The organism is Streptomyces sulphureus DSM 40104, assembly GCF_000381025.1.
GTDB lineage: Bacteria > Actinomycetota > Actinomycetes > Streptomycetales > Streptomycetaceae > Streptomyces > Streptomyces sulphureus.
This window is the reverse complement of the sequence record NZ_KB905813.1, coordinates 468,825-524,941: the sequence shown is the minus strand read 5'-3', so window position 1 is coordinate 524,941 and position 56,117 is coordinate 468,825. Positions and strand designations below refer to the sequence as shown.

General features: G+C 70.2%; 49 protein-coding genes, 3 pseudogenes and 1 riboswitch (2 of these 53 cut by a window edge). Of the genes and pseudogenes, 20 read left to right on the top strand and 32 right to left on the bottom strand.

What is annotated here, in order from left to right; all coding sequences use genetic code 11:
- Together F603_RS0102365 and F603_RS0102360 are read left to right on the top strand one after the other, a co-directional pair.
- Positions 1–802: the 3' portion of an energy-coupling factor ABC transporter ATP-binding protein gene (locus tag F603_RS0102365; protein WP_019544410.1), read on the top strand. Its footprint begins 86 nt before the window's first position; only the last 802 of its 888 coding nucleotides appear in the window; its start codon lies off the left edge, out of view; its stop codon occupies positions 800–802.
- A gap of 2 nt (positions 803–804) precedes the next feature.
- Entirely contained in the window at positions 805–1,797 is a 993-nt protein-coding gene (locus F603_RS0102360) for an NAD-dependent epimerase/dehydratase family protein (RefSeq protein WP_019544409.1), read from the top strand.
- 368 nt (positions 1,798–2,165) lie between these two features.
- Here the strand turns inward: F603_RS0102360 and F603_RS31425 are convergent, their stop codons facing one another.
- The 6 genes from F603_RS31425 to F603_RS0102330 all read right to left on the bottom strand — a co-directional run bounded on the left by F603_RS31425 (position 2,166) and on the right by F603_RS0102330 (position 12,192).
- Entirely contained in the window at positions 2,166–3,971 is a 1,806-nt protein-coding gene (locus F603_RS31425; protein WP_019544408.1) for a sulfatase, read from the bottom strand.
- Entirely contained in the window at positions 3,968–5,872 is a 1,905-nt protein-coding gene (locus F603_RS31420) for a glycoside hydrolase family 2 protein (RefSeq protein WP_019544407.1), read from the bottom strand. Before F603_RS31420 ends, F603_RS31425 begins: the two co-directional genes overlap by 4 nt.
- Positions 5,873–5,899: 27 nt before the next feature.
- A complete protein-coding gene (locus F603_RS0102345; RefSeq protein WP_051096100.1) occupies positions 5,900–8,908 on the bottom strand; it encodes an alpha-mannosidase in 3,009 nt (1,002 codons plus the stop codon).
- A gap of 154 nt (positions 8,909–9,062) precedes the next feature.
- Positions 9,063–9,947 (bottom strand): carbohydrate ABC transporter permease, encoded by an 885-nt coding sequence (locus F603_RS0102340; protein WP_019544405.1) that lies wholly within the window; start codon positions 9,945–9,947, stop codon positions 9,063–9,065.
- Positions 9,947–10,858, bottom strand: a complete 912-nt coding sequence (locus F603_RS0102335; protein ID WP_019544404.1) for a carbohydrate ABC transporter permease — start codon at positions 10,856–10,858, stop codon at positions 9,947–9,949. Before F603_RS0102335 ends, F603_RS0102340 begins: the two co-directional genes overlap by 1 nt.
- Positions 10,855–12,192 (bottom strand): ABC transporter substrate-binding protein, encoded by a 1,338-nt coding sequence (locus tag F603_RS0102330; protein WP_019544403.1) that lies wholly within the window; start codon positions 12,190–12,192, stop codon positions 10,855–10,857. Before F603_RS0102330 ends, F603_RS0102335 begins: the two co-directional genes overlap by 4 nt.
- Before the next feature lie 241 nt (positions 12,193–12,433).
- On the opposite strand from F603_RS0102330, the gene F603_RS0102325 reads away from it, so the two are divergent.
- Positions 12,434–13,651 carry an ROK family transcriptional regulator gene (locus tag F603_RS0102325; RefSeq protein WP_019544402.1) on the top strand — a complete coding sequence of 406 codons (1,218 nt, stop codon included), beginning with the start codon at positions 12,434–12,436 and terminating at the stop codon, positions 13,649–13,651.
- A 133-nt stretch (positions 13,652–13,784) separates the two neighbouring features.
- Here F603_RS0102325 and F603_RS0102320 read toward each other — a convergent pair whose 3' ends face one another.
- From F603_RS0102320 to F603_RS0102305, 4 genes are all read right to left on the bottom strand, one after another.
- The gene (locus tag F603_RS0102320; RefSeq protein WP_019544401.1) at positions 13,785–14,312 is read right to left on the bottom strand and encodes a carboxymuconolactone decarboxylase family protein; all 528 of its coding nucleotides are present in this window, start codon (positions 14,310–14,312) and stop codon (positions 13,785–13,787) included.
- A 103-nt stretch (positions 14,313–14,415) separates the two neighbouring features.
- A complete protein-coding gene (locus F603_RS0102315; RefSeq protein WP_019544400.1) occupies positions 14,416–14,949 on the bottom strand; it encodes a DinB family protein in 534 nt (177 codons plus the stop codon).
- A gap of 13 nt (positions 14,950–14,962) precedes the next feature.
- Positions 14,963–15,244, bottom strand: coding sequence for a hypothetical protein (locus F603_RS0102310; protein ID WP_019544399.1), 282 nt, complete (start codon positions 15,242–15,244; stop codon positions 14,963–14,965).
- Between the two features lie 128 nt (positions 15,245–15,372).
- Positions 15,373–16,263 carry a LysR family transcriptional regulator gene (locus F603_RS0102305; RefSeq protein ID WP_245600659.1) on the bottom strand — a complete coding sequence of 297 codons (891 nt, stop codon included), beginning with the start codon at positions 16,261–16,263 and terminating at the stop codon, positions 15,373–15,375.
- An 86-nt stretch (positions 16,264–16,349) separates the two neighbouring features.
- On the opposite strand from F603_RS0102305, the gene F603_RS36350 reads away from it, so the two are divergent.
- Both F603_RS36350 and F603_RS0102295 read left to right on the top strand, forming a co-directional pair.
- Positions 16,350–16,871, top strand: coding sequence for an alcohol dehydrogenase catalytic domain-containing protein (locus F603_RS36350; RefSeq protein WP_342665894.1), 522 nt, complete (start codon positions 16,350–16,352; stop codon positions 16,869–16,871).
- Positions 16,868–18,133: an MFS transporter gene (locus tag F603_RS0102295; RefSeq protein WP_019544396.1), complete on the top strand. Its 1,266-nt coding sequence runs from the start codon at positions 16,868–16,870 to the stop codon at positions 18,131–18,133. Before F603_RS36350 ends, F603_RS0102295 begins: the two co-directional genes overlap by 4 nt.
- Before the next feature lie 478 nt (positions 18,134–18,611).
- Here F603_RS0102295 and F603_RS0102290 read toward each other — a convergent pair whose 3' ends face one another.
- The 6 genes from F603_RS0102290 to F603_RS0102260 form a co-directional block, all read right to left on the bottom strand.
- A complete protein-coding gene (locus F603_RS0102290; RefSeq protein WP_019544395.1) occupies positions 18,612–19,448 on the bottom strand; it encodes a cytochrome c biogenesis CcdA family protein in 837 nt (278 codons plus the stop codon).
- Positions 19,445–20,227, bottom strand: a complete 783-nt coding sequence (locus F603_RS0102285) for a DsbA family protein (protein WP_019544394.1) — start codon at positions 20,225–20,227, stop codon at positions 19,445–19,447. Before F603_RS0102285 ends, F603_RS0102290 begins: the two co-directional genes overlap by 4 nt.
- Positions 20,228–20,304: 77 nt before the next feature.
- A complete protein-coding gene (locus tag F603_RS0102280; protein WP_019544393.1) occupies positions 20,305–20,712 on the bottom strand; it encodes a hypothetical protein in 408 nt (135 codons plus the stop codon).
- Between the two features lie 1,037 nt (positions 20,713–21,749).
- Positions 21,750–23,225 (bottom strand): peptide MFS transporter, encoded by a 1,476-nt coding sequence (locus tag F603_RS0102270; RefSeq protein WP_026328067.1) that lies wholly within the window; start codon positions 23,223–23,225, stop codon positions 21,750–21,752.
- A 58-nt stretch (positions 23,226–23,283) separates the two neighbouring features.
- Positions 23,284–24,750, bottom strand: coding sequence for an NAD(P)/FAD-dependent oxidoreductase (locus F603_RS0102265; RefSeq protein WP_019544390.1), 1,467 nt, complete (start codon positions 24,748–24,750; stop codon positions 23,284–23,286).
- Positions 24,751–24,849: 99 nt separating this feature from the next.
- Complete coding sequence (locus tag F603_RS0102260; RefSeq protein ID WP_106431212.1) at positions 24,850–25,416, bottom strand: helix-turn-helix domain-containing protein; 567 nt, start codon at positions 25,414–25,416, stop codon at positions 24,850–24,852.
- 348 nt (positions 25,417–25,764) lie between these two features.
- Between F603_RS0102260 and F603_RS0102255 the strand changes: the two genes are divergently transcribed.
- From F603_RS0102255 to manD, 5 genes are all read left to right on the top strand, one after another.
- Positions 25,765–26,580 (top strand): FadR/GntR family transcriptional regulator, encoded by an 816-nt coding sequence (locus F603_RS0102255; protein ID WP_019544388.1) that lies wholly within the window; start codon positions 25,765–25,767, stop codon positions 26,578–26,580.
- A 288-nt stretch (positions 26,581–26,868) separates the two neighbouring features.
- Positions 26,869–28,188, top strand: coding sequence for an ABC transporter substrate-binding protein (locus F603_RS0102250; RefSeq protein ID WP_026328066.1), 1,320 nt, complete (start codon positions 26,869–26,871; stop codon positions 28,186–28,188).
- Positions 28,188–29,147: a carbohydrate ABC transporter permease gene (locus F603_RS0102245; protein ID WP_019544386.1), complete on the top strand. Its 960-nt coding sequence runs from the start codon at positions 28,188–28,190 to the stop codon at positions 29,145–29,147. The genes F603_RS0102250 and F603_RS0102245 overlap by 1 nt, the downstream gene beginning before the upstream one ends.
- Entirely contained in the window at positions 29,144–29,998 is an 855-nt protein-coding gene (locus tag F603_RS0102240; protein WP_019544385.1) for a carbohydrate ABC transporter permease, read from the top strand. The genes F603_RS0102245 and F603_RS0102240 overlap by 4 nt, the downstream gene beginning before the upstream one ends.
- A gap of 35 nt (positions 29,999–30,033) precedes the next feature.
- Positions 30,034–31,248, top strand: a complete 1,215-nt coding sequence (manD, locus tag F603_RS0102235) for a D-mannonate dehydratase ManD (protein ID WP_019544384.1) — start codon at positions 30,034–30,036, stop codon at positions 31,246–31,248.
- 170 nt (positions 31,249–31,418) lie between these two features.
- Here manD and F603_RS0102230 read toward each other — a convergent pair whose 3' ends face one another.
- The 5 genes from F603_RS0102230 to F603_RS0102210 form a co-directional block, all read right to left on the bottom strand.
- A complete protein-coding gene (locus F603_RS0102230; RefSeq protein WP_019544383.1) occupies positions 31,419–32,408 on the bottom strand; it encodes an aldo/keto reductase in 990 nt (329 codons plus the stop codon).
- A 99-nt stretch (positions 32,409–32,507) separates the two neighbouring features.
- Positions 32,508–33,248 carry an SDR family NAD(P)-dependent oxidoreductase gene (locus tag F603_RS0102225; RefSeq protein ID WP_019544382.1) on the bottom strand — a complete coding sequence of 247 codons (741 nt, stop codon included), beginning with the start codon at positions 33,246–33,248 and terminating at the stop codon, positions 32,508–32,510.
- Positions 33,249–33,293: 45 nt separating this feature from the next.
- The gene (locus F603_RS0102220) at positions 33,294–34,064 is read right to left on the bottom strand and encodes an SDR family NAD(P)-dependent oxidoreductase (protein ID WP_026328065.1); all 771 of its coding nucleotides are present in this window, start codon (positions 34,062–34,064) and stop codon (positions 33,294–33,296) included.
- A 320-nt stretch (positions 34,065–34,384) separates the two neighbouring features.
- Positions 34,385–34,540 carry a hypothetical protein gene (locus tag F603_RS34940; RefSeq protein ID WP_019544380.1) on the bottom strand — a complete coding sequence of 52 codons (156 nt, stop codon included), beginning with the start codon at positions 34,538–34,540 and terminating at the stop codon, positions 34,385–34,387.
- 36 nt (positions 34,541–34,576) lie between these two features.
- The gene (locus F603_RS0102210; RefSeq protein ID WP_026328064.1) at positions 34,577–35,593 is read right to left on the bottom strand and encodes a zinc-dependent alcohol dehydrogenase family protein; all 1,017 of its coding nucleotides are present in this window, start codon (positions 35,591–35,593) and stop codon (positions 34,577–34,579) included.
- 261 nt (positions 35,594–35,854) lie between these two features.
- On the opposite strand from F603_RS0102210, the gene F603_RS0102205 reads away from it, so the two are divergent.
- The 3 genes and pseudogenes from F603_RS0102205 to F603_RS0102200 all read left to right on the top strand — a co-directional run bounded on the left by F603_RS0102205 (position 35,855) and on the right by F603_RS0102200 (position 38,967).
- On the top strand, positions 35,855–36,745 hold the full coding sequence (locus F603_RS0102205; RefSeq protein WP_019544378.1) for a helix-turn-helix transcriptional regulator: 891 nt from the start codon (positions 35,855–35,857) through the stop codon (positions 36,743–36,745).
- A gap of 477 nt (positions 36,746–37,222) precedes the next feature.
- Positions 37,223–37,653 (top strand): annotated as a pseudogene (locus tag F603_RS35650) (transposase); the annotation flags it as partial.
- A gap of 288 nt (positions 37,654–37,941) precedes the next feature.
- Positions 37,942–38,967, top strand: a complete 1,026-nt coding sequence (locus F603_RS0102200) for an MDR family NADP-dependent oxidoreductase (protein ID WP_019544377.1) — start codon at positions 37,942–37,944, stop codon at positions 38,965–38,967.
- A gap of 164 nt (positions 38,968–39,131) precedes the next feature.
- On the opposite strand, the pseudogene F603_RS36450 reads toward F603_RS0102200, so the two are convergent.
- Positions 39,132–39,380 (bottom strand): annotated as a pseudogene (locus tag F603_RS36450) (integrase core domain-containing protein); the annotation flags it as partial.
- A gap of 556 nt (positions 39,381–39,936) precedes the next feature.
- Between F603_RS36450 and F603_RS34935 the strand changes: the two are divergent.
- Both F603_RS34935 and F603_RS36445 read left to right on the top strand, forming a co-directional pair.
- Complete coding sequence (locus F603_RS34935; protein WP_158678593.1) at positions 39,937–40,143, top strand: hypothetical protein; 207 nt, start codon at positions 39,937–39,939, stop codon at positions 40,141–40,143.
- Positions 40,101–40,601 (top strand): lanthionine synthetase LanC family protein, encoded by a 501-nt coding sequence (locus tag F603_RS36445; RefSeq protein ID WP_425426938.1) that lies wholly within the window; start codon positions 40,101–40,103, stop codon positions 40,599–40,601. Before F603_RS34935 ends, F603_RS36445 begins: the two co-directional genes overlap by 43 nt.
- Before the next feature lie 444 nt (positions 40,602–41,045).
- On the opposite strand, the gene F603_RS0102185 is transcribed toward F603_RS36445, so the two are convergent.
- On the bottom strand, positions 41,046–42,422 hold the full coding sequence (locus F603_RS0102185; RefSeq protein WP_019544374.1) for a peptidase C39 family protein: 1,377 nt from the start codon (positions 42,420–42,422) through the stop codon (positions 41,046–41,048).
- Positions 42,423–42,603: 181 nt separating this feature from the next.
- Between F603_RS0102185 and F603_RS0102180 the strand changes: the two genes are divergently transcribed.
- From F603_RS0102180 to F603_RS0102170, 3 genes are all read left to right on the top strand, one after another.
- Positions 42,604–43,239 carry a uridine kinase family protein gene (locus F603_RS0102180; RefSeq protein ID WP_019544373.1) on the top strand — a complete coding sequence of 212 codons (636 nt, stop codon included), beginning with the start codon at positions 42,604–42,606 and terminating at the stop codon, positions 43,237–43,239.
- A gap of 449 nt (positions 43,240–43,688) precedes the next feature.
- The gene (locus F603_RS0102175; protein WP_211231013.1) at positions 43,689–45,674 is read left to right on the top strand and encodes an AAA family ATPase; all 1,986 of its coding nucleotides are present in this window, start codon (positions 43,689–43,691) and stop codon (positions 45,672–45,674) included.
- A 199-nt stretch (positions 45,675–45,873) separates the two neighbouring features.
- Complete coding sequence (locus F603_RS0102170) at positions 45,874–46,701, top strand: SCO4651 family lipoprotein (RefSeq protein WP_019544371.1); 828 nt, start codon at positions 45,874–45,876, stop codon at positions 46,699–46,701.
- A 166-nt stretch (positions 46,702–46,867) separates the two neighbouring features.
- Here the strand turns inward: F603_RS0102170 and F603_RS31410 are convergent.
- The 9 genes and pseudogenes from F603_RS31410 to ribD form a co-directional block, all read right to left on the bottom strand.
- A pseudogene (locus F603_RS31410) lies at positions 46,868–47,137 on the bottom strand (SDR family NAD(P)-dependent oxidoreductase); the annotation flags it as partial.
- A gap of 395 nt (positions 47,138–47,532) precedes the next feature.
- Positions 47,533–47,970, bottom strand: coding sequence for a PH domain-containing protein (locus tag F603_RS0102155; RefSeq protein ID WP_019544369.1), 438 nt, complete (start codon positions 47,968–47,970; stop codon positions 47,533–47,535).
- A 63-nt stretch (positions 47,971–48,033) separates the two neighbouring features.
- Positions 48,034–48,882 carry an ATP phosphoribosyltransferase gene (gene hisG, locus F603_RS0102150; protein ID WP_019544368.1) on the bottom strand — a complete coding sequence of 283 codons (849 nt, stop codon included), beginning with the start codon at positions 48,880–48,882 and terminating at the stop codon, positions 48,034–48,036.
- Between the two features lie 131 nt (positions 48,883–49,013).
- Positions 49,014–49,286, bottom strand: coding sequence for a phosphoribosyl-ATP diphosphatase (locus tag F603_RS0102145; protein ID WP_019544367.1), 273 nt, complete (start codon positions 49,284–49,286; stop codon positions 49,014–49,016).
- A gap of 12 nt (positions 49,287–49,298) precedes the next feature.
- Complete coding sequence (ribH, locus tag F603_RS0102140; protein WP_019544366.1) at positions 49,299–49,805, bottom strand: 6,7-dimethyl-8-ribityllumazine synthase; 507 nt, start codon at positions 49,803–49,805, stop codon at positions 49,299–49,301.
- Positions 49,806–49,851: 46 nt separating this feature from the next.
- A complete protein-coding gene (locus F603_RS0102135; RefSeq protein ID WP_019544365.1) occupies positions 49,852–51,219 on the bottom strand; it encodes a bifunctional 3,4-dihydroxy-2-butanone-4-phosphate synthase/GTP cyclohydrolase II in 1,368 nt (455 codons plus the stop codon).
- Positions 51,216–51,893, bottom strand: coding sequence for a nicotinamide mononucleotide transporter family protein (locus F603_RS0102130; protein WP_019544364.1), 678 nt, complete (start codon positions 51,891–51,893; stop codon positions 51,216–51,218). Before F603_RS0102130 ends, F603_RS0102135 begins: the two co-directional genes overlap by 4 nt.
- Positions 51,890–52,516, bottom strand: a complete 627-nt coding sequence (locus tag F603_RS0102125) for a riboflavin synthase (RefSeq protein ID WP_019544363.1) — start codon at positions 52,514–52,516, stop codon at positions 51,890–51,892. Before F603_RS0102125 ends, F603_RS0102130 begins: the two co-directional genes overlap by 4 nt.
- The gene (gene ribD, locus F603_RS0102120) at positions 52,517–53,656 is read right to left on the bottom strand and encodes a bifunctional diaminohydroxyphosphoribosylaminopyrimidine deaminase/5-amino-6-(5-phosphoribosylamino)uracil reductase RibD (protein ID WP_051096099.1); all 1,140 of its coding nucleotides are present in this window, start codon (positions 53,654–53,656) and stop codon (positions 52,517–52,519) included. It abuts the gene before it with no gap.
- Between the two features lie 185 nt (positions 53,657–53,841).
- Positions 53,842–53,972, bottom strand: a riboswitch (FMN riboswitch).
- A gap of 518 nt (positions 53,973–54,490) precedes the next feature.
- On the opposite strand from ribD, the gene F603_RS0102115 reads away from it, so the two are divergent.
- Together F603_RS0102115 and F603_RS0102110 are read left to right on the top strand one after the other, a co-directional pair.
- Positions 54,491–55,708, top strand: a complete 1,218-nt coding sequence (locus tag F603_RS0102115) for an MFS transporter (protein WP_019544361.1) — start codon at positions 54,491–54,493, stop codon at positions 55,706–55,708.
- Between the two features lie 178 nt (positions 55,709–55,886).
- Positions 55,887–56,117: the start of a uracil-xanthine permease family protein gene (locus F603_RS0102110; protein WP_019544360.1), read on the top strand. Its footprint extends 1,179 nt past the window's final position; the window shows 231 of its 1,410 coding nt (coding positions 1–231); its start codon is at positions 55,887–55,889; the stop codon falls past the right edge of the window.

The window sequence follows — 56,117 nt, the reverse complement described above, 5'->3', positions numbered from 1 at the left end:
GACGATCGGCCGGGGCGAGTTCGTCGCGATCATCGGCAGGAACGGCTCGGGCAAGACGACTCTCGCCAAGCACTTCAACGGCCTGCTCCGGCCGACGAACCCCCGCGGTACGGTCCGTCTGCACACCAAGGACGGCGCCACGGTGGACACCCGCGGCACACGGCTGCACCATCTCGCCGCGACCGTGGGGTACGTCTTCCAGAACCCGGACCGCCAGATCTTCCACGACACCTGCCGCGAAGAGCTCGAGTACGGGCCGCGCAACCTCGGCACCGACCCCGCGGAGCTCGCCCGAGAGGTGCGCAGCAGCCTGGAGTTGGTGGGCCTGGAGGGGCACGAGGAGACCAACCCCATCCACCTCTCCCGGGGCGAACGCCAACGCCTCGCCATCGCCTCGACCCTGATCATGGGGTGCGACGTCGCCGTCGTCGACGAACCCACCACGGGGCAGGACCGGGCGGAGTCGCGCAAGATCCTCGACGCCCTCGCCCACCACCACGCCCGTGGCCGGACGATCGTCATCATCTCCCACGACATGGCGCTGGTCGCCGAGTACGCCACCCGCGTCATCGCCATGCGCCAGGGCCGCCTCCTGACCGACGGCTCGCCGGCCGAGGTCTTCTCGCAGCGCGAGGTCATCCAGGAGAGCAACATCCGGCCTCCGCAGGCGGCGGTGCTCGCCGCCGAACTCGGTCTCCCCGGCGTCCTGACGGTCGACGACGCGGTCCGTGCGATGAGCGAGAGCCGCACCCCGGCAGCGTCACCCGACGTATCCCCGATCCACGACGACAAGGTCCACTGAACATGCACTACCTGGTCACAGGCGCCGGGGGCTTCGTCATGAGCGTCCTCGTCAAACAGCTACTCGCCACGGAGCCCGACGCCGTCGTCACCGCCGTCGACCTGCATCCGCCCGACGAGGTCCTCACCGGCTTCCTCGCCGGACACGAGGAACGGGTGCACTACGCCCGGGCCGACGTCGCCGACAGCGCAACGCTCTCGGAGACGCTCACGAAGGCGGCGCCGGACGTGGTGGTGCACGGGGCCACCGTCACCCACGACGCAACGACCGAGTATCGGGACCCCGCCCGTTTCGTCCGCGTCAACGTCGGAGGGACGACGGCCGTACTCGACGCCGCACGGCGAACGGAGAGTGTGCGCCGCGTCCTCCTCGTCAGCAGCGGCGCCGTGTACGGGAGTTCGTCGCGGCGCTTGCTGACGGAGGACTCGGCGCCGGAGCCCGACGAGATGTACGGCGTCAGCAAAGTCGCCGCCGAGCTCGTCGCCCGACGGTTCGGTGAGCTCTACGACCTCGACGTACCGGTGGCGCGCCTGACCAAGATGTTCGGCCCCATGGAACGGCCGAGCCCGGGGCGCGCCGTCATGTCGCTGCCGTACCACCTCGCCGCGGCAGCGGTGCGCCGCCGGCCCGTCGGGCTCACCGAGCGCACGCTCCGGGCGGGCGGTGACTGGCTCGGGGCGACCGAAGCCGCCCGCGCCCTGCACCTGCTCGCCCGCGGTCAGGGCACGGCACGGGGAACCTACAACCTCTCCAGCGGCACCCGGACCAGCGTCCCCGACCTCCTGGCGCTCTTCGGCGTCGAGCCCCGGCAAGCCCCGCCGGAGACGGCGGACGCCGACATGGACCCGGACGCCGAGAGCGGCAAGGACGGCATCTACGCCGCCGACCGAGCCCAGCGCGACCTGGCCTGGCAGCCGACGCCGCTGAGCGAGCAGGTCGCCGAGTACGTCGCATGGGCGCGCGCACACCCGGAGTTGTTCGCAAGCGGCGGGTGACACCGCACCGACCCCGCTGTCCTCACGCGGCCACCTCCGCTCGGGGGTGGCAGCGGCCGTTCTCCGATCCGCGCCACACGTCGGCCGACTCTTCGGGGGAGCCGTTTCCCGTGGCTGTTCGTCGCCCAACTGGGCGCAGCTCGCTCTCCCTTCACCGTCTCGCCCTGCCACAGCTCCGAGACTGCCCCCGGCACAAAGCTCCGCAGAGCCCGCGGCTCGGGCGCACAGGCACGACGCGACAGCGCCCCCGACCCTGCAACGGGACGAGGGGCGCCGAGCGTTGTCGTGCTCAGACGGGGAGCAGTTCCGGCGACAGAGCCAGTCGACCTGCTGCGTGCGGCACCCCCCTCCGGAAGACGGCGTGCTGTTCAGCTTCGGGGAAAGAGACGTGCGAGTTCGTTCGCCAGCCCCGTCAACTGCTCGCGGTCGGGTTCCCCGGTAGCGGCGGCCAGTTGGAGCAGTGACACGGCGCCCGGCGCCGTCAGCTGTTCGGAGTCGGTGATTCCGGGCACGAAACGGCGCACCGCCTCGACGGCCACCGGGTCGGACAGCAGCACGGCGAGCGGCGTGCGCAGGCTGAGCCGTCCCTCGGGGAACTCGTCGGCTCGCGGTGCGCGGCCCAGCGCCGCCGCCTGGCGCGGTTGTTCACGGTGCGCGGCGACCTGGAGGTGCGCGGTGGTCACCTGCTCCGGCCTCCGGGGCAGGCCGAGACGCTCGTACTGGTCCGCTGGGGCATCGGTGTCCCGGAGACGCTCCACCAGCAACCGGATCATGCGAAGCTCCGCTTCGTCGTCGTGGACCGGCCGCTCCTGTCGGGGATCGTCGGCCAGGTCGTACAGCAGCGCTCCGAACCGTGAGGGATCGAAGCCGGGCGCTGTTCGGGCGGGGACCCGCAGCGTGCGGACGCCCTTCGTGAAGTCGAATGGCTCGGCGAGTTCGGCGTCGACCAGCTCGGCGGGGGTGAAGCGGCCGCGCCCGTGCGTGGGCATCAGCGTGTGTTCGTAGAGGGGCTGGTTGGTCGTGTCGTGGCAGGAACGCATGTAGACCCAGCGGCCGTCGGTGATGTTGACGTGGCCGCCGAACATGCCGAAGAGCGCGGATTCGCGCAGCGGTACCTCACTCAGGGAGTCGTCGGTCGCTTCGGCCAAAGGGCGGCCCTGCATGTCGGGGGTGCGGTCGACGCCGAAGAATTCCAGAAGCGTCGGGGCGAGGTCGATCGTCTGGACGAGGCCGGAATGGCGCCTGCCGGCCTGCGTGGGCCGACGCGGGTCCCAGACGAACAAGGGGGTGTTCGCCAGCTCGTTGTACCAGGGCTGGACGAGCTTGCCCCACCAGCCTTTCTCCCCGAGCAGAAAGCCGTGGTCGGTGCAGACGATCAGCAGGGTGTCGTCCCACAGGTCGTACTCGTCCATCGCGTCCAGCACCCGGCCCAGCGAGTTGTCGCACATGGACAGCAGCGCTGCGTACTCGAAGCGCGCATGGGCGGTCTCTTCCTCGGTCTCGGTGACCTTGGCGTAGTTCGGCCAGTCGAAGTGCGCCCCGTGGTACTCGTGCGGGTAGAGGTCCTTGTAGCCCTTGTGCGTGAAGAAGGGCTCGTGCGGGTCGAAGGTCTCGATCTGCACGAACCAGTCGTCCTGCGCCCGGTTTTCGCGCAGGAATTCCAGGCCCGCATCGAAGGTGAGCGTCTGCGGGTGCTTCTCCTCGGTGTCCATGTGCGCACGGTTCACCCAGTCCTGGCGCCAGAGATCGTTGCGGTTGCTGTGCAAATCCTCCGGCAGTACGGGGTCGGCCACCTGTCCCTTCCAGGCATCTCCCTCCTGGCCGCGGAAGAACTCCCAGGTGTTGTAGCGCCCGTGGTAGGTGGCACCGCCGTCCTCCCAGTAGTGCTGATGGTCACTGACCAGGTGGGTGTACACGCCGTGCTGCTTCAGCATTTCGGGCATGGAGTCGTCGAACGGCTCCAGCGGACCCCAGCTCCGGTGGAGGAAGTTGTGCCTGCCCGTGTGCAGTTCACGACGTGCCGGCATGCAGGGCATCGATCCCACGTAGCAGTTGTCGTACGTGGTGGAGCGGGCGGCGAGGCGCGTGAAGTTCGGGGCGTGCACCCAGTCCGCGCCGTAAGGAGGCAGCATGTGCCGGTTCAGGCTGTCGAACATGACCATGATGGCCTTCATGCGCCCGGTCCTTCCGTCGAACGTCGTCCTTGCGCCCCGTCGGTGGCGTCTTTTCCGTCGTGCTGCCTCGCGCCGACTTCAATGGCCGCCGGCCGGAGTTGGGCCGAGCGGATGCGTCGGATATCGAATTTCTCGGACCGGTCGAATCCGAAGATGCCGTTCTGTTCCTGGAAGACGTCGGTCAGTTGCGTGTAGCAGTAGCCGAACATGTCCGGATGGCCGAGCAACGCACCGACGAGTCCGTCGAACCGGTCGTGGAACTCCTCGACGCTGCGTACCCGGTCGCCGTACCCCCAGGACCCGGTGACCGTCTGCGGTCGGCCGGCCTCGGCGGGGTTCCACCAGATGCCCCCGAACTCGCTGACGAAGAAGGGCTGTCCGCGATAGCCGATGGACCAGGACTCACCCGTGGTGTCCGACCGGTTCACGTAGGGATCGCCGTCGGAGAGGGCACGGTGCGTGGCGGCGAAGGCGTCCGGGTCCTGCTCGTAGTCGTGGCTGTCGAACACGTCGGACTCGGCGATCCGATGTGCGTAGCCGGAGGTGTCGAGCACGGGCCGGGACGTGTCGTGTGCCTTGGTGGCCAGGAACATGCCGCGCATCACGTCGTCCAGCGCGGTGATCCTGTCGCCGTAGTCCTGCCAGGTTTCGTTCATCGGGCACCAGCCGATGATCGCCGGGTGGGAGTGGTCCCGTTCGAGCACCTCCAACCATTCCTGGATGTACGACGCGTCCGGCCGCTGGTTGGTGGACTGGCCCTCGCCCGTGTTGCAGCCCCAGTCGCCGAACTCGCCCCACACCAGGTAGCCCAACCGGTCGGCGTGGTAGAGGTAGCGCTCCTCGAAGACCTTCTGGTGCAGTCGTGCACCGTTGAAACCGGCCGCCTGGCCGAGCTGGATGTCCCGCACCAGATCGGCGTCGGTGGGCGCCGTCATCAGCCCGTCGGGGTAGTAGCCCTGGTCCAGCACCAGTCGTTGGAAGACGACGTCGCCGTTGATCCGGATCTGCTTGCCGGTGATGGCGACGCTGCGCAGACCGGCGTACGACTCCACCTTGTCGACGGCGCGTGCGTCCGAGTCCCGCAACTCGACGCTGAGTCCGTAGAGATGGGGATCGTCCGGCGACCACAGCCGGACCCGCTCCGGTGGCAGCACCAGGCTCAGCCGGGGCGCGAGGTCGAGGTCCGCGCGCACGGTGCCGCTGACCACGTCGCCCGCGCCGTCGCCGACGCGGATGTGCACGACGCCGCCTGGCAGGTTCGCCGAGAGCGGCACCTCCACGTCGAAGGTTCCCGCCGCGACGTTCGGCGTGATGCGGGGGCGGCGGATGGCGGTCTGCGGCACCGGCTCCAGCCAAACGGTCTGCCAAATACCCGTGGTCCGCTGGTACTTGGCCGCGCGCGGGGTGTAGGGCACCGACTGCTTTCCCCTGGCCTGCGGTGCCTCGGGGTCGTCGCGGGCCCGGACCACGAGAGGCACCGGTTCCCCTGCGGGGGCGGCGTCGGTGATGTCGAGGCTGAAGCCGGAGAATCCGCCGCGGTGCCGGCCGACCTCGGTCCCGTTCACCCACACCGTCGCGTCGTGGTCAACCGCGCCGAAGTGCAACAGCACCCGGTCCCCCGCCCACTCCGGCGGGACGGTGATCGTGCGGCGGTACCAGACGGCGCGCATGAAGTCCTGCTCCCCGACGCCCGAGAGCGCGGCCTCGGGGGCGAACGGCACCACGATCTCGCCGGCCAACTTGCCCTGGTCCAACTCCCGTTCGGCGAGTCCGCGCTCCCGACCGGTGTCGGACCGGTCGATCTCGAACTCCCATCTGCCGTTCAGGTTCACCCAGCGGTCACGCTGGAACTGGGGCCGCGGATACTCCGGCCTGGGCGGATCGAACCGATCAGCCGGCATGGAAACCACCTTTGTGTTCAACTCGTCTCAACTCATCGATGTGTGACGCGCACCCGCCGGCTCTTCGGCCACCGGGTCGCGGAATCGGAGGGTGAGCAGCTCGAACGGGCGCAGCTCCAGGGCGACTTCGCCTCCGGGCTCCGCTCCCCTGACGGCCTCGCTCTCCACAGCACGCTCCAGGAGATCGGTGGCGAGGGCCTCGCGCCAGGAGAACCGGGTGCGCACGTTCGCGCGCGAGCGATTGCCGTGCGCCTCGTACAGGCGCACGACGAGATCCCCCGAGCGGTCCTCCGCGAGCTTGACGCTCTCCACCACGACGGCCGGGTCGGAGACCTCCAGCAACGGTTCCACCGCGCCGCCCGGCACCGTGCGCAGAGGGAGTTGCAGCGTGTACCCGTCCGCGACGGCGTCCGGAATCCCTCCGGGACGCAGGCTGACGGAGAAGGTGTGCCGCCCCTGGTCCGCTGCCGGATCCGGGTAGCGCGGCGCACGCAGCAGCGACAAGCGCACCGTCGTCATCGGACGGCCCCCGGGCCCCTGCCCGTTGCGGATGTCGTGTCCGTAGACCACGTCGTTGGCGAGGGCGACGCCGTACCCGGGCTCGCCGACATGCACCCACCGGTGCGCGACCGTCTCGAACCGGGCGGCGTCCCAGGAGGTGTTCTGGTGGATCGGCCGGTGCAGATGACCGAACTGGATCTCGGACGTGGACCGGTCCGCCCTGATGTCCAGCGGAAAGGCGAGTTTGAGCAGCTTCTGCGACTCGTGCCAGTCGATGTCGAAGGCGTAGGTGAGCTTGCCTTCGGAGAGGCGGACGGACATGGTGATCACCGTCTCGCCGCGCTCGTGCCGCACCACCACTGCATCGTCCACGATGCCGACCGACACCGGTTCCACGAGGTCACGGCCGCTGCGCTTGTCCTCGTCGTTGATGTCCCACGCGTCCCACTCCCGCGGGGTGTCGCGGAAGAGTTGAAGGACACCGCCCGCGACGCCCTGCGGCAGCAACTGCCGGTCGGCAACCGGATCGACGAGCGAGACGACCGTGCCGCGCCCGTCGATCTCGGCGTGCAGCAGCCCGTCGTCGAGCACGAACCTGTCGTTCACCTGACGCGGAGCGGCCGCCGGGGGCGGGGAGGCGGGACCGATGCCGGCCGCCGGCACGCCGTGCAGCGGGTAGGGGCCCGCGTTGGCCGCGACCGGAGCACCGTCGCCCTCGCCACCGCCGAGTGCGTCGAGCGCGGTCGCCACAAGGGAGTCGAGCTCCCCCGCCACCCGGTCGTAATCCCGCTCGGCGTCCTGATGGACCCAGGCGATCGACGTGCCCGGCAGGATGTCGTGGAACTGGAGCAGCAGCACCGTCTCCCAGATCCGCCGCAACTCGTCGTACGGGTAGGGGGCTCCGCTGCGGAGGGCGGCGGTCGCCGCCCACAGTTCGGCCTCCCGGAGCAGGGCCTCGCTGTGCCGATTGCCCCGCTTGCTCCGCGCGTGCGAGATCAGTGTGCCGCGGTGCAGTTCGAGGTACATCTCGCCGACCCACACGGGCGGTGCGGGCAGTTCGGCCTCGGCAGCACGGAAGAAGCTGTCCGGATCGTCCATCCGCACCCGCGGCGACCCGTCGAGGTCGCGCTTGCGCTCGGCCGCTGCCAGCATCTCCCTGGTGGGACCGCCGCCGCCGTCGCCCCATCCGTACAGTCCGAGTACGTGCCGTGCCGCGCCCTTCTGCCGGTACGTTCGCTCCGTACGCGCGAGATCGGCGGCGCCGAGGTCGGAGTTGTAGGTCTCGGCGGGCGGGAAGTGGGTAAACAGTCGGGAGCCGTCGATGCCTTCCCAGTGGAAGCTGGAGTGGGGCATCGCGTTCGTCTCGTTCCAGGACGGTTTCTGGGTGAGGAAGTAGCGAGCGCCCGCCGCCCTGGCGATCTGCGGCAGCGCGGCCGTGTACCCGAAGGAGTCGGGCAGCCACACCTCTTCGCTCTCCACCCCGAACTCCTCGGCGAAGAAGCGCTTTCCGAGTACGAACTGGCGGACCAGCGCCTCGCCCGAGGGCATGTTGGTGTCGGACTCGACCCACATCCCGCCGACCGGACGGATGACGCCCTCGGCCACTGCTCTGCGGACCCGCTCGAACAGGCGCGGCTGGGTCTCCTTGAGCCAGGCGTACTGCTGCGCCGACGAGGCGGCGAACACGAACTCCGGGTGACGTCCGCTGAGATCCAGGACGTTGGCGAACGTCCGCGCCACCTTTCGCACGGTCTCCCGTACCGGCCACAGCCACGCGCAGTCGATATGGGCATGGCCGACGGCGGAGACGATCAGCGAGCTGTCGGCCGCGCGGCTCGCGAGTACGGGCGCGAGGACCTCCTGGCCGCGCGCCGCGGTACCCGCGATGTCTTCGGGGTCCATGACGTCGACCATCCGCTCCAGCGCGTACACGATCTCCGCGCGCCGCGAGCCCTGTTCGGGAAGGACGTCGACCAGCCCGTCGAGGGCGGTCACGTCCTGGAGGAGGTCCCACACCTGCCGGTCGCGAGAGGCGACGCACAGCTCTTTGAGGCGGTACAGCGGCTCTTCGCCCGCGGTCGCCTTGTCACCCATCGCCGTGGGTTCGTACTCGTAGGGCACCTGGACGATCGGGTTCGCCGCCGCCTCGATCAGCAGGCGGAAGGGCCCCGGCTCCGGAAGCGGAACCCAGGAGTTGTAGGGCTCGATCGCTTTGACGATCTCTCCGTCCGGGCGGTACACCGTCCCCTCGGCCTGGAACCCCGGCTGGTCCCCCGTGAATCCCAAGTCGACGACGAGTTCGGCCTGCCCGCCGGCCCACTCCGCCGGCACCTCGCCGGAGACGTCGAACCAGGTGGTACCCCAGGGTCTGCCCCACGCCCGGCCCAGCGCGAACGGCTCGTACTGCTCCTGCACCGCCTCCGCGAACGGCACGGGCTCGCCCTCGACCGCCCACGCGGCGATGCGGACCGGACGGGTGTCGCGGTAGACGGCGGGCCGTATGCGGAACTTGGTGAACCGTCGGACCCGTTGCATCGCCAGTGCGGTGGCGTCGAGTTGCACTCGGCCATGCGGATTGTCGTCAGCCAAGAGAGCGTCTCCTCTTACGTACTGCTGGTTGTTCCGGGGCTTGGGTACTGCGGCAGGGCACGGCGGCCCGTCGCCATGGGGGTCAAGTGGACGCGTGCGGTCAGGACTTGAGGGCACCGCCGAGGCTCGATCGCATCAGGTGACGCCGGAGGAAGAGGTACAGCACAGCGGGCGGCGCCATGTAGACGACGGCGCTCGCAGCGAGTACGCCCCAGTCGACCTGGTTGAAAGCGGTGAACGACCGGAACAGACCGATCGAGAGCGGATAGAGGTCGGGCGACTGCAACAGCACGAGCGGGGTGAGGAAGTCGCCCCACACGGCCATGAACGTCAGCATCGCGGCGGCGCCGAGCCCGGGGCCGACCAGCGGCAGGATGATCCGGCCGATCGCGCCGAACCGGCTGCTGCCGTCGAGCCACGCCGCCTCCTCCAGCTCGAACGGAATGGCGTCGATGGTCCCCTTCAGCAGCCACAGGGTGATCGGCAGCGCCGCCGACGCCTCGACCAGGATCAGGCCGATATAGCTGTCGTCCAACTGGATCTTGACCATCAGCAGGTACAGGGCGACGATCGTCGCTGGCGGCGGAATGACCCGGATCAGCAGGATCGCGAACATGAAGGTCCTGCGTCCGCGGAACCGGTAGCGGGACAGCGCGTAGGCTCCCAGGACGCCGCAGGCGAGGTTCAGCGCGGTGGCGGCGAACGAGACGACGATGCTGTTCAGGAACAGCCGCGGAGTGGCGCCGTCGGTGAAGAACCGGACGAAGTTGTCCAGCGTGAACGTCGGAAGGCTGGCCGTGGGCCCGCCGTCGGCGTCCACGGCCGTGAGCGCGACCCAGGCGAACGGGACGACGCAGAACAGCGCCAGCAGCACCATCAGGGCGTATTGCAGCGCCTGTTGCAGGATCACCCACGTCGGCTTGCGGCGGCGCGGACCTGCGGGTCCGGTGGCCGTCACGTGCTCGGTGTTCGTCGTGGCCGTCATCAGACCTCCACCTTTGCCAGCCGGGCGTAGGTCATGCCGAGGATCGTCAGCAGGATGAGCAGGATCACCGAGGCGGCGCTTCCCAGGCCGATCTGCGAGTACTTGAAGGCGCTCTGGAAGATGTACACGGAGGTGATCTCCGTGTCCTGTCCAGGACCGCCCTGGGTCAGGAAGTAGATGAGCCCGAAGACGCCGACCGTGGTGATGGTGGTGAGCAGCAGGTAGAGGAAGACCGGGCCGCGGATCAGGGGCAAGGTGATGTGCCGGAAGACCTGGAGCGCGCTTGCGCCGTCCATGCGCGACGCCTCCAGCAGCTCGTCGGGCACGTCCTCCAACGCGGCCTGGAACATGATCATCGCGAACGCGATACCCCGCCAGACGTTGATGAGGATCACCGAGGTCATCGGGTACTCCTGCAGCGGCGCCGCCGCGCCCGAACCGAACAGCCCGAGCAGTCGGTTGAACGTGCTGCCGTCCTCGGAGGAGAGCACGCTCGCCCAGGTCAACGACGCGACGACCTCGGGCACCACCATCGGCAGGAGCATCAACGCTCCGAACAGCCCCTTGCCGCGCAGCCATTTCTGACGCAGCAGCAGTGCGGCGAGCATGCCGAGCACCGTCTGCCCGATGATCGCCGACCAGAGGACGAACTCTCCCGTACGGCCCAGCGATTCGAGGAAGTCCGCCGAGCCGAGCAGGTTCCGGAAGTTCTCCAGCCCGACGAACTGCGGGTCCTGCGCCGCGAATCCGGTCAGTTGCGTGTCGGTGAGGGCGAGGTAGATGCCGTAAGCGGCGGGGGCGATCACGAAGACCGCGATCAGGAGGACCGAGGGGCCGAGCAGCACGGGCAGCGCAGCGCGCTCTTGCAGGGGACGTGTCGGCCGGGCGGCCGAAGTCTTGGCCGTGGTCATTTCGCCACCCGAGTGCTGCCGAGCAGCTCTGCGGCCTCTTCGGCGAAGGCGTCGGCGGCCTGGCTGCCGTCCGCATCGCCGGACACGATCTTCGCCGTCGCGCTCTGGACCGCCTGCGAGACGCGGTCCTCTCCGTCACCCAGCGGTGGCTGGATGCTGGATTTCAGCTCGTCCTCCGCCTGGAGCAGGGACGGCTCGTTCTTGTACGGCGCGGTGCCGGAGAGGCCCTCGCGCGGCGAGACGGCGCCCACCGCGGCCAGTTGCTTGGCCAGCGCCTTTCCGGAACTCAGCCACTTCGCCAGCTCGACGGCGGCGTCGGGATGGGCGGCGTCGGCGTTGACGCTGTAGCCGAAGCCGCCGCCGCTGACCGGGGCGGGCTTGGTGCCCGGCACCAGGGCCGGGTAGTCCCAAGTGCCGATTCTCTCGCGGGAGTTCTTGATCGGGGCCGACCCTTCTGGGCCCCAGTCGTACTTCCACCCCCAGCTCCCCTGGGCCGCCACCGGAAGCGTGCCCTGGGGGAACTTCTGGTACTTCGTCGGCTCCCACGGGTTCGGGTTCTGCAGGTCGCGTACCGGGAGCAGATCTGCCTCGACGAGGTCCGCGTAGAGGTCGAAGGCGGCCGACAGGCCCTTGCTCCTGAGCTTCCACTTCCCGGACTCGTCGTCGTACAGGGTGCTGCCGGTACCCGCCATGACGGGCAGGAGGCCCTCCGACCACGAGCCGTCGCCCCAGGCGGTCCCGGCGGGCAGGACGATCGGAGCCTCGCCGGTCTTGGCGCGGACCTGCTTCAGCCGGGCGATCAGCTCGTCCCACGTGCGCGGCTGCGAGGTGTCGATGCCCAGCCGCTCCAGCACGTCCTTCCGGTAGAAGAGGCTCTGCACGCTCGCCTCGTGCGGGAGGGAGTAGTAACTGCCGTTCCGCTCCCGTGCGCCGTCCTTCACCGACGGGTAGTACTCGTCCCAGCCGTCCCACGTGTGCAGGTACTTGTCGAGCTTGAGCAGGTAGCCGGCGCCGGCCATGCCGGTCACGTTCTTGTTGCCCATGTCCACGACGTCCGGCGCCTTGCCGGAGTAGAACTGCTGCGTGATCTTGGTCCGGAACTGGTCGTCGGTGAGGATGTCGGTGACCAGCTCCACCTTGACGTCCTGCCCCTTTTCGGCCATCGCCTTCTCGAACTCCGGTATGAGGTCCTTGACGACATCGGCGCGGGCCTCCTGGAACTGCAGCAGCTTGACGGTCACCGGGCCCTCCGCGCGGGAGTCCGAACACGCCGTGAGCACCCCTGCGAACAGCAGTCCGGCCGCGCCGGCGGCAAGTACACGGTTGCGTCGCATAGGCATCTCTCCTGGCCGTGTTTCCGATCCATCTTTTATCAAATGGATTGGATAAAGTTCGGTGATGCTATGGAGCGAGATCGTTCCCCGTCAAGGGATGACGCCAAGTCCCGTAGCGTGGCCCGCACCCGGCCGGGACAGCCTCCTGTGGGCGCAGATCACCGAGCCGCCCGGCGAACCGCCGCGAGAGGCCCGCGCGATCGCCGGTCCGAGGGTCCTAGAGGAAGGCAGGAAGAGTCGCATGCGGCGAGGCAGCAACCAGCTCCGGCTGGCGGACTACAACCAGGCGGTGGTGCTGGAGGTGGTGCGCAGGTCGCGCGGAGTGAGCCGAGCCGACCTGCAGCGCGCGACCGGTCTGAGCTCCCAGACGATCTCCAACATCACGCGTCGGCTGATCGACGACCACCTGGTCCGTGAAAGCGCGCCGGGCGGCAACGCGCGCGGCCGGCCGAGCATACCGCTGGTCACCGACCCGGACGGAGCCTACTCAGTCGGTGTGCACATCGACCCGGCAAGGTTGACCGTCGTCCTCCTCGATCTCGACGGCGAGGTGCGGCTGACATGTCAGAAACGGACACCGCAGGCCACCAACCCCTCCGAGGTGACCGCCTGCATCGCCGACGCCGTCGACGGTCTGATCACCGAGGCCGGCATCGCCCGGACCCGGGTGCTCGGGCTGGGCATCGCCGCTCCGGGCCCGCTCGACATCGGCGCCGGGGTGCTGCTCGACCCGCCTCAGCTACCCAACTGGCGCAACGTCCAACTGCGCGCCGACCTCCACGAAGCGACCGGGCTGCCCGTCCTCCTCGACAAGGACGTCACGGCAGCCGCCACAGCGGAGCTCCGCTCGTCTCACGAGGCGTCGAACACGTTCATCTTCCTCTACCTGGGGTCCGGTGTCGGCGCCTCCGTCGTGCTGGACAACCAGGTCGTCCGTGGCACGACGAACAACATCGGCGAGATCGGCGACCTGGTCGTCGACCCCGACGCCGAACGGCTGGAGTGGAGCGGCCGGCGCGGCGGCCTCGCCGCCGCCTGCGTTCCCGAGGCGCTCGTTCTCCAGGCCGCCCGCGTGGGCCTGTTGCCGCTCCCGAACCTCAGCGACTACGTCGCCATCGACGACGCCTGCTCCTCGCTGTGCGCCCTCGCCGCCGCCGGAGACGGCGGCGCCTCCCGCATCCTCGACCACGCGGCACGCCGCGTGGCCGTCGGCCTCGGCGTGCTGGTGAACCTGTTGGACGTACCGCGCGTGGTGATCGGAGGCCCGCTCTGGGGCCGGCTCAGCCCGGTGTTCCTCCCCGTCATCCCTGGCATCGTCGAGCGCGAACTCGTGGTGAGGCGCAGGAACATCGAGGTGCAGGGGTCCGCCGTGGGCGACCAAGTGGCTGCTCAGGGCGCCGCGGAACTGGTGCTGGATCACTTCCTCGCGCCCCGCGCGTCCGCGCTGATGGTGGGCTGACGCCCCGCGAGGGGACGGCCGCCGGTCAGCCCGTCGATGGTCGATCCGATCTGATCGTCCGCCGACCGGCGGCCAGCAACCGGGAGTTGGTCCGGGTGACGCGACCCGAGCACGGCGCGCCCGTTGCCGACTGTCAGACGGCCAGCGCCACCAGAAAGCGCGAAACCATGTTGTAGGCCGCGACCGTCGCGACCGCTTCCACCGTTTGGACCTCGCCGAACAAGCGCTTCGTCTTCTCAACGAGAAGAGCGTCAACCTCGACCTGTTTCGTGGACTGGTCGGTCAGCGCGATCAGGGTGCGTTCCTCTTCGTCGAAGACGTCACTCTCTGCGCCTTCGCCCTGGAGAGCTGCGCACTTCTCTTCCGTGCCGCCCGCCTGCAGGTACGCCGGGTGGTGCACGCCCCACTCGAAGTCGGCGCGGTTCAGTGCGGCCACTCGCAGCATGATCAGTTCGCGGTACTCCAAGGCGAGTGCGAACTCGGCGCGGACCCGGCCCAGCAGCGCGTTCCACCCTGTGGCGAGCGGGAAGCTCTTCAGCAGGACACGGTCGATACCGATCAGTTCGCCGTCGGGACGACGGGCCTTCATGTCTGCCAGGAGTTCGGGCGGGGGCGAGGGGATCGTGTCGTCCTGCCAGGGTGTGACGCGCACATCGCTCATGTCGTGCTCCTTGACTGCGAACCAGCTCGCGGGAATTGGGCGTGCCGGTAGGGGGCTTCTGGTTTCGGGCGTGCTGTCCGAACCGGGAAGGGGTGTGCGGGGATCAGGGGTACGGGTTGCAGACGAGGTAGCCGTCGATGCGGCTGAGCCGGTCCGAAACGGGGTCGGGCGGAAGTGCATGGCCGAGGTCGTCGGCACGGACCTCGCTGATCCACTGGTCGTGCTGGTACTCGTGGTTGATGAGAGCGACCAGCAAATGCTGGGCGACGACGGCCAGTTGGGCGGGGGCGCCGACCTTGCCGGCCGCGATGTCGCCGATGCGGGCGTGGACGCGCTCGGCGACCGTGTCGCGGAAGGCGGTGAGCCGGCCGGTGGTCGGTAGCGCGCCACGGAACTTCTCCGGGTTGGCCGAGTCCATGAGTCCGTCCAGTTCCGGGTCGGGACTGGGCTCGGCCGCCGTGAGGTTGCGGATCATGAAGTGGGCGACGTGGGCCTGGTGGCCGAGGTGCCAGCCGATGGCGCTGGAGCTCTCGTGCGGTCGCCAGGTCACCTCGTCCGGGGTGAGGTCCTTCCACAGCTCGTCGGTGTAGGCGCGGGCCCGGTCGTACTCGCGGAGGAGTTCCTGGGTCTCGTACATGACGCCGCCCGGCTCAGACGGTCTCGTAGACGCGCACGTCGGGGTTGGCCTCCAACAGCGGGGCCAGCTCTCCGACCACGTCGCGGGTGAAGAGGTCGCCGGCCAGGTACGCCTTGGCGTCGGCGGCGCCCCGGAAGGTGTGGAGGACTTGGACATCCTCGTCTCGGACGAGGAGCTCCTTGCTGGTGGCTCCGGGGACGGTGTCCAGGAAGAGCTGCTTGTACTTCTCGTAGACGCCTGCAGCCGCGGCGCGGTTGTCCGGGGCCACCCGCAGGGTGATTTCGAGATACGCCATGGTTATGCCTCATTCGACGGCGAGGTGACGCGTTGCGGCGGATTCCGCAACGTGCCTGCCACGTTAGGCAGGCGGCCGAGGCGCCGGTAGAGGAGTCCTGCGAATCTGGTCATAGGTGCCGTGTATGGCTATGCGCGGGCCGCCGCGAGACTGTCGGCGAGGTGGAGGAGGTCAGCGGCGAGCGGGGAATCGGCGCTCCAGACCGCTTCGAAGGAGATCTGCACCTCTCGGCCCTCGTCGAGGAGCGGGCGATGGGGAGCATCGGGCGAGCTGAGCTTGGAGTGGGGAAGCATGGCCGATCCCAGGCCCAGCTTCGACCAGTCCTCGAGGACCTGGTAGCTGGCGGCTTCCCCCGGGTAGGTGCGAAGGGGCATCTCGCGCGCCTCGAAGAGCTGCGTGGTGAACGTGGTCAGGCCGCAGGTGTCCGGCACGAGGATGAAGCACTCCTCGCCTGCTTCTTCGAGTTCGAGCGGAGTCGATTCCGCAGTGCCGGGACTGACGACGACCATCCGCTCGACATCGACGACGCGATGCTCGAAGCGCGGCATCGCGGCCACGGCCGGGATCAGGACGACGTCGAGCTGTCCGGCATCCAGGTCTTCGCGCAGTTCCTGCATGTTCGCCTCGCGCAGCACGAGGTCACGCGGCGCGGGCAGATCCTGGACCATGCTGAAGGCGCGGGCGACCAGGCGCGAGCCGATCAGCGGGGAGAGGCCCATGCGGATCTTCTGCTCTCCGACTTCCGTCAGCCGCCTGGCCTCCGCGGCCACGGCGTCGAACCCCTCCAGGGCGCGCTCGATCAGGGGTAGGACGCGGGAACCGAACGCCGTCTGGGTCACGCCTCGCGGGGAGCGGTCGAACAGCTTCTCGCCCAGGCGCTCCTCCAGCTTGGCGATGCCGTTCGACAAGGCGGGTTGGGTCACGCCGTAGGCGCGGGCGGCGGCGCTGAACGACTTGGTCTCCGCCACGGCCTGCGCGTAGCGGAGCCCTTCGAGGTTCATCCGGTCGGCCATAGCCATCGCTTATCGCTCCATTCACCGCTGCCCTCTACCAGGTGTTGCCGTGCCTGCCTAGGGTCTCCGTGGCTCCAACATAATCAGCAGCTATGGACATCGCCCTGTTCCCGGAGGAAGCATCCATGTCGGACAGCGCCGTGACCGTGGTCGCTAGCGAGCTCGGAGGCTCTCTGCGCCCGTCCGCGGCCGGGACACCGTCGCCGACGGGCTGCCGGGTCCGGGTGACGGCGAGCGGCATGTGCGACGCCGAGATCGTGACCGGAGCGGGCACCGCCTTCACCCCGGGCCGCGAAGTCGCCGATGTCCTCCCCGAGTCGGATGAGCGGGTCGAGGGCTGGTCGGTCGGGGACCGTGTGGCGGTCGGACACCGTGCGTTCCGCCGGTCCGGGGGCGTCGTGCACTGCCCCGCCCTCGCCCTCTTCGAGGCGGCCTTTCGGCTGCGCAGGTGTACTACCTTCAACGCCGTGACGAGGTCGGCTCGTTCGCCGTCCGGGCGCACACAACCGGCGTCAGCCGACGCACCGCCCGGCACGCACCGGGCCGACAACTCGCCGAGCTCGGCCGAGCCACCGCCCCGCCCTTTGCAGTACCTGCTCCGGAAGAGAACATGACCGACACCGCATCCGACGGCACGACGGACCACATATCCGACCTCGCCCAAGCCCAACGCCGCACCCTGCGCGTTCTCGTCGCCTCCCAGGTGTGCAGCGGAGCCGGGCTCGCCGCCGGCGTCACCGTCGGCGCCCTCCTCGCCCAGGACATGCTCGGCACCACCAGTCTCGCCGGGCTGCCCAGCGCCCTGTTCACCGCCGGCTCCGCCCTCACCGCCGTCGCCGTCGGCCGCATCTCCCAAACCCGCGGCCGCCGTCCCGGCCTGGCAGCCGGCTACTTCGCCGGCGCCCTCGGTTCGGCCGGCGTCATTGTCGCCGCCGTGTTGGACAACCCCGTCCTGCTCTTCCTCGCCTTGTTCGTCTACGGGGCCGGCACCGCCACCAACCTCCAGGCCCGCTACGCCGGAGCCGACCTCGCCGCGCCCGACCACCGCGCCAGGGACGTCTCCACCGTTCTGGTCGCCACCACCCTCGGCGGTGTCGCCGGGCCCAACCTCGCCGCCCCCACCGGAACCTTCGCCGAAACCCTCGGCATCCCCCCTCTCGCCGGCCCCTTCCTCCTCTCCGGCGTCGCCTACGCGCTGGCCGCACTCGTGCTCGCGCTCCGGCTACGGCCCGACCCGCTGCTGCTGGCCCGCATCCTGGCGAAGAAGGAGGAGACCGACGCCGTCGCCGATCCGGCGGCCGCCGATGCCGCCGACCCGAGCGAAGGGCGCAGCAGCGTGGTCCTCGGGGCGCTGGTCATGGTCCTCACCCAGCTCGTGATGGTCGCGATCATGACGATGACGCCGGTCCACATGCACGACCACGGCCACGGCACCGCCGCCTCCGGACTCGTCATCGCCATCCACGTCGCCGCCATGTACCTGCCCTCCCCTGTGACCGGCTGGCTCGTCGACCGCTACGGCCGCATGAAGATCGCCGCCGCGTCAGGTACCACTCTCCTGGCCGCCGGTATCGTCGCCGCCGCGGCGCCCGTCAGCTCCGTGCCTCTCCTCGCCCTCGCGCTCGCCCTGCTGGGGCTCGGCTGGAACTTCGGCCTCGTCTCCGGCACGGCGATCATCACCGACACTGTCCCGCTGGCCACCCGCGCCAAGACGCAGGGACTGGTCGACGTCTCCATCGCCATCGCCGGTGCCACCGGCGGCATGGCCTCCGGCCTCATGGTCGCCGCCACCAGCTACCCCGCCCTCGCCCTCACCGGCGGTGTCCTCTCCCTCGCCCTTCTACCCGCCATCGCTGCCACCGCCTACCGCCGATGATCCAGGGCCCGCCTCGGGCCGCACGGTCGACGGCGCCGAACTGCCGTACGTCAGCCTCCTGTTGCGCTTGCGCAAGGAGAGCGACGACGCCTGCCCGGCCCCAGCGAGCGGGAAGCCGGTCGTGAGCCGACGCAACCCCGATCACCCACAGGGCCGTGCCGCGCCGGCTCCCGGCCACGTTCGCTCGGCACCGGCTTTCCGAAGAGCCGCCACCCGCTGCCCCGGCCTCGCGCGGCAACGGTGACGGGGAGTCCGGACGGTGGCCGTCTCCTCGTCCGGGTGACGGTGCTGACGTCGCGGACGGCGCTCGGCCGCGAGCGCATTGGACGAGTTCAGCCCTTGGACGTCGGAGAGGCGGGGCAAGCCGAAACGGCCCGCTGCTGACTGAACGCCACCGCTGAGCCGGGCCCGGCCACCGACGCACGAAGCAGGCGGCCTGCTACCGGGCCCCTCAGCAGTACGGGCCGCGGCGACCGACTCAGCGTCGGCCGCGGCTCTCCTCCCGACTGTTCCTGACCAGGACGACGCTCGCTCCCACCGCCACCGCGGCGGCGAGGGCGGCCAGGAGGAGGTTCCCCGGGACGGCGGAGGCGAGAGCGGCGACCCGCTGTTCCCACGCGTACTCGGTATCCACGTCCAGCAGCGACGGCAGCGCGGCCGAACCGTCGAAGAGGAGGAAGACCGCTCCGAGGGTGACGAAGAGCAGGCCGCCGATCACCGAAGTGCTGTGGAGGTGCAGGCGGCCGATGCGGAATCCCCGCCCTCGCAGCCAGGCGCGTCGCCCCAGTTGCCAGCGGTTCCAGAGGAGGGCGAGGACGAAGAGGGGAGCGGCCATGCCCAGGGCGTACACCGCCAGAAGGAGACCGCCGCGGAGCGGGCTCCCACCGAGCGCGGCGACGGTGAGAATGCTGCCCAGGACCGGCCCTGCGCAGAACCCGGCGAGCCCGTAGACGGCGCCGAGAGCGACGGTGGAGGACGTCGATCCGGTGGGGGCTCCGGCGCGTTGCTGGAGGCGGCGGGAGCCGAAGCCGAGTCCGAGGAGCTGCATGATCCCCAGGGCGATCATGGTCCAGCCGCCGACGAGGACGAGCGTGTCCCGGTGACCGATGAACAGGCGGCTGGCGAAGGCCCCGCCTGCTCCAAGGGGGACGAGCGTCAGGCACAGCCCGGCGTAGAAGGCGGCGGTGTGCCGGAGCAGCCGCGTCCTGTGGGTGAAGGAGTAGGCGAAGAAGGCGGGCAGAAGGAGGGCGCTGCACGGGCTGAGCAAGGCGAGCAGCCCACCGAGGAAGGCGAGGAGGATACCGACGTCCGTCATTTCGCCTCGCCCTCGTTCTCGCTCTCGCTCTCGCTGAGTGCGCTCCGGATCTCCTCGTGGAAGGTTGCGGTGGGTTGGGCGCCGAGCATGGGTGTGCCGTTGACGAGGAAGGCGGGGGTGCTGGTGACGCCGAGGGCGTACCCTTCTTCGCGGTCGCGATCCACCGCCTGGCGGGCCTGTGCCGAATCCATGTCCCGGCGGAAACGCGTGAGGTCCTTCACCCCGACCGCTTTCGCGTGGGCGATGAGCTTGTCCTCCGTGAATTCGCCGGTGTTGCGCTCGCGCGGCTCAGCGTAGAGACGGTCGTGGAACTCCCAGAAAGCACCTTGCCGACCGGCGGCCCACGCAGCGTGCGCCGCCTTCTCCGACTCCTCACCGAAGAGGGGGAAGTTGCGCCACTCGATGCGCAGTGACCCTTTCTCCACGTAGGTGCTCAGGAGTTCCTGCTTGGTCTCGCGTGCGAAGCGTCCGCAGAACGGGCACTGGAAGTCGGAGTACTCGACCATCACCACGGGTGCGTCGACCGAGCCGACGGCCAGGGGGTCGTCGGTGTCACGACGCGCCAGATCGGGGCCGGCCGGTGCGGAGTCCCCCGGCACGGGTTCGGCCGAGGTCTCGGACCGGGAGCGGTCGGAACCCGACTCGGAGTCGGCGGTCACGACCAGCGCCACGGTCGCGGCGGTGGCGGCAACCAGCACGACGGCGGCCCACACGGTGCGCCTGCGACGTGCGCGCGCCTGCGACGTGGTGCGAGTGGATGAAGAGGACTTCTCGGACATGAAGAACACGCTCCTGTGAGCAGAAGATGAGGTGGCCCTGCCGACCCGCCCTGGGAAACGGGCCCAGGGGGACGGCGTCAGGCGGTGGGCGTGGGGCAGGCGGCCTGGGCGTTGAGGCGGCGGAGTGCCGCCTCGGCCAGCAGCGCCAACGAGCCGAGGGCGAGCAGAGGTTGCAACGGCGCCCAGTAGCTGAGAGCACCACCCGTCCCGAGCAGCAGCAGGACGATCTTGTTGCAGACCGGGCAGCCCACGGCGAAGAAGGACAGCACTCCCCCGACCGAGCCGAGCCGACCGCCGGGGGCAACCGGCGGGCTGGGACGCAGGTACGTGCCGAGGACCAGCCCGGAGAGCAGCGCGGTCAGGGCGAGGGCCGGGTAGTTCCACCACTGGACGGGGATCTCCCGGCCGAAGAACGCGTTGGGGATGACGGCGGTCGGCACGCCGACGACGACGGCCGCGGCCGCGGCGGAAGCGGCTGCGGCCACCCACTGCCGGGGCTCCCACAGGCGAAGTGCACCCAGGGCGGTGCGCAGGGAGCGGCTGCTCCCGACGGCTTGTGAAACAGGCTCGGGAGAGGTGGGCGACGGGTCCATGAAGATGTCTCCGTGACTGAGGAGGAACGCGAGCGCGTAGCCGCTTCCGCACCCCGGAGCCCAGGGAGAGGCCCGGAGAAGGAGCGGCGCGGGCCGGTCTAAATCCTCAGTACGGAGACGCGCGGAGGTGGTGCCTTCGCAGACTGTTCCTCGCTGTGTGCGAGCCATCGTGCGGCCTGCGGGGTCGCCGCGGCCCCGCCCACAGAGGGCAGTTCCGCCAGAGCGGGCGCTGCGACATGGGGGCCGCTCGACTGCTCCGGAGCCTGGCGCTCAGGGCAGCTTCCACCGTCGGAGGGCAGGATTTCGGCGACGTCCGCAGCCGTCTCGTCAGCGGCGGACGCGTGTGCACCATGCTCGGAGGGCGCGGCGTCTGCGCCCTCCGACGTGAACTGCGCTACCCCGACCGTCGGAGCGCCGGTAACCGCCTGGCCCGACTCGCCTTGCAGACCGGTGTGCCCGTGGACGCAGAGCAGGCCGAAGAGAACGGCGACCAGCAACAGGAGAAAGGAACTCATCGACCGGTCGGTCGTGCGTGCTCGGCGCACCGCTCCTCCTCCCCTGGCGGACTGGTCGTCTGACACCGCGGTGATTCGCTCGCTAACCGTACTCGCCCGGTCGGCTCCGTCCGCGCATGGGTTGCGTCCGACGTCGGTGCACGTCGTGAAGATCACCCGGGCCACCGGCTGGCGCGCCTTCCACCCCGCAGCTCGCCGCATCGCGTGACTTACGGCTCCCGCCGCCTTCTTCGTCCGGGCCTCGACGTGCCTGCGCCGGACCGGAGTTGCTTTGCAGCTCGCGCGGCGTGCCGTCCTTCGGCACGATGGGCGCGCGCCTCACACGGGCCGGACCGAACCACACACAGCCGGACGCACCGGAGCCGGGCACGTCCGCACGGCAGCAGCGCTCCCCGGGGTTCGGTTCCGCGGGGGCTATTCCGTCCCCACGCCCGCGTAGAGCTGCCGGTTCAGCGGTTTCCGGACGAGCAGCAGTACGCTTCCGAGGACGACCGCGGAGGTGGCGACGGCGGTGAAGTACGCGGTGTTCGAGACCGCGGCGAAGAGCTGGCCGAGGAGTCCCGACAGCGACGAACCGAGCGCCAGCGTGAGGAAGTTCAGCCCCACCATCTGTGCCCTGAACTTCGCCGGTCCGATCTTTGTCGCCAGCGCCAGTCCGATCGGCCCGACGTAGACCTCCGAGGACCCGGCGAAAACCATGAAGAGGAGGATCAGGACCAGCGGAATCGTCGCGTCCCCCGTCGCGCTCGACACGACGAGCAGGTAGAAGTACGCAAGGCCGATCTGGAGGAGCCCGATCGCGATCTTCGCCGCGGGTTTCGGCTGGCGGGGCCCGAGGCGGTCCCACAGGCGGGCGACGAGCGGTGTCACGAGGACGGCCGCGAGCGGGCTGACCGTGGTGATCCATGCGGCGGGGAACGTCCACGTGCCGATATGGAGGTCGACCCGGTCGGTGATGAGGCTCGAGATCGCCGTGAACTTCTGGAACAGGAAGCCGAAGTAGATCCCGGAAAGCAGGAACAGCGGCAGGTAGGCACTTACGCGTCTCTTCTCGTCACGCGTCACCTTCGCCGACGAGAGGATGACGGCGAAGTACCCCGCGGCGGCGACGAGTGCCACGATCGTGACCGCGCTCGACATGTTCTCCGCCCGCAGCCATCCAGCCAGCGAGCTCACCACGATGACGGCAAGCGCGGCCAGGACGTACCCGATCGGGGCGATGAGCTTCCCCGCGGGCAGCGGGTTGTTCACCTGCCCTGCCCGCTCGGGCAGTTGCTTCAGCGAGAACCCGTATTGGACGAGGGCGGCGCACATGCCGATCACGGCGAGTCCGAAGCCGTAGTGGAACCCCCACTGGTTCTGCGCAAAGCCGGTGGTAAGCGGTCCGACGACGGCGCCGATGTTGATCGCCATGTAGAAGTAGGTGAACCCCGCGTCGCGCTTGGCGTCGCTCTGGCCTTCCAGGATGAAGCCGACGATCGAGGTGATGTTCGTCTTGAGGGCCCCCGTGCCGAGGATGATCAGGACGAGGCCGACGCCGAGACCTGCCAACCCGGACAGGGCGGCGAGCACGACGTGCCCGCAGGTGATGACGACCCCGCCCCAGAGCACCACGTACTTCGGGCTGAGGAGCCGGTCCCCGACCCAGGCGCCGATGAGTTGGGCCAGGTACACGGCGCCGCCGTAGGCCCCGACGATGCCCGCCGACGCGGCGGGGCGGAGGTCGAGTCCGCCCTCGTCGAGCGAGTAGAGCAGGTAGAAGGAGAGGATTCCCTGCAGGCCGTAGAAGGAGAAGCGTTCCCAGAGCTCCGTGAACGCCATGCTCCACAGGCCCCGCGTAGCGGCACGGGTCTCGCTGGGGGCGGCAAGCCGCGGTGGTGTCGTCGTCATGCTGTCGTCCTCGAAGTCGTGCGATGAGCCGGGGAGTTCAGGAGGCGGCCACGCGCTCCTATTCGTGGAGCCCCGCGAGCCGGGAACCGAAGCGAGCGATGAGCGAGGTCCGCTCGGCCCGGCGCGACTGCTCCCAGCCGTCGGCGAACTCGAAGAGCCGGTACATCGCATGGACGCCGAGCCAGCGGAGCGGCTCCGGTTCCCACAGCCGGGCCTGGTGGTCGTTCCACGGCAGTCCGGTGCGCGGAGTCGCCCTGCCTTCAGCGCGGTCGAGCAGAGTGCGGGCGGCGAGCTGAGTCGCAGTCACCCCGTGTCCGGCGTAGCCGCGGGCGACTCCGATACGGGTGCGCGCGTCGAAGTAGATGCCGGCGCACCAGTCGCGGGTGACACCGATGACGCCACGCCAGGCGTGCGCGATCGGCACGTCGAGCCCGGGGAAGAGAGCATCGAGCTTGTGCCGTAGCTGCCCGACGGTCCGCTCGTCCACAGCGCCGGTACCGGGCGTGCCGGAGTTGAAGGCGTAGGGCGCTCCTCGCCCGCCGATCGCGATCCGGCCGTCGGCGGTGCGCTGGGCGTAGATGAACGTGTGGGCGGCGTCGCTGAGGCACTCCCGGCCCTCCCAGCCGATGCGTGCCCACGTCTCCTCCGGCAGCGGCTCGGTGACGATGACCGACGAGTTCACCGGGATCACTTGGCGCGCACCGAGACCGGGCGCGCTCCCCGTGACCGTGCCCGAGTAGGCCTCCAGGCAGACCAGGATCGTCCGGCCGCCGACCCGGCCCCGGTTCGTCGTCACCGAACCGGCATCGATGTGGCTGACCCGCGCGTCCTCGCAGATCCGCACGCCACGGGCGGCGACGGCGTCCGCGAGACCACGGGTGAGCAGTGCGGGATCGACCGCGGTAGTGCGCCCGTAGAGGATGCCGCCGACCGCGTTCTCGACGTTGACCCGGGACCGCGCCTCGGCGGCGGTGAGGAGGCGTACGTCGTCGGTCGAGTAGCCGTAAGCGAGGTCGCCCCTGTAGGTCGCGCGTATGCGCTCCATGCCGGCCGGTGTCTGGGCGACCTTGAGGTTGCCGCCCTGTGCCTGGTGGGCGTCGATGCCCTCGGTCTTGAGCACCTCCAGTGTCTCGTCGATCGTGGTGAACATGGCCTGCTGGAACATGCGGACGGCCTGGCATCCGTCGCCGCCCGCCTTGTCGACGGACCGGGCGTAGACGGCGCGGTTGCCGGGGATGAGGGTCGAGAGCCAGCCCCCGTTGCGACCGCTCGCCCCGTAGCCGACCTTCTTGGCCTCCAGGACCGTGATCGAGCGGCCCGGGTGTTCGAGCGAGGCGTAGTAGGCCGTCCACAAGCCGGTGAGTCCGCCGCCGACGATGACGAGATCCTGATCCTCGGTCGGCAGCGGAGCCGGAGCGCCGGTAGGGGCGCTTTCGCCCTGCCCTGCCGAGTTCTCCCCGGCGAAGCCTGGGTGGCCGGAATCCTTCATCCAGTGCGAGATTTCACCGTTGCGGTAGGTGGTCATGGCCTGTCTCCTCGACATGTGCGGGTTCCTGGCGTGCGCTGCACCCGCGACGGTGATCCGGCTCCGGCCGGAGAGTCCGTGCCCGCGGCGGTGCGGCGTTCAGTAGGTGGGAGGGGCCATCGCCCAGAGGACGCGGGCTTCAGCGGTTCCCGTCCGCTCGACGACACGGTGCGGCCGGCTGCTGGAGTAGTGGATCGAGTCGAAGGTCGACAAGGTCTGGGTGTCGCCGTCGATCGTGACCTCGACCTCGCCGTCGACGACGAAGAGGACTTCCTCGGAATCCCCGTGCGTATAGGGATCGACGCCCGTCGATCCGCCCGGCGCGAAGTGGCCCAGAAGCAGCTCGAGATGGTCGAAGTGCGCCGGTGTCAGCTTGATCTTCGAGGCGCCCTCGCCGAAGGCCATGCCCCGGGCATCGCGGAAGCGCAGCACCGGCTGGACCGATTCGGTCTGGGCGAAGAGGTCGCCGACCTTCAGTCGGAGCACCGCGCAGATCCGCTGCAGGGTCAACACGCTCGCATTCGATCGGCCGCGTTCGATCGCGGAGAGGTGTCCCTCGGTGACCTCGGCACGCACGGCAACATCACTGAGGGTGAGCTGCAAGGCGCGGCGGCGACGGCGGAGGCGATCGCCAGGGGTTCGATCGATGTCGGTGTCTGTGCTCACGGCGGACAAGTTAAACGAGTTCGTGTGTCACCTCAATAGATGAGTCTGGATCACAGAAAATTTTACTGCCCCAGGTCAGACGGCCCCCGCTGAGCAATCTGTTCGGCGCGTGCTAAGGGACGAACAGAATCGAAGGCACCCGACGCGTCGTGCGCAGATCTCCTCCGAATGACACTTCGCCAGGGCCTGTCGCGGTCTCCGGTGCTCGCCTCCGCGACGGCCTCCGACGTCACGAGGTGCACGGCTTCTTCCGGTGAGACGCCCCACCTCCGAGCCAGCATCTCGGCAAGGTGCGCAGCAACCCCTTGCTCTGCCGTCGACTCCCGGGCCGGGCTGTACGCTGCGGGGGTGCAGTCGTCCGCCTCTTCCTCCTCCGCGCGCTCCGGTCAGGCCGCGGCCCCGGCCCAGCGCGGGCTCCTGACGGAACGGATCGCGCGGGAACTCGAACACCACATCCGCTCCGGTGACATCCCCGTCGGCACGAAGCTCCCCTCGGAGCGGGAACTCTCGGCAGAGTTCGGCGCCAGCAGGAACGTCGTGCGCGAGGTCCTGAGGCGGCTCGAAGCCCAACATCTGATCGAAGTCGCACCGGGCCGCGGCTCCTTCGTACGTGAGCAGACCTCGGGGCAGGCCAGGGGGTACGACGCGCTGTACAGGGCCGGCCGACCCACCGTCCGGCATCTGATCGAAGCCCGGCTGCCGCTCGAGGTGGAGATGGTGCGCCTTGCGACCGAGCGGGCGACGGACGAGGACATCGAGGCGCTGCGGTCCGCGCGGGACGCCCTGGAGTCGGCGAGCGACGTCGTCGTCAAGGCCCGAACCGACATGGCCTTTCACGACGCCATAGCAGCGGCGAGCAAGAACCCCGTCCTGAGGATCATGCTGTCGTCGATCAGCGGGATGATGTTCGAGATGATGCTGCGCTCCAACTCGGACCCCTCGATCGGCGAACCCGGCGTCCCCCACCATCCGGAGATCTTCGAGGCGATCGAGGCCCGTGACGCGGATCTGGCCTGCGCACGGATGCGGGAGCACCTGATGCTCGGTCTGCGCACCTACGGCGAGGATCTCGACGTCCAGGTCGACATCATGGCGCGCAACCACATCGAGGCGCTGTTGGACGAGCCCGGGAACCGTTACGGCACCGGCGGGACGGGCCGTTAGGTCTGTCGCCGCGGTGTCGTCGTCGCCCGAAGAGCGGCCGGTTCCCCTCCTGGCTTTGACTCCCCGGGCCGCCCCGGCCGGTCCGGTCGTCGGCTCCGGGGCCCGGTGAAGCCTGCGTGCCTCGACAAGTCCGGTCGATGAAAGGGCTGTTCGGTACGCCGCTCTCCTGCTAACGTCCCCTCCGGCTCAACTGGTCCTACCAGTTGAGCCGGACAGGGACCGGAACTCCCGCCGAGGTGATGCCCCTTGGCCGAGAGACGTACAGCGCAGAGAAAGACGAGGACAACGATGTCCACGAGCAGCCAGCTCCTCAGCCGGCGCTCCTTCGGCAGGCTGGCGGTAGGGGGCGCGGGAGCCGCCGGGATGGGGGCGCTCGGTGCGTGTACGTCCCGGGGCGGACGGCCCTCCCCCGATACACCGTTGCGGGTCATGGCGATCAACCATGTGTGGTCCCAGGCGATCCGCCGCCGGACGAAGGAGTTCGAGGAGCGCATCGGGCGACGGGTCTCCATGACCCTGCTCACCGCGGACCAGTTGACGAGCAGTTACAACGTCAAGCTCAACGCCTCGGGCACCGACGTGGACGTCATGATGGTCCGTGCGCTCCAGGAGCAGCTCCTCTTCGCGCACAACGGCTGGCTGACCGATCTGAGCGACCGCCTACGCCAGGACGACGAGTTCGCCTGGTCGGACTTCCAGAAGGCTCCCCGCGAGGCCTCCGTCACCGGAGGCAAAATCCTCAGCGTCCCCGTCGTCACCGAGCGCCCGGCGCTGTACTACCGCAAGGACCTCGTGGAGGACCTCGGCGGACCGCCGCGCACTCTGGAGCAGTTGATGTCGGCCGCCCGGGAACTCACCTCGAAGAACAAGGGTGTGTACGGCTTCGTCGGCCGGGGTCAGCGCAGCGGTGCCGTGTCGCAGTGGTCGAGCTTCCTGTACTCGCACGGCGGGGACTTCGTGGTACGGGGCAGATCGGGCATCGGCACGCCCGAGGCCCTCGCCGCGTACGCGTACTACGGCAAGTTGCTGGCGAGGACGGGCCCGCCAGGAGCCACCAACATGAGCCTGGAACAGGCCATGCCGATCTTCGCCCAGGGCAAGGCCGCCTTCTACATCGACGCGGACGCCATCTACAGCAACTTCCTCGACCCCAAGGTGTCGACCGTGCGCGAGACCGTCGGCTTCGCCCCCTTCCCCGCGGGACCGGCCGGCGCCCGGCCGCACAACATCCCTTCGTGGAGCCTCGGCATCAGCACGTTCTCCCTGCTGCGCGACGACGCCTGGGAGTTCATCAAGTGGGCCGGCAGCGCGGAGATGACCGCGGCCCTCCAAAAGGACGGCATCCCCGGCGCCCGTTCCTCTGTGTGGTCCGACCCCGCGTCGCTGACCTCCTTTCCGCCGGACCTCGCCAAGGCCATGCGGCTCAACGCGGAGCGCGGCCTCGGCTACGACCGGCCCCGCGTCCTGCAGGTCGGCCGGGCCAGGGACATCGTCGGGCGTCCGCTGGTCGCGGGCATCCTCGGCGAGGACGTGCGGCCGGTCACCCGTGACGCCGACGCGGAGTTCGCCGATTTCCTCATACGCGACAACCGCCACAAGGAGACCTGATGTCCACCACAGAGGTCTCCCCGGCCCGCCCCGCGGCCGCGTCGGGCGCCGGGCCGTCCCCCGCTCGCCGTACCCGTACGTTCGAACAGGCAAATCGGCGGCTGAAGTGGGGGATGCTCGCGCCGGCCCTGCTGTTCGTGGGCCTGATGATCGTCTTTCCGCTGGTCTACACCCTCAACCTCAGCCTGACCGATGCGTTCGGCGCGGTGAACGCCGGCAAGGGGCACGTCGGGCTGCGGAACTTCACCGACGCGCTCGGCGACACCCGCCGGTTCTGGCCCGCCGCCCGGCGCACGGTGCTCTTCACGGTCGGAGCGGTGGTTTTGGAGACGGCGCTCGGCCTCGCCTTGGCGATGCTCATGCGCAAGACGTTCCGGGGCATGCGATGGGTGCGTACGGTGCTGATCATCCCGCTGCTCACCACGCCGGTGGCGATCGGCATTCTCTGGCTGCTGATCCTGGACCCCACCAACGGCATAGCCAACCACCTGCTCACGGGGATCGGACTGCCCCGGCAGGATTTCCTCGGCTCCGTCAGCCAGTCCCTGCCGACGCTCATGCTCATCGACGTCTGGCAGTGGACACCCATGATGACGCTGCTGCTGCTCGCCGGACTGACCACGCTGCCGGCGGAGCCGGAAGAGGCGGCCCGCGTCGACGGGGCGAACGGCTGGCAGCGGTTCCGTCACGTCGTGCTGCCCATGCTCGGACCGACGCTCGCCACCGCCCTGGTGCTCCGCGCCGTGGACGCCCTCAAGACCTTCGACATCCTCTACGCGACCAAGGGCGCGGGCGGCGGTTCGGACTTCGAGGTCGAGACCCTGAACGTCTACGCCTACGGACTCACCTTCGACTACCAGGAGTACGGCCTGGCCGCCGCCGTCCTGGTCCTGTTCACGCTCTTCATCGTCGGCGTCGTGGTGCTGCTGCGCCGCCGGGGTGGAAGGAAGGCCGCATGAGTGCCCCCGTCACCGCCGCTCCCGTCCCGGCACGCCAGCGCCGGCGCACAGCCCGGTCATGGCTGCGCGGTATCGCGATCGTCGTCGTGACGCTCGTCTTCGCACTGCCCCTGGTGTGGATGTTCGCCGCCGCGTTCAAGACCAACGTCCAGGTGACCGATCCCTCCGTGGGTCTGTGGTTCAGGCCCACCTTGGAGAACTTCCGGAACATCGTCGAGGCTGGGCAGATCCAGCGGTCCATGGGCAACTCCCTGCTGGTCGGCGTCGTCTCCACCGTGCTCTCCGCCGTCATCGCGGTGCCCGCGGCGTGGGCCGTCGGACGTTTCGCCATGCACCGCACCGGATCGCTGATTCTCGTCGCGCGCATCGTGCCGGCGATCTCGCTGCTCGTGCCCTGGTACTACCTGTTCGCGCAGATGGGGCTCGTCGGCTCCTACACCGTGCTGATCCTCAGCCAGATGTTCGTCTCCGTCCCGCTCATCATGTGGATCATGATCAGCTTCTTCGCCGGTCTGCCGGTCGAACTGGAGGAAGCTGCGCGCACCGACGGGCTGAGCGCGTTCGGAGCCTTCTGGCGCATCGCCCTGCCGCTCGCGGCCCCCGGCACAGCCACCGCTTCCCTGCTCGCCTTCGTCTTCAGTTGGAACAACTTCATGTTCGCGCTGGTCTTCGCCGACGACAGCACGCAGACGGTGCCGGTGACCCTCTTCAACTTCATCTCGTACGCGAGCACCGACTGGGGCGGTCTGATGGCCGCCGCGACGCTCATCACCGTTCCCGTCGTCCTGGCCGCCGTCCTCGGACAGAAGTACCTGGTGGCCGGCTTGACCTCGGGCGCCTCCAAGGGCTGAACGGCCTCACCTCCGTCTCAAGGAAGAAAGACCCCATGAAAATTGTCGACGCGAAAGTCTGCGTCACCAGCCCCGGCCGCAACTTCGTCACCCTCAAGCTGACCACGGACGAGGGACTCGTCGGCCTCGGCGACGCCACGCTCAACGGCCGGGAACTGGCCGTGGTCAGCTATCTCGACGACCACGTGGTTCCGCTCCTCCTCGGCCTCGACCCGCACCGCGTCGAGAACACCTGGCAGTTTCTGTACAGGGGTGCCTACTGGCGGCGCGGACCTGTGACCATGGCCGCGATCGCCGCGGTCGACGTGGCGTTGTGGGACATCAAGGCGAAGGCGGCGGGCCTTCCCCTCTACCAACTCCTCGGCGGCGCGAGCCGGAACCGTGTCGGGACCTACGGCCACGCCAACGGCCGGGACATCCCCGAGCTCCTCGATTCGGTCCGCGCCCGCCTCGCCGAGGGGTACCCCGCCGTGCGCGTGCAGTCCGGAATCCCCGGGCTGAAGGCCGTCTACGGAGTGTCGAGCACGGACGACAGCGGCTCCCCCGTGCTGCACCAGCAGGCCCGACCGCTGACCGAGGACTGGGACACCGGCGCCTACCTGCGACACATCCCGACCGTGGTGGAGGCCGTGCGCGCCGAGTTCGGCCCCGAACTGCCCCTGCTGCACGACGTCCACCACCGGCTCACCCCCGCCCAGGCCGCCCGCCTCGGCAAGGAGCTGGAGCCGTACCACCTCTTCTGGCTGGAAGACTGCACGCCCGCGGAGAACCAGGAGGCTCTGCGTCTGGTCCGCCGCCACACCACCACGCCACTGGCCATCGGCGAGGTCTTCAATACGGTCCACGACTACCAGGTCCTGATAACCGAGCAGTTGATCGACTACGTGCGTTCCGCCGTCACGCACTTCGGAGGGGTCACTCCGCTGCGCAAGCTCTTCGACTTCGCCGCGCAGTACCAGATCAAGAGCGCGATCCACGGGCCGGAGGACATCTCCCCCGTCGGCATGGCGGCCGCCGTCCACCTCGACCTCGCCGTGCACAACTTCGGTATCCAGGAGTACTCAGGGCACAACTCGCTCACCGAGAAGGTGTTCCCCCACGCGTACACCTTCGAGGACGGTCATCTCCACCCGGGAGAGGCGCCGGGCATCGGGGTGGGCCTGAACGAGGCACTGGCCGCCGCACATCCCTACGAGGCGGCGTACCTCCCGGTGAACCGGCTGCACGACGGGACGGTCCACGACTGGTGAGCCGTCAGGCTGCCGGGCGGCACGGTGCCGTCCCGCAGTCGACGTGCAGCAGTGCTCGCGGGCCTTTTCGCAGACGGCCGACGTCAGCACCGGTCCGCAGGCCCCGGATTCGTTCGGTGTTGCCCAAAGCCCCGGCTACGCCCGGGTGAGGCGGGGGCTCACACGAGTCGTTACCAGGCGTAGGCCTCGGGGGCTTCGCCGCCGGGGCCGGGCCAGATCTCGTCGAGCCGGCGCAGGGCGTCCTCGGGGAGGGTCACCTCCAGGGCGCGCAGACTCTGCGCGAACTGGTCGGTGGTCCGGGGGCCGATGATCGTGGCGGTGAGGACCGGGTTGTGCAGGAGCCAGGCGAGGGCGACGTCGGCCGGCTGTTCGCCGATCTCGGCGCAGAGCCCTTCGTACGCCTCCAGTTGGGGCCGGTACCGTTCGACGGTGTTCTGCATCTGGGTGGACATGCGCCGGCCGCCCTCGAGCTTGCGCAGCACGCCGCCGAGGAGGCCGCCGCCCAGGGGACTCCACGGGAACAGGCCGAGTCCGTAGTGGCGCAGGGCCGGGATGACTTCGAGCTCGATGGTGCGAGCCGTGAGGTTGTAGAGGCTCTGCTCGCAGACCAGGCCCATGAAGTTGCGGGCGCTGGCGGCGTTCTGCGCGGTGGCGATCTGCCAGCCGGCGAAGTTGCTGCTGCCGACATAGGTCACCTTGCCCTCGCGTACAAGCTGCTCCATCGCCTGCCAGATCTCCTCCCAGGGAGTCGAGCGGTCGATGTGGTGCATCTGGTACAGGTCGATGTGATCGGTCTGCAGGCGCCGCAGGCTCTCCTCGGCGGCCTTGCGAATCTTGTAGGCGGACAGGTACTTGTCGTTCGGGCCGCGCCCCATCGGCTGGTACAGCTTGGTGGCGAGCACGAGCTGCTCCCGTCGACGCCCGCCCTGGGCGAGCCAACGCCCGATGATCTCCTCGGAGATCCCGTAGCCCTGCGCCATGTCAGGGGACTGCGGCCCGCCGTAGACATCGGCGGTGTCGAACAGGTTGACGCCCGCCTCCAGCGCGTCATCCATGATCTGGAAACTGGTGGGCTCGTCCGTCACGTCACCGAAGTTCATCGTGCCCAGCGCCATGCGAGAGACCCGCAGACCGCTGCGGCCCAAGTGCGTGTACTGCATGAGGTATTGACCTTTCGTGCGGGACGCGGACGGATGCGTACCGTTCCGCAGTGTGGTTTCCGGGAAGGTCGAGGTCGGCGGCTTGCAGCGGGTGGGTGTTCACCGTGCTGTCAGCGCGATCCCGGTGCGTCGGGCGAGTGTGTCGAGCAGTTCGTTCCGGAAGTCCTCGTCGTGCACGGCCGGGTGCGCGGCCTGCTGTTGTTGGTGGTGCCAGTAGCCTCCGTCGGCGTGGGCTTGTGGGTCGGACGAGGTGGCCAGCCAGGTCTGGGTGACGTGGCCGAGTTCCAGCTCGTCGGGGGCCTGGGGGCCGCCCATGCGTGTCGGGACCCAGCCCGGATCGACGGCGTTGCTGAGCAGCTCAGGTCGGCGGCGGGCGACGGAGGCTGCCAGGGCGGTCACCAACAGCTTGCTGTCGGCGTAGTCCATCGGGGAATCCGGGTTGAGCAAGGTGCGGAGAGCGGCGGTGCCGGTCCGGCTCGCACTGTGCATGCTGCTGCTGAGGTAGACGTGCCGGTCGGGTCGGGTGATCAAGCAGGTCAGCAGGTAGGGGGCGAGGACGTTGACGGCCTGGACGTCCGGTCCGCTGTAGGTCCCCGCGTTGTGGATCACCGCGTCGATGTTGCCGAGTGTGTTGGCCTCTTCGGCGACGGACAGGGTGCCCTGGTGGGTGGACAGGTCGCCCGTCACCGACAGTGCGCCGCGCTCCAACAGGTCCTGTGCGTCGTTCAGTCGGTCGTGGTTGCGGGCATGCAGCACTGCCTGGTGGCCTTGCTCCAGCAGTGCCACGACGGTGTTGCGGCCCAGCCCTCCGGCGGAGCCGGTGACCAGTACGCGTGCCATCTGGGGTCTCTTCCTCCTCAGCGTCTGTGTCGACGGCCGGTGGGGTCATCGGGCGACATAGCCGCCGTCGACAGGGAGGGCGACGCCGACGACGTAGCCGGCGGCGGGGCTGTTGAGCCACAGGACGGCTTCGGCGATCTCCTGGGCGGTGCCCAGACGGCCGATGGGGGCGTCGGCTGCCGCGGTTTCGGGGTCGAGTTCTCCCTTCGCGATCATGCCGGCGACCATCGGAGTCTTCATCGTGCCGGGGCATACGGCGTTGATGCGGATGCCGCGCGGGGCGTACTCGAGAGCTGCGCTGCTGGTCAGACCGATGACGCCGTGTTTGGTGGCGTGGTAGGAGGCGCGCTGGGGGTTGCCGACCAGGCCGCCGAGCGAGGAGCAGTTGACGATCGCGCCTCCGCTGTCCTGTGTGCGCATACGGCGCAGTTCGTGCTTCATGCACGCCCACACGCCGCGCAGGTTGACGGCGTTGACCCGGTCGAAGGCGCTGGCGTCCTCATCGGCGGCGTCGGCCAACGGGATCATGATGCCGGCGTTGTTGAAGGCCATGTCCAGGCGGCCGAAGTGCTCCACCGTCCGGTCGATGAGGGCGGCTGCCTGGTCTTCGTCGGAGACGTCGCAGGGGATGGCAAGGGCCTGGTGGCCGGCGGAGGTCAGCTCGTCCGCAGCCGCGCGCACTGCCTGTCCGTCGAGGTCGGCGAGGACGACGGCGGCGCCCGTCCGCGCGTAGGCCTGGGCGGTGGCCAGGCCCATGCCGCCTCCGGCACCTGTCACGAGGGCGACCTTCCCGGTGAAGTCGTAGGTGGGGTTCATGTGGGTGCTTCCTTTCGCAGGCGTGCGGGTGTTCACGTGGTGCGGGCCGCTGTTGTCGAGCGGCCGGCGGGTTCCTCCGTGAAGCGCCTCTCCGGAGCGGGTGTCGCCGAGGCGGCGGGGCATCTCGATTCCGACGAGGCTGGGACCACTGCTACCGATCTCCGTACACAGACCTACTTTCCATTCCGTTTCTGCGCGTCCTGAGAGGGTTCAGAAGGCCGCATTCATGCGGCCTCGGTCGGTGTTAGTGAGGGGGCCTCGCCGCCGGACGGACATGTGGTGCACAGACGCAGGGTGGGCGGGGCACCGGGGCGTCCGGTTCAGTCGGACACGGGTTCGGCGTAGTGCCTGAACCCGGTCTGCTCGGTGTGCAAGGTGTACAGGCGCTGGGCCAGGGTCTCGGGGCTGGAGTGTTCGGAGTCCGCCGTGATGGCGCCGGAGTCGGCGCCGACGATGTGTGCGGAGCCGGGCCGCAAGGCGGAAGCCGGCTCATCACTGCTGCGGCGCGGGGGTCAGGGCGTGAGGAGAGTCTTGATGGCGCGGCGTTCGTCCATGGCCTGGTAGCCCTCGGCGACCTGCGCCAGCGGCAGGGTGAGGTCGAAGACCTTGCCCGGGTCGATCCGGCCGGTCAGGACGCGGTCGATCAGGTCGGGCAGGTAGCGCCGCACCGGCGCCGGGCCGCCGCGCAGGCCGACGTGGGAGAAGAACAGCTCCTGCCCGTCGACGGCGACCTCGTGCGGGACGCCGACAAAGCCGACGCTCCCGCCGGGGCGGGTGGAGTGCAGGGCCTGCTGCATGGCCTGGGCGGTTCCCACGCACTCCAACACGCTGTCCGCGCCTACCCCACCAGTCAGCTCCTTGATCCGGGCAACGCCTTCCTCGCCGCGTTCGGTGACGATGTCGGTGGCGCCGAACTCGCGGGCGAGCTTCTGCCGCGACTCGTGCCGCGACATGACGATGATCCGCTCCGCGCCGAACTCTCTCGCCGCGATCACCCCGCACAGGCCGACCGCACCGTCACCGACGACCACGGCGGTCGAGCCGGGCTTCACCTCGGCGGCGTCGGCGGCCCACCAGCCGGTGCCCATCACGTCGGAGACAGCCAGCAGACTCCGCCACAACTCCTCACCCGGCACCTCGTCGGTGGCGACGAGGGTGCCCTGCGCGTTGGGGACACGGACGTACTCGGCCTGGCACGTGGACATGAACTCAACGTTCAGACAACTCGACTGAAAGCCGTTGCGGCAGTTCGCACACACGTTGTCCGAAGTCGCAAAGGAACCGACGACGAACTGGCCCGGCCTGACGCCCGTGACCTCCGATCCGACCTCCTCCACCAAACCGACGTACTCATGCCCCATCGGATGTGCCTGCTCAGTCGGCTCGGCACCCCGGAAGGGCCACAGGTCCGAGCCGCACACGCAGGTCACCGCCGTGCGGATGACCGCGTCGGTCGGCTTGAGGATCTTCGCGTCGTCCACGGTCTCGAAACGCACATCGCCGGGGGCGTGAATCACTGCTCCGCGCATGAAAAAGGCTTTTCCTTACGTACTGGGGCGCCCGGTACGAGCGACGTACCGGCGTCCACCGAATGCGATTCCCAGCCCTGGACCGGGCGGCGACGCTGCCTGCCCACAGATCCCAGGGCGGCGCCCAGTCCTCCCGAAAGGTCGGAGCCGAAGCGCCACGTCACCCAGGAAAACGCCATCTCGCGCGGGCAGCGAGTCACCAGTGAGGGGTGTACTGGCGGTACACCCCTCCCGTGGCAGACAGCACGTACCGTCGAAGACGTGGACAACCGAGTAGAGGTCCGCGAGTTCCTCACCTCGCGGCGAGCCAAGATCACACCCCAGCAGGCCGGGCTGCCGGCCGGGCCGCGGCGCCGCGTGCCGGGGCTGCGCCGCAGCGAGGTCGCCGCGCTCGCCGATGTGAGCGTCGAGTACTACGCCAAACTCGAGCGCGGCAATCTCGCCGGCGTCTCCCCCGCCGTCCTGGAAGCGGTGGCCCGCGCCCTCCAACTCGACGACGCCGAACGCGCCCACCTGCTCCGCCTGGCTCAGGCCGCCGACGGCACCGACACTCTCACCCGGCCCCGGCGTCGTGCGACCACGCGCCAGTGGACCCCGCACCGCAGCCTGCAGTGGGTCCTTGACGCGGTCACCGCCGGGCCGGCGTGTGTCCGTAACGGCCGCATGGACATCCTCGCCGTCAACCCGCTCGCCCGCGCCTTCTACACGGACCTCTACGCCACCCCCGGCAACCAGGCCAACCTCGCCCGCTTCCAGTTCCTGGACCCCTCCTCGCGACGTTTCTACCCCGACTGGGAGACCTTCGCCGACATGGCGGTGGCCATCCTGCGCACCGAGGCCGGCCGCAACCCGTACGACAAGGACCTGCACGACCTCGTCGGCGAACTCTCCACCCGCAGCGAAGAGTTCCGCACCCGCTGGGGCGCCCACAACGTCCGCCACCACGGCACCGGAACCAAACACTTCCTCCACCCGTCGGTGGGCGAACTGACCCTCGCCTTCGAGGACTTGGAGATGGCCGCTACCCCCGGTCTCACCCTGACCGTCTACACAGCCGAACCCGGCTCACCCTCCGAGGAAGCACTGCGCCTGCTCGCCTCCTGGGCCGCCACCCATGAGACGCCTTCTGCGCAGCAATCCTCGACGACCTGAACACGGCCGCCGTCGGTGCGACCTGGCGGCAGCCCGCAGCAGATGCCCCCCCCCCAGGATGCGACGGAAAGAGTTCTGAGAGCGGATGAGTCCATGAAGCTGAGGGAGCAACCGAATTCGGCGGACCTGACGCCCTGCGCGTTCTTGACCTTCCGAGGGCTGAGGCAAAAGCGGGCGAGGTCCGCCTCCGGGTGCACGCTGCGACGGTCAACCCGGTCGACATCCTCGTACGCCGGGGACTCGCTTTCGTTTCCGACGCACAGGCCCCTACGTCCACAACAGCGGTGAAATCACCGTCCTGCGGGGTTCCGGTCACCGGCCGCCTCACTTGGCCGTCCTATAGGCCGTTTCATTCGGATCACCGGGCGGACCAGAGGAAGATGGCCGCGATGTGGAGTCCGGCCAGATGGATGGTGGCGGTCTTTTCATAGCGGGTGGCGATGCCGCGCCACTGCTTCAGACGGTTGATGTCCCGTTCGACCGGGTTCCAAGATGCATGTGCTGTCCGATCGAAAAGGACTGCCTCTCGTGGTCGTGGTCTCAGGTGGCAACATCCCCGACGGCGAGGGCCTGAAGCCGCTTCTGGCCGGTCTTCATTCGAGACACGACCCTGACCGCAGCCGGCACTACCCATTGGCAAGGTCCACGCTGACAAGGCCTATGACCGGCCCGACCTGCGCAGACGGATCCGCGGCCAGCGCCTCCCCATCCGGATCGCGCGGAAGAACGTCGAGCCCAACCACCGGCTGGGCAGGCATCGTTGGGCCATCGAACGCACCATGTCCTGGCTATGCGGCTACCGCAGGCTCAGCCCCCGCTACGAACGCCACCCCCGCAACTACCTGGCCTTCCTCGGACTCGCCGCAGCACTGTGCTGCTACAAGAGACTCCAATGCCTCAGCACATAGGACACGCTCTAAGTTGTCCTGTCATTCACTTTCCTGACGCGAGTGTCTCTTCTTCGGCAAGCCAGGTGGCGCACGCTTAAACCTCTGACGTGTGGAGACGATTGCCGCGCAAGGCAAGCGGCTCAGTGGGTCAAATTAGGAATTGGCCTGATCTTGCTGCTTCACAGGCCCGCCCTGGGTAATGTCCGTGAAATGGGGGATGCCGGTTTCGCCAGGCTGCCGCGGTGCGCGCGGCAGCCTGGTGCCGAGGCGAAACGGACACGGACGAGCAGCATCAGGAGAACGGCCATGGCCATCGAAGAGATCCCTGCGACCTGCCGGGAAGTCCGGCTTGCCGCTCATCCCGACGGCGCCCTCACCTCTTCATGCTTCGCGCTCGCGGGCACGGAGGTGCCGACGCCGGGCGAAGGGGAGGTCCTGGTACGGAACGAGTACCTTCAACTGGCGGCGGTGATAGGAGATCTGACACGCCCCGAGCCCAATCTGCCGATGCCCGGATTCCGTCCGGGCGAGCGGCTGCGGGGCGCGGCCGTAGGCGTGGTGGTCCGCTCCAACAGCCCGGGGCTGGCGCCCGGCGACCTCGTGCAGGGCAGTGACGGCTTTCGGGAGTACTCGGCGGGCCCGGCACCGCAGTACGTAAAGCTAAGCCAGAAGGCGCTTCCCAGCCCGGTCCACCACCTCACTCAGGGCCCGACCGCATACCACGGAATGGCCGATACGGCGGAGGCTGGGCCGGGCGACACCGTCTTCGTGTCCGGCGCCGCGGGCGGAGTCGGCTCGCTGGCCGGGCAGATTGCCAGGTGTCTGGGCGCCGCACGGGTCATCGGCGCGGCGGGCAGCAAACCGAAGGCCGACTACCTGGTTCACGAGCTGGGCTACGACGCGGCATTCGACTACCACGACGGGCCGGTGCTGGACCGGCTGCGCGAGCTGGCCCCGGACGGCATCGACGTCTTCTTCGACAACGTGGGAGGTGACCAGTTCGAAGCCGCAGTGCAGGCGGCCGCGCCGCACGCCCGGTTCGCCCTGTGCGGAGCTCTGTCCGGTCAAGTGGGCGACTCTGCCGGGGCGTTCCCCCGACTCGACGTGATGACCGCGATCCGCAAGCAGATCGTCATTCTGCCCTTTGCCACATACCACACGCCCGATCAGATCGACGCGTGGGAAAGGCACTTCGCCCAGTGGATGGCGGAGGGCCGGTTCACGGTCCCGCAGACGGTGGTGGAGGGCGGGCTCCCCGCGGCTCCGCAGGCCCTTGTCGACCTGCTGGGCGGGGCGTACATGGGCAACGTCGCGGTGAAACTGACCCGGTGAGCCGACCGGTCCGCTCGCTGGGCGTGGAACTGTCGCTGTGGAGCGGATGTCACCATGCGGTGAACTACTGAACCGCTCCGGGTTCCGTAGAGATCTCCGTTGTTCGTTGTGACCTGGGGTTTTGCGGTGGTGAGGTAGTGGTTGACTTCCTGCTCGACGGGCGGGATGTGGCCTATTTCGCCGTGGAGTCGACGATGGTTGTACCAGTCGATGTACTCGGTGGTGGCAATTTCGACGTACGAGAGCGTTCTCCACGGTCGCCGGGGCTTGAGCAGTTCTGTCCTGTACAGACCGATCGTGGATTCCGTCAGGGAGTTGTCGTAGGCGTCGCCGACGGAGCCGATGGACGCGGCGATCCCTACTTCCTGCAGGTGTTCTGCCAGGCGGAAGCTGGTGTACTGCGATCCCGGCATCGGAGTGGTGGATCAACTGGCCGTTGTGGCTGTCGGCCCGGTTGTCCTGGCACCCGCTCTTCGACCCCGCAGCGGGGGGGATCTCCAGCCGCCCGAGTAGAGCTGGGCAGGCAAGCACGGAAGGCCGCTGATCAGCTCCAGGAGGGGAGGACGTGAGGTACGAGCAGCAGGAGCGCATCCTCCGCGCGGCGCGCCAGTTCATGATCGAGCATGGTGATCCACCGACGATGCGGGAGCTGGCGGACGCCGTGGGGCAGGCCTCTTCCTCGGCGCCCCGCCCTCGCCTTCGTCCTCCACACCACCAGTCACTACACCGAGGCCCACGCCCGCCTCCACGAGTCCGTACCGGCCCTCGCCCGGCGACGCCTCCGCACCACCCGAGCCCGCCTGGCCGCCGGCGAGCTGGCGACCTTCCACGAGTACGACCTCCTCTACGGCCTCACCGGACTCGGCACCTATCTCGTACGCACCGCACCGACCAGCTCAACGATGGAGCAACGCCTGCACTACCTCGTCACCCTGACCCGCCCCTCCCCCACAACCAAGGCCTCCCCGGATGGTGGGTCGGACACGACCCCCAGAACCGCCCCGACCACACGGCGGACACGCCAACTTCGGCCTCGCCCACGGCTTCACCGGACCCCTACTCCTCCCCAGCAAAACCCTCCTGCACGGCCTCATCGTCAACGGACACCACGAAGCTCTCGCCGATCCGTGCGGATGGCTCGCCAAGTGGAAACAACTCGGCGACCGCGGCCCCTGATGGCCCGAGACCCTCACTTGCACCGAGCTCGCCACCGGCGCCCCCGACCAGCCGGGTCCAGCTCGACCAAGCTGGTGCTACGGCACCCCGGGCATCACCCGCGCCGGCCAACTCGCCGCCCTCGCCCTTCACGACACCACGCTTCAAGACGAGTTCGAACACGCCACCCTCACCTGCCTCACCGACCCCAACCAACTCGCCCCCTCACCGACCCCGGCCTCTGCCATGGCTGGGCCGGCCTCTACCAGACCATCCGACATATCGCCCGCGACGCACGAAGCCCCGAACTCGCAAAGCACTTGCCCGACTTGGCCACCGCCTTCGCACATCGAGCCCGCAACGTACCTGTCAGCCCCGGCCTCCTGGCCGGAGCCGCCGGAATCGCCCTCACCCTCACCACCGCCGCTGTCCCCGAGACCCCGACCTGCGGATGGGACGCATGCCTCCTGACCAACTGACCCCCGTCGACCGGACAGGCACCCTCGAAGACGCCATTCTCACCCTCCTCACCGGCACACGCCGCGACGTCCGGCACCAACCTCGCCACGGCCGAACTCCGCGACGCCGCGGCCACCTACCGACGAGCCGGACGAGAAGCCCGCACCCAGGAAACACTCCACACCGAATGGCACCAACTCAACCTGCAGTTCACCCACTGGCCCAGCGCCGAAACCACCGCCCGCGACCACCTGACCTCACTCCTCGACCACACCCAGCAAACCGGCGAACTCACTGGCTGGTGGTTCGTCCGCAAACACCCTGCTGGCGACTCCGCCTCCGGTGGCTGGGACATACCTCCATCAAGGTCACCGTCGATCGCTACGGGCACCTGGCCCAGGACGGTCGGGAGCGCTGTCGGCGGGTGGTGGACGAGACCTACGCGGGAATCCTGGAGGGACGGGTCAGCTCAGGCCGTACTGCCGCAGCACCTCGTGCTGACTTGGTGCTGGGTTGACGGGAAAGTACACGTAGCACACCCCGCCCGAACCGCTCGCCTCCTCGCCGTCCGCGTCGTGGCGCTTGGTGCGGAGCCAGATGTTCTCCCACTGGCGGCGGTTGTAGACGTGGCGGACGGACGGGTTGTCGGGGGAGGCGGGGTCGTTGGCGATGACGTCGCCGTTCTCGGTGAAGCCGATGACGGTCATGAGGTGGCCTGCCGTGCCGTAGCCGGCGCCGTCGAGTTCCGATTCGAGGAAGGACTGGGAGGTGATGAGGGGGATGCCGGCGGCGATGAAGCGTTCGGCGTCGGTGAGGCTCTCCAGGCGGGTGACGGCGGCCTGCATGTCGGGGTAGGTGGCGGCGTAGGCGCCGTTGAAGGGCCAGTTGCCGCAGCCCTCGTACTGGTAGTCGAAGGTGTGGCGGGCCGCGTGGCAGACCTGGGGGTCGGCGAAGTCGGGGTCGACCCAGGCGAGGTCCTCCTCGGTGGGCTTGCGGCCCCAGTACTCGATGATCATCTGCGAGGAGGTGGGGCTGCACCATGCCTCGCCGCCGTTGTCGTACTCGGGGTACTGGCCCTTGTGGATCTCCTGCGAGTAGCGCGGGACGTCGAGTTCGACGCCGGCCGCAGGTCCCGGGGACGAGGCGGGGACCTCGAAGCGGTCGGGGACGTCGGAGGCGAGGACGCCGGTGCGCCAGACCGTCGGCGTGCCGGTGGCGCCCTCCGCCCGGTAGAGGGTGACGCGCAGGCGGTAGGCGGTGAAGCGGAGTCCCGAGGCGGCGTCTGCGATGGCGAGTGTGTCGGTGTAGACGGTGGACTTGCCGTCCTCCTGGTCGTCGACGGAGGTGCGGCGGGGGACGTCGTCGCCGTCGCCCGAGGTCCAGATGCCGAGCGTGTACCAGGGCGACTCGGTGCCGTCGGAGTAGGAGGCCGCGAGTTCGACGCGGACCCAGGTGCCCTCGGGGGTGTCGGCGTTCCAGGAGGCGATCAACTCGGTTGCGGGGACGGTGGGCCGGGTCTCGGTGCTCGTCCAGGTCGCGTACTCCCAGGTGGCCGTGGTGCCGGTGTGGGGGTCGCGGTAGTCGGTGGTGCCCGCCGGGTCCGCGAGGACGACGCCGGGGCGGCTGCCGTCCGCGGGTGCCGTGCCCTCGGCGGTGCCCGAGGCCCAGTCGGGCTTCGTCGACCACGCCCGCAGGTGGGTGTGGTCTCCCGCGCGGCCCGGGCGCGGGCGGCGGGAGGCTCCGCTCCCGGCTGCGCCGGCGCTCGGGGCGGTGGCCGCCGCTGCGGCGACGGCCACGGCGGCTGCCAGGACGGTGCGGCGCTTGGCCGGTCTGCTGATCATGGGTGTCCCCCACTCCGTGAGTCCGGGTCGATAGGCCCCTGCATCGCGGCAGGTGCACGTCAGGTACCCAACTATTGCCGCTGTAGTGGCGCGTGGGCCAGTGGTCGAGCTTGCGGCGTGTCCGCGCGGTGGGGCGCTCGTCGGCCGTCGGCGGTGCGGAGTGCCTCGGTAGGGTGAGCGGATGCGGCAGTACGGGTCCGGAGAGAGACGGTGGGAGCAGCCGGCGGCGGGCGGGCCGCTGAGCCCCGACCGACTCGCGGAGCGGTTCCGGCGGCTGCCGCCCTCGTGCGGGCCCGTGCGCCTCGTCGGCGTCGACGGGCACGCCGGCTCGGGGAAGAGCACCTTCGCCGCCGTCCTCGCCGACCGGCTCGGCGGGGCGCCCGTCGTCCACCTCGACGACCTCTCCTCGCACGCCGCGCTCTTCGCCTGGACGGACCGGCTGCGCGAGCACGTCCTGGAGCCGCTCTCCCGTGCCGAGTCGGCCCGGTACGACGTCTACGACTGGGTGGGTCGGCATTTCGTGCCGGGCGGTGAAGTCCCCCCGGCGCCCGTGGTGTTGCTGGAAGGCGTGGGTGCCGGAAGGCACGAGGTGCGCCCGTGGCTGGCGGCGCTGGTGTGGCTGGAGCTGTCGGCGGAGGAGTCGTGGCGGCGGGGACGGGAGCGCGACGGGGAGGAGCTGGCGGGGTTCTGGGACGAGTGGGAGACGGCGGAGCGGGCGCACTTCGCCGCCGACCCTTCGCGCCCCCATGCGCAACTCCTGGTGTTCCAGGGGCAGTACGGACACCGGTTGCTGCCGGGGCCCGCGGGAGGGGCCTGAGCCTCACCAATCGTCACCGTAGGTAAGGGATTTGGCGGCGGTGCGTGCCACTCAGCGGAAGGCTTCGGGCCTGGCTTGACCTTCGCGCCGAAGAGCAATTACGTTCTCTACAGGTGGTTTTCACGCCACCTCAGACACGAAGCCCCCGGTTGTTCCCCCGTGACCGGGGGCTTCGTTCAGCTCCAACCGGAACCTCCATGCTTCCTTTCCCTCACTCTACGTACGCGATTCACCTCCTTTACCCCACCCTCCACCTCCGCACCAGCGCCTGCGCCGCCCTTCGGTGGTGAGCGCCGCGCGGGTACGATGCGCAGTGGCGCGGAAACCCCGGGTGACGCCCGGGTCGCGGGCAGCAACTCCCGCCGGGGGGCCGGAGGTTCATCCGGCCCGCCGCCGAGGACGGGTGGGCGACCGTCGATTGGGACGGGGGACGTTTCGTGGGGGACGTGATGGATTTCGGCACGCAGGACCCCAGGGGCCTGCACGCTCCGGCCGACCTCGCGTGGCTGCGCGGCGTCGACGCCTACACCGTCGGCGGGTACGCGCAGGCGGAGGAGGAGTTCCGCACCGCGGTACGCCTCGATTCCGGCATGGCGGACGCGTGGCTCGGCCTGCACGCGCTGCGCGCCGACACCGCGACGGCGCTGCTGCGGATGTACCACCACCGCGACCGCTTCGGCGAGCAGCGCGCCCGCCACACGCGCACCCTCAACTCCTGGTACTGGCTGGGCTGGTGGGTCCAACCGGTGCTGGAGACCGAACGCGACCTGCTGCTGGCGCACGCCTCGCACTGGCTCGACGGACGGCACGTCGCCGAGCTCGACCTGGCGCTCGCCGAGTGCCCGCCCGTCGAGGCCGACCGGCAGGTGCGCTTCCTCCACGCATGCCGCGCCTACCTCGCCAAGGACTGGGAGCGGCTCGTCCGCCACACCGAACCGCTCGTCGACGACGCCTCGTTGGGGATCGAAGCCGGCCTCTTCGCCGGCATGGCGCGTGTGCGCCTGGAGATGTACGGACAGGCCGAGCCGCTGCTGGAGACGGCGCTGATGCGCTGCCGAAGCGAGCAGCCGCAGCGCAAGGAGCTGCGGTACTGGCTCGCGCGGGCCCGCGAGGGGACGGGGCGCAGCGCGGCGGCGCTCCCCCTCTACCGCGCCGTCCACCGCGTGGACCCTGCCTTCATGGACACCGCGGCGCGGCTCACCACCATCGCCGAGAGCGACGACCTCGACGGCGCCTCGGGGTTGGCGGCGGCCGTCCTCGCCGGCGCCGCGGGCGGCGAGGAGAAGGGCCCTGCCCGCGAGGGCGGCGAGCAGCCGGAGGCCGCCGAGGGTCTCGCCGGCGAGGGTCGCCCCGCCGAGCAGCCCGAGGCCGACCCCTCGGCCCCCGTCGACCCCGACTTCGACGCGGACGCCGAGGCGCTCCGCTTGGAGGACTCCGGCGATCCGGCGGAGCCGGTCCGTGTCGACGCCGGCCCGCCGAGGCTGCGCGGGACCCCGCCGGCCGACCCGAGCAGCGGCGGGCTGCCCGCGGGGCCCTCCGACCCCGTGATGCTGGAGCAGGCGCTCGACGAGCTGGAACGGATGGTCGGCCTGGAGCCGGTGAAGCGCCAAGTACGGGCACTTTCCGCGCAGTTGAACATGGCGCGGCTCCGGACGGGCCAGGGGCTCCCCGTGCAGCCGCCGAAGCGGCACTTCGTCTTCTCGGGGCCCTCGGGCACCGGGAAGACGACCGTGGCACGCATACTCGGGCGCGTCTTCTACGCGCTCGGGCTGCTCGGCGGTGACCACCTCGTCGAGGCCCAACGTGCCGACCTCGTCGGGGAGTTCCTCGGGCAGACCGCGGTGAAGGCGAACGAGTTGATCGACTCGGCGCTCGGCGGCGTCCTCTTCGTCGACGAGGCGTACGCCCTCTCCAACTCCGGCTACAGCAAGGGCGACGCCTACGGCGACGAGGCGCTCCAAGTGCTTCTCAAGCGGGCCGAGGACAACCGCGACCGCCTCGTGGTCATCCTCGCCGGCTACCCGGAGGGCATGGACCGTCTGCTGGGCGCCAACCCGGGACTCTCCTCGCGCTTCACCAGCCGCGTCGACTTCCCGAGCTACCGTCCACCCGAACTCACCTCGATCGGCGAAGTGTTGGCCGCCGCCAACGGCGACGTGTGGGACGAGGAGGCCCTGGAGGAGCTGCGGAGCATCAGCGGGCACGTCGTCGAGCAGGGCTGGATCGACGAGTTGGGCAACGGCCGCTTCCTGCGCACCCTCTACGAGAAGAGCTGCGCCTACCGCGACCTGCGCCTCACGGGGTACCCGGAAGTCCCCACGCGCGACGAGCTCGCCACCCTGCGCCTGCCCGACCTCATGCAGGCGTACGGCGAGGTCCTCTCGGGGCGGGGCCCGGAGGGTCCCGGCTGGGACGCGCCGCCGGGTGCGGGCTGATGGGGAGACGGTGCACTTCGGCACGGCGCTCGGCCCCCGCGTACAGCCGCTGCCGCTTCCCAAGTCGGCGGTGTTGGACGGATGTTGGCGATAACCTGCGCATGTCGCCACGCATGCGGGGCATGCGAGGCAGATCCCCTCTCATGGGGCCGACATCGGATGGGGTGTGGAGATGCGGATACGTTCGACCGCGGCACGAGTGACGACTGCGACCTCGGCGGGGCTGCTGTCAGCCGTGCTCGTGGCCGGTTGCGGCAGCGACGGCGACAGCGCCTCGGACGACGGCGCGTCGGGCCGGAGTTCAGGGCCCCCGCCCGCGAAGGTCGTCGAGGCCGCGAACCAGAAGACCGTGCAGAAGAAGACGGCGCACCTCTCCCTCAAGACCGTGGTCGCGCAGGGCGGGCAGACGGTGAACGTCGACGGCCACGGCGTGATCGACCTCCGCGACGGCACGAGCAGTCTGGAGGTGGGCGAGGGCGGCCAGCGCCTCGAACAGCGCGTCGTCGACGAGGTGCTCTACCAGAAACCGCCGAAGGAGGCCGCGGCCCAACTCCCCGCGGGCAAGACGTGGATGAGGATCGACGTCGGGAAGCTCGGCGCCGCAGGCGGAGGCCAACTCGGCGACCCCGCCGACACGTTGGCCTTCACCAAGGGTGTCTCGGGCGACGGCGTGAAGAAGCTCGGCCGGGAGAAGGTGGGCGGAGCCGCCACCACCCACTACCGGGTGACGCTCGACGTCGAGAAGCTGGCGAAGGGCGACGCACAGCAGGAGAAGGAGTTGCGCGAGCAGCTCGGCGAGGACGTCCCCGTGGACATGTGGACGGACGATGACGGTGTGATGCGCCGTATGGCGACGCAGTTGACGATCGATCCACCGAAGGAAGCGGACGCGGGCGGGAAGGCCAAGGTCAAGACGACCATCGAACTCTCCGGCTTCGGCACGGAGGTGGACGTCGAGGCGCCACCGGCCGCGAAGACCGAGGACGTGACGAAGAAGGTCGCGCAGGGCGGCGGCGCGGCGCTCTGAGATTGCGCCCGGCCGTCGGTGCGAGGCGCGGCTCGGCCGCCGTGCCCGTCCTCGCGCACGGTTCGTCACGGCGAACCGTGCGGCGGCGGGCGGGACTTCAGCGTCGACCCAGGGGCGGTGCCGCACGGATGCCGTGCGGGACCGTCCGCCCGCATGTGCCACCGCGTCAGACTGCTTGGGTGACGGGGCGGACGACGACGGTCTGCTCCGCCGTGAGGTTCACGCCCTCGGGCGCTCCTCCCGCGGTCTCCCAGAACGCGGTCTCCACCCGGCCCGGCGCGACGAGGGTGACGCCGATGCCGTCGCCCGTCACCATCCTGCGGGTGTTCTCGGCGAGCCCGGTGACGGCCCACTTCGTCGCGCCGTAGATGTTGCCCGGCGTGCAGACGAACCCGGCCACGCTCCCGAGGAGCACGATCCGGCCGCGCGAGGACTTCGTGACTCATAATCGCTCCGGGGCGGCGATCCTCCCCCGGACCGCGAATAGTTGCGCCCGCACCCCACCGGCGTCCGGCTGCGCACCGGCGAACCGGCCACGCCTGCCCGTGCGTTGGTCCTGCCGATGCCGAATGCGCCTATGGCGTCGGGCTGTTCGGCGCCGGGCGCTCGTTCCGGAGCCCTCGCTCCCCCGCGGCGCGGGGCGGCGTCGCGGGGGAGCGAGCAGCGGACGCAGCGTCGGGACAGGCCCTCCGCGTTCCCCCGCCAACAACGTCCTACGAGCTGCGTCCCGTTGCGCGCGCAGCCGACTCCACGCATGTGACGCGTGCTTCAACCCCCGACCGCCACGGCCTCCGGCCTCCGCACCACGTGCTTCCGCCGAACGACCCCGGCTCAGCCCGCGGCGCCGTGCCGCTCGGCGAGCTCCCGCAGCGCCTTCGCGTCGCGGATCGCCTGCTCGCGTGCGATGCCGGGCTGGATGCCCATCGCGGGGAGGCTGGTGCCGTCGGCGAGGTCGAGGAAGACCCACGGGTCGCCGTTGCGCAGGTGCACGGCGAGGACCTCGGGCCACTCGAGGCGGCGCCTGGTGGTGAGGTTGACGACGGTGACACCGCCCTCGTCGGCCGTGACGTGCGGCCGGGCGAGGAGCAGCGGCACGCCGAGGAAGCAGAGTGCCGTGAAGAAGAAACCCGACCGCTGTGCGCCGCTCATGTCGAGCATCAGCGCGACGACGACGATGACGGCGCACGCGGCGACACCGAGCACCAGCAGCAGTGCCCTGGTGCGGTGCGGCCGGAACGTGACGGGTAGCTGCGGTGACGGACCGGTCATGGGCGGCTTCCCCCATCGAGGCGTGGTGCGTGCGGGAGGTGCTTCACGGCGTGCGTACCGGGCTCACAGCCGGCAGGCGTGGATGCCGGTGGTGAGGATGGCGCGGGCGCCGAGCTCGTAGAGGTCGTCCATGATCCGCTGGGCCTCCTTGGTGCGGACCATGGAGCGAACGGCGACCCAACCCTGGTCGTGGAGGGGTGAGATGGTCGGCGACTCCAGGCCCGGGGTGAGCGCGACCGCCTCCTCCAGGTGCTCGGCGCGGATGTCGTAGTCCATCATCACGTAGCGGCGCGCGACGAGGACGCCCTGCATACGGCGGAGGAACTGCTGCACCTTCGCCTCCTCCGCGTCGGAGCCGTGGCCGCGGATCACCACCGCCTCGGAGTGGAGGATCGGCTCGCTGATGATCTCCAACCCGGCGTTGCGGAGCGTGGTGCCCGTCTCCACGACGTCGGCGATGATCTCCGCGACGCCGAGCTGGATCGCGGTCTCCACGGCGCCGTCGAGGTGGACGACGGAGGCGTCGACGCCCTCCCGCTCCAGGTGCTGCCTGACGATCCCGGAGAAGGAGGTCGCCACGGCCTTGCCGCCGAACTCGCTGACGTGCTTGGCGGTGCCGGGCAGCGTCGCGTACCGGAACGTCGAGCCGGCGAAGCCGAGTTCGAGGATCTCCTCGGCCTGCGCGCCGCTGTCCAGCAGGAGGTCGCGCCCGGTGATGCCGACGTCGAGGCGTCCCGAGCCGACGTAGACGGCGATGTCGCGGGGGCGGAGGAAGAAGAACTCGACCTCGTTCTCCGTGTCGACGAGGACGAGGTCCTTGCGGTCGGTCCGCTGCCGGTAGCCCGCCTCATGGAGCATCGCCGACGCAGGCTCGGAGAGTGAACCCTTGTTGGGGACGGCGATGCGCAGCATGGGGCGTAATTCCTTTGCTTCGGCGGTTATGGTGCTTGGCGGGCGGGGTGGGGCGGTCGCGCCCGGCGGTCAACGGATGGCGCGCGCCGGCCCGTTGGACGGGGCCGCCGGAGGCGCTCCGGCGGCGGCAGTCAGAGGTGAGCGTATACGTCGTCGAGGGAGACCCCCCTGGCGACCATGAGCACCTGGAGATGGTAGAGGAGCTGCGAGATCTCCTCCGCCGTGCGGTCCTCGCCCTCGTACTCGGCGGCCATCCACACCTCTGCGGCCTCCTCGACGACCTTCTTGCCGATCGAGTGGACGCCCTGGGAGACGAGCTCGGCGGTGCGCGAGGTGATCGGGTCGCCGGTGGCGGCCTTCTGCTGGAGCTCGGCGAAGAGCTCCTCGAATGTCTTGTTCGCCATGGTGATCCAAGCCTACGGGGTCGGCGAGGACGGCTGGCGCCAGGGTTCCGCGACGGTGCGCAGCGTCGCCGCGGTGGCCACGGCCGCCGTGACGGCCTCGTACCCCTTGTCCTCGTGCGAGCCGGCGAGCCCCGCGCGGTCGAGCGCCTGCTCCTCGGTGTCGCAGGTGAGGACGCCGAAGCCGACGGGCACCCCGGTGTCGACCGAGACCTGGGTGAGGCCCTGGGTCACGCCCTGGCACACGTAGTCGAAGTGGGGTGTGCCGCCCTGGATGACGACGCCGAGCGCGACGACGGCGTCGTACCCGCGGTCGGCGACGACCTTGGCGACGACGGGGAGTTCGAAGCTCCCCGGCACCCGCAGCAGCGTCGGCTCGTCGATGCCGACCTCCCGGAGCGCGCGCAGCGCGCCGTCGACGAGCCCTGCCATGACCCGCTCGTGCCACTGGGCCGCGATCACGGCCACCCGGAGGTCTCCGCAGTTCCTGACGTTCAGTTCGGGTGCGCCCTTGCCGCTCACGTGGTGCCGCTCCTCGGTGTGGGTCCGTCGGTTGCGTGTCGTCTGTTCACTGGCTGCCGCAGACGGAGACGGCTTCCGCCTCCAGCCAGGGCAGTTCGTGGCCCATGCGGTCCCGCTTGGTGCGCAGGTAGGCGAGGTTGTGCTCGCCGGCCGCCACGGGCGCGGGGACCCTGCCGGTCACGGTGAGCCCGTGCCCCTCCAACGCCGCGACCTTGTCGGGGTTGTTGGTGATCAGCCGCAGGGAGCGTACGCCGAGGTCGGCGAGGATCTCGGCGGCGGAGGCGTAGTCCCGCGCGTCGGCCGGGAGACCGAGTTCCAGGTTGGCGTCGAGGGTGTCGCGGCCGCGCTCCTGGAGCGCGTACGCGCGCAGCTTGGAGAGGAGGCCGATCCCGCGGCCCTCGTGCCCGCGCAGGTAGAGGACGATGCCGCGGCCCTCCTCCTGGATGCGCCGCATCGAGCCCTGGAGTTGGGGCCCGCAGTCGCAGCGCTGGGAGGCGAAGACGTCGCCCGTGAGGCACTCGGAGTGGACGCGTACGAGCGGGGCCTCGTCGCTCCCGGCTGCCGGGTCCCCTGCGACGAGTGCGATGTGCTCGACGCCGTCGGGCGTGCGGTAGCCGTAGGCGCGGAACTCGCCGTGGGCGGTGGGGAGTCGGGTCTCGGCCTCGCGGACGACGCCGCCCGCGGGGGCAGCGGTCTCGGGCAGCGCCGCCTCCGCCTCTTGAAACTCGGCCTCGTCCGGCGTGGCGTGGGGCGAGGAGAGGTGGGCGGCGAGGTCCGCGATGGAGACGAGGGTGAGGCCGTGCTTGCGTGCGAACGGCACCAGTTCGGGCAGGCGGAGCATGGCGCCGTCCTCGCCCGCGATCTCCACGATCGCGGCGGCGGGCCGCAGCCCGGCGAGCCTGACGAGGTCGACGCCGGCCTCGGTGTGCCCGGTGCGCTCCAGCACACCGCCGTCGCGGGCGCGGAGCGGGAAGACGTGGCCGGGCCTGACGAAGTCCCCTGCCACCGCCTCCGGGTCGGCGAGGAGCCGTATCGTCGTCGCGCGGTCCGCGGCCGAGATGCCGCTGGTGGTGCCGTGCTCGTGGGAGGCGTCGACGGAGACGGTGAAGGCCGTCCCCATCGACTCGGTGTTGTGCGCGACCATCTGCGGCAGGTGCAGCCGGTCGAGGTCGTCGGCCGCCATCGGCGTGCAGATCAGGCCGCGGCACTCGTTCATCATGAAGGCGACGAGCTCGGGCGTGACGAGCTCGGCCGCGACGACGAGGTCGCCCTCGTTCTCCCTGTCCTCGTCGTCGACGACGACCACGGGCAGCCCCGCCGCGATGTCGCGGACGGCCTGCTCGACGGGGTCGAGCACGCTCTCCCCCGCGAGCGGGTCACCGGGCCGCGGGCGCGGTGCGGTTCGGCGGTTCATACGGAGGCTCCTTCCGAAGCGGCTGCGGGCGCCCGCTCCGGGAGCGGCGCGACGGGGACACGGGTCCGCAGCCACCAGGAGCGCAGGCCCCACAGCACGAGCCCGAGGTAGACGACGTAGACGAGGCCGGAGAAGGCGAGCCCGCTGCTGAAGGCGAGCGGGACACCGACGACGTCGACGAGCAGCCAGGCGAACCAGAACTCCACGAGGCCGCGGGCCTGCGCGACCATCGCCGCGAGCGTCCCGACGAAGATGTACGCGTCCGGCCAGGGGTTCCAGGAGAGTTCGGGCACGGAGGCGAAGAGCCAGCCGACGATCCCGGTCCCCACGGCGGTACCGGCGGCGAGGACGCCCCGCTCGCGCCAGGAGGCGAACCGCACGGCGAGCGAACCGTCCTGCGCCTGCCGCTTGCCGCGCTGCCACTGCCGCCAGCCCCACAGCGCGACGACGATCACGAGCAACTGCTTGCCGACGCCGCCCGAGAGCTGCGCCGAGGCGTAGGCGGCGACGAGGATGACGCCGGAGAGCAGTTGGGCCGGCCAGGTCAGCAGGGAGCGCCGCCAGCCGAGCGCGAGCGCGATCAGGCCGAGGGTGTTGCCGATCATGTCCGTCCAGATCACCTGCTGCCCGAAGGCGGTGAAGGCCGGGGAGTTGAGGGAGTCGAGGAGGCTCACTGCGCCGCTCCTGCCTGGCCGAGCCGGGAGGCGGCGGCCGGATCGCCGAGGAGGCGCTCGACGTACTTGGCGAGGACGTCGACCTCCAGGTTGACGAGGTCCCCCGGCTCCTTGACGCCGAGGGTGGTGCGTTCGAGCGTCGTCGGGATGAGGCTCACCGTGAAGTGCTCGGCCCCCGCCTCGACGACGGTGAGGCTGATCCCGTCGACGGCGATCGACCCCTTCTCCACCACGTACCGCGACAGGTGCGCGGGCAGCGCGACGCCGACGGTGCCGTCCGGGGTGCGGCGGACGAGGGTGCCCGTGCCGTCGACGTGGCCCTGGACGAGGTGGCCGTCGAGCCGCCCGCCGAGCCGCATCGGGCGCTCCAGGTTGACGCGGGAGCCGACGGCGAGGGCCCCGAGCGAGGAGCGGTCGAGGGTCTCCGCGATGACGTCGGCGGTGAACTCGGCGTCAGCGAGCCCGGTGACGGTGAGGCAGACGCCGTTGACCGCGACGGAGTCTCCGTGCGCCGCGTCGGCGGTGACGGCCGGGCCGTGCATCCGGAGACGGGCGCCGCCGCCCGCGCCGAGGGCCTCGACGGCGGTGACTTCGCCCAGTTCTTCGACGATTCCGGTGAACACTCAGAACTCCTCGTTGGCGGGGTGTACGGCGGGGGCCGCAGCGGTGGGTGAGGGCTCCGGCGCGAGGGCGTCGGGGGCGGGGCGTGCGGTGAGGCGCAGGTCGGGGCCGAGGCGCTCGGTCTCGCCGAACGTGAGGCGCAGGGCGTGCGCGATGGTGCCGATCCCGGCGTCCGCGAGAGCGGCGGGGCCGGCGCCGAGGAGCGCGGGCGCGAGGTAGGCGACGACCTCGTCGACACGGCCCTGCGCGACGAAGGCTCCGGCGAGTCCTGCGCCGCCTTCGAGCAGCACCCGGCGCACGTCCCGCGCGAAGAGCGCGGCGAGGAGCGCGTCGAGGTCGAGCCCGCCGGCGGCGCGGGGCAGCGTGAGGAGCTGGTGCCCGGACTCCTCGACGGCGGCGGCGAGGGCGTCGGCCTCGGCGTCCTCGGCGACGGCGACGAGCGTGGGCGCCGCGTCGTCGAGGACGCGGGCCTCCGCGCGCACCGCCGTGCCCTCGGTGTCGAGCACGACGCGGAGCGGCTGGACGGCTCCGGGGACGCCGCGGACCGCGAGGTGCGGGTCGTCGCTGCGTGCCGTGCCGGACCCGACGAGGACGGCGTCGGACTCGGCGCGGAGCCGGTGGACGTCGGCGCGGGCTTCGGACGAGGTGATCCAGCGGCTCGTGCCGTCGGCCGCCGCGGTGCGCCCGTCGAGGGTGGCGGCGAACTTCCAGGTGACGTACGGGAGTTCGCGGCGCACGGAGGTGAGCCAGGCGACGTTGACGGCCGCCGCCTCGTCGGCGAGGAGGCCGCCCTCGGTGTGCAGGCCCGCGGCCCGCAGCGCGGCGGCACCGCCGGCCGCGACGGGCGAGGGGTCGGGCACGGCGTAGACGACGCGGGAGACGCCCGCCCGGATCAGCGCCTGCGCGCAGGGTCCAGTGCGCCCGGTGTGGTTGCAGGGTTCGAGGGTGACGAGAGCCGTGCCGCCCCGTGCGTCGTCACCGGCTTCGGCGAGTGCGTGGACCTCGGCGTGCGGCCCGCCTGCACGCTGGTGCCAGCCCTCTCCGACGGTGCGTCCGTCGCGGTCGAGGACGACGCAGCCGACGACGGGGTTGGGGCTGGTGGAGCCGAGCCCACGGGCGGCGAGCGCGACGGCACGGCGCATGGCGGCGGCGTCCGCCGAGCCTGCGGGCTCGAGCGGGCCGTCGGACGGTGCCGGGGTGGTCGCGTCCACCGGGTCCTCCTGCCTCTTCGGCACGGACTCCGGGGCGCTGCGGGAACGACGGGCGGAGTACGGCACCGTTCCACCGGCGCCCGAGCACGCCGTCGAGGACGGCGGAACCCGCTCCGCCGCGCACTGCCTCCCATCCGGACTTTCACCGTCGGTCCAGGAATCTCACCTGGTCAACCGGCCGCTGGCAGCGGCCGGGTCGCGGACTGTAACCGCCGGTTCGGACTTTCACCGACCCCGGAGTGCGCTTGCGTGTCTAACAACGCTCAGTCTGCCACGGGGATTCCACCGGTACACATACGGGCCCTGTGCGCTCACTCACAGCAGCGGCCGATGGCGTGCGGCAACCACCGGCGGGACGCCGGACCGACGCACGGCCGCCGGCGGGGCGGGCCCTCGGTGCAAGCGGCCGCTGCTGGTGGGGCGCCTCTCTTCCGTCGGCGGGGCTGAGTGGAGTGCGGTGTTCGGCGCGGGATGCGACGTCGGGGCCGGACCGGTCTTGCGATGACGGTCTGTTGCCACGGGGCGAGCGAACGCGCTCCCGCTCTCCTCGGGTTGACCGGTGACGAGCGCGAGCTGCCGCGCTTGCGTCCGGGCCCCGGCCTCGCACGAGCCGAGGCGGACGAGCCGGCCCGCGGACGGACAGCCGTGCGGCGCACGCCGGTTCGGACGGCGTTCCGCTGGGAACGCTCCCCTCTCGGCGGCGCAGGCCGCGCAACTACCCGGCGGCGCACGGCCGTCGGGCGGCGACGAGCAGGAGTCCGGCGGATGGAGCAGGTGGCCCGAGCCCGGTGGGCGGTGGCCGCCGTCTTCGCCACCCACGGTGCGGCGAGCGGGAGCTTCGCCACACGGGTGCCCTGGATCAGGGAGCATCTCGCCCTCAGTCCCGGCTGGTTGGGCTTCGCGCTCGTCTTCATGACGGCGGGCAGTCTCGCCGCCATGCCCCTCGCCGCCGGCCTCACCCACCGTCTCGGACCCCGCGCGACGCTGCGCTGGCTCGCGGGGCTCTGCTTCGCCGGGTTGGCGCTGCCCGCCCTGGCTCCCTCGCTCGGCTGGCTCTGCGGCGCGCTCTTCGTCTACGGGTGCGGGCTCGGCCTCCTCGACGTCGCGATGAACGAGCAAGGCGTCAAAGTCGAGGAGCAGTACGGGCGTTCGGTGATGTCGAGCCTCCACGGGATGTGGAGCGTGGGGGCGCTCGCAGGTGGCGCGGTCGGCGCGCTCGCCGCGCACGTCGAGTCGGACGCACGCACCCATTTGGCGCTCACGGCCCCCGCGTTGGCCGTCGCGGCGCTGGTGGCGGCGTCCTGGGTGCTCGAGTCCGCGGCGCGTCCGCACGGTGAACCGGCAGAACGGCCCCCGCACTTCGCGCTGCCGAGCCGCGGCGCCCTCGCGATCGGCGCCGTCGGCCTCTGCGGGGTCTTCGCCGAGGGCGCCTCGATGGACTGGTCCGGTATCTACCTGCGCGATGTCACCGGAGCCGAGCCCGGCCTTGCGGCCTCCGCCTACACGGCGTTCGCCTGCACGATGGCCGCGGCGCGGCTCGCAGGGGATGCGCTCGTCGCGCGGTTCGGTGCCGTGCGGACGGTGCGGGCCGGCGGGGTGCTCGCGACGCTCGGGGCCGGGCTCGTCGTCGTGGCGCGTACGCCGGGGCTCGCGGTAGCCGGGTTCGCGCTCGTCGGGGTCGGCATCGCCGTGGTGGTGCCGCTCTGCTTCGCGGCCGCGGGGCGCCTCGGCGGCGCGGCGCCGGGCCAGGCGATCGCCGGCGTCGCGACGCTCGCCTACGCGGCCGGGCTCGGGGCGCCGGCCGTCGTCGGCTGGATCGCGGAGACGACGTCGCTCTCCGCCTCCTTCGCAGTGGTCACGACGCTCGCGCTGGGCCTCGTCCTCGGCGCGGGAAGGCTCGGTCCCGGACGGACCGGGAAGACGGCGGCGCACGCCGTGCCCGAACCGGAAGCCCGCCAACCGGCGCCGGAGGAGCAGGGCTGACCCGGGCGGACGTCACGCACCGGATACGTACGGCCCACGGGGCCCCGGCAACACGGCCGAGACGTGAGCCGGGCAGGATGCGTGCCGGTCAGGCCGGAATTCGTCCCTTGCGGCGCCCGAACTAATATGCCCAGGCCATCCACGGCACGAGACGGAACCACAGCGGTCAGGAGCGAGAATGAGCGGCGGACTCGGCGTGCGCTGGAAACTGCACGGCGACGGACGGGTTCCGGCCCCGGGCGCGGTCGTCCGTCCCGACGAGCGCCTCACCTGGCCGCGCACCGCCGGGCTGGGGGCGCAGCACGTCGTCGCCATGTTCGGGGCGAGCTTCGTGGCGCCCGTGCTCATGGGTCTCGACCCGAACCTCGCGATCATGATGTCCGGCGTCGCGACCATGATCTTCCTGCTG

Bases quoted from the DNA above. Each gene is read 5' to 3' on its own strand.
- F603_RS0102230 (WP_019544383.1), bottom strand. From the start codon at position 32,408: ATGCAGTACACGCACTTGGGCCGCAGCGGTCTGCGGGTCTCTCGCATG.
- F603_RS36445 (WP_425426938.1), top strand. From the start codon at position 40,101: ATGGCTCGCCAAGTGGAAACAACTCGGCGACCGCGGCCCCTGATGGCC.
- F603_RS0102305 (WP_245600659.1), bottom strand. From the start codon at position 16,263: ATGGCTATGGCCGACCGGATGAACCTCGAAGGGCTCCGCTACGCGCAG.
- F603_RS0102340 (WP_019544405.1), bottom strand. From the start codon at position 9,947: ATGACGGCCACGACGAACACCGAGCACGTGACGGCCACCGGACCCGCA.
- F603_RS0102225 (WP_019544382.1), bottom strand. From the start codon at position 33,248: ATGGCACGCGTACTGGTCACCGGCTCCGCCGGAGGGCTGGGCCGCAAC.
- F603_RS31425 (WP_019544408.1), bottom strand. From the start codon at position 3,971: ATGAAGGCCATCATGGTCATGTTCGACAGCCTGAACCGGCACATGCTG.
- F603_RS36350 (WP_342665894.1), top strand. From the start codon at position 16,350: ATGGACATCGCCCTGTTCCCGGAGGAAGCATCCATGTCGGACAGCGCC.
- ribD (WP_051096099.1), bottom strand. From the start codon at position 53,656: ATGCGCCGTGCCGTCGCGCTCGCCGCCCGTGGGCTCGGCTCCACCAGC.
- F603_RS0102115 (WP_019544361.1), top strand. From the start codon at position 54,491: ATGGAGCAGGTGGCCCGAGCCCGGTGGGCGGTGGCCGCCGTCTTCGCC.
- F603_RS0102295 (WP_019544396.1), top strand. From the start codon at position 16,868: ATGACCGACACCGCATCCGACGGCACGACGGACCACATATCCGACCTC.
- F603_RS0102320 (WP_019544401.1), bottom strand. From the start codon at position 14,312: ATGAGCGATGTGCGCGTCACACCCTGGCAGGACGACACGATCCCCTCG.
- F603_RS0102175 (WP_211231013.1), top strand. From the start codon at position 43,689: ATGGATTTCGGCACGCAGGACCCCAGGGGCCTGCACGCTCCGGCCGAC.
- F603_RS34935 (WP_158678593.1), top strand. From the start codon at position 39,937: ATGGTGGGTCGGACACGACCCCCAGAACCGCCCCGACCACACGGCGGA.
- F603_RS0102200 (WP_019544377.1), top strand. From the start codon at position 37,942: ATGGCCATCGAAGAGATCCCTGCGACCTGCCGGGAAGTCCGGCTTGCC.
- F603_RS0102210 (WP_026328064.1), bottom strand. From the start codon at position 35,593: ATGCGCGGAGCAGTGATTCACGCCCCCGGCGATGTGCGTTTCGAGACC.
- F603_RS0102310 (WP_019544399.1), bottom strand. From the start codon at position 15,244: ATGGCGTATCTCGAAATCACCCTGCGGGTGGCCCCGGACAACCGCGCC.
- F603_RS0102220 (WP_026328065.1), bottom strand. From the start codon at position 34,064: ATGAACCCCACCTACGACTTCACCGGGAAGGTCGCCCTCGTGACAGGT.
- F603_RS0102180 (WP_019544373.1), top strand. From the start codon at position 42,604: ATGCGGCAGTACGGGTCCGGAGAGAGACGGTGGGAGCAGCCGGCGGCG.
- F603_RS0102290 (WP_019544395.1), bottom strand. From the start codon at position 19,448: ATGACGGACGTCGGTATCCTCCTCGCCTTCCTCGGTGGGCTGCTCGCC.
- manD (WP_019544384.1), top strand. From the start codon at position 30,034: ATGAAAATTGTCGACGCGAAAGTCTGCGTCACCAGCCCCGGCCGCAAC.
- F603_RS0102135 (WP_019544365.1), bottom strand. From the start codon at position 51,219: ATGAACCGCCGAACCGCACCGCGCCCGCGGCCCGGTGACCCGCTCGCG.
- F603_RS0102315 (WP_019544400.1), bottom strand. From the start codon at position 14,949: ATGTACGAGACCCAGGAACTCCTCCGCGAGTACGACCGGGCCCGCGCC.
- F603_RS0102325 (WP_019544402.1), top strand. From the start codon at position 12,434: ATGCGGCGAGGCAGCAACCAGCTCCGGCTGGCGGACTACAACCAGGCG.
- F603_RS0102360 (WP_019544409.1), top strand. From the start codon at position 805: ATGCACTACCTGGTCACAGGCGCCGGGGGCTTCGTCATGAGCGTCCTC.
- F603_RS0102265 (WP_019544390.1), bottom strand. From the start codon at position 24,750: ATGACCACCTACCGCAACGGTGAAATCTCGCACTGGATGAAGGATTCC.
- F603_RS0102155 (WP_019544369.1), bottom strand. From the start codon at position 47,970: ATGACCGGTCCGTCACCGCAGCTACCCGTCACGTTCCGGCCGCACCGC.
- F603_RS0102330 (WP_019544403.1), bottom strand. From the start codon at position 12,192: ATGCGACGCAACCGTGTACTTGCCGCCGGCGCGGCCGGACTGCTGTTC.
- F603_RS0102185 (WP_019544374.1), bottom strand. From the start codon at position 42,422: ATGATCAGCAGACCGGCCAAGCGCCGCACCGTCCTGGCAGCCGCCGTG.
- F603_RS31420 (WP_019544407.1), bottom strand. From the start codon at position 5,872: ATGCCGGCTGATCGGTTCGATCCGCCCAGGCCGGAGTATCCGCGGCCC.
- F603_RS0102285 (WP_019544394.1), bottom strand. From the start codon at position 20,227: ATGTCCGAGAAGTCCTCTTCATCCACTCGCACCACGTCGCAGGCGCGC.
- F603_RS0102345 (WP_051096100.1), bottom strand. From the start codon at position 8,908: ATGCAACGGGTCCGACGGTTCACCAAGTTCCGCATACGGCCCGCCGTC.
- F603_RS0102270 (WP_026328067.1), bottom strand. From the start codon at position 23,225: ATGACGACGACACCACCGCGGCTTGCCGCCCCCAGCGAGACCCGTGCC.
- F603_RS0102245 (WP_019544386.1), top strand. From the start codon at position 28,188: ATGTCCACCACAGAGGTCTCCCCGGCCCGCCCCGCGGCCGCGTCGGGC.
- F603_RS0102145 (WP_019544367.1), bottom strand. From the start codon at position 49,286: ATGGCGAACAAGACATTCGAGGAGCTCTTCGCCGAGCTCCAGCAGAAG.
- F603_RS0102250 (WP_026328066.1), top strand. From the start codon at position 26,869: ATGTCCACGAGCAGCCAGCTCCTCAGCCGGCGCTCCTTCGGCAGGCTG.
- F603_RS0102240 (WP_019544385.1), top strand. From the start codon at position 29,144: ATGAGTGCCCCCGTCACCGCCGCTCCCGTCCCGGCACGCCAGCGCCGG.
- F603_RS0102335 (WP_019544404.1), bottom strand. From the start codon at position 10,858: ATGACCACGGCCAAGACTTCGGCCGCCCGGCCGACACGTCCCCTGCAA.
- hisG (WP_019544368.1), bottom strand. From the start codon at position 48,882: ATGCTGCGCATCGCCGTCCCCAACAAGGGTTCACTCTCCGAGCCTGCG.